The sequence below is a fragment of the Emcibacteraceae bacterium genome (assembly GCA_041396985.1).
Classification (GTDB): Bacteria; Pseudomonadota; Alphaproteobacteria; order Sphingomonadales; family Emcibacteraceae; genus Pseudemcibacter.
Map to the genome: position 1 here is coordinate 485,857 of JAWKXO010000002.1, position 57,671 is coordinate 543,527.

The window sequence follows — 57,671 nt, forward strand, 5'->3', positions numbered from 1 at the left end:
GAATAAAATATGATAAATAAATGGTGGGTGGCGCCTCTGTGCTTTTTTGCGTTTCTGGTTTCTGCCTGCGCGGAACAACCGGAAGTTGAAAGTAAGGACACACAATTTCTCGTGGTCGGCAAAACCGCCAATTACCGCCAGGACCCCTCCGGTATGCAAGCCATGCTCAACTATCATTTCTTCGCTGAAATCTTCGTCAAATCCGGCGGCCACATTACGAACGGAACTTTAAGCAACCCGGCGATCGGCACCATGAAATTTGCTGATCATCCTGTTGTCCTCGAAACCCACGGTGGCCGCTATTGCAGCGAAGCCGATCTGAACGCGCTCTATCCCAACGGCGAGTATAATTATGAATATACGGAATCCGATGGGCGGGTGCTTCATATCCCCGTTGTGCTTTCCAATAAGGATGACGGCAAAACCCGCATTCCAATATCCCCCGTCATCACGTTATCACAAAACGGCACTGTTGTTTCGGCTGACAGTATAGACCCTGATCAGGATCTGAAAATATCCTGGACTCCATTTTTGGAAGGGGGGCCGGATGAAAACGGATTTGTCGATGATCTGATCTTTGCTGTTGTTGGCAATTGTAAAGGTGAGAAAATATATCACAGCGGCGTTCCGTTCGGCGGCGGTGCGCATCTGACCTATGCTGATAAGGATGTCACCATTGATAAAAGCCTGCTGTCCCCCGGTGAAGTTTTTCAGGTTTCCGTCGAACATGCGGTGATGGACACCAATTATGTCGGCAATGTCCCGACCATCGCCACCTATGCCTCAACCGCATTTCTTGATTTTCATACGACGGGTCAAAATAAAGGCGATTTAAATTGTACCCCGCTTCCGATTCAGATGGATAAAGGGCAAACAGACAGGAGTTTAAAAGGAACCATGGATCTTCCAGAAATTGATGAGCAGATCACCATGCTTTATTACAGTGCGGATGACTGGGATAAAGCCGTGCAGTTTTATGGCGGTGATCTTAAACTAAAAGCAACTCTTGATGATGACTGGGTGAAAATTTACGCTCTGACCGACAGTGCTTTTATTGGCGTCGTGAAGGAAAGTGAAGGTGGGTTTCATAAACCCAATAAAAACAGCGCTGTCATGGTCAGTATTGTATCGAAATCCGTCGATGACTGGTACGGGGCAATTTTAAATGCCAAGAATATTAAAATTGAACATGAACCCTATAACAGTGATACAGCACCAATCAGGGCCTTCCTGATCCGTGACCCAGGCGGGTATACGGTTGAATTTTTCCAGTGGACAAATAAGTAAGTAAGAATGATTAATCAACAAAAAAGGCACTGATAATTCAGCGCCTTTTCATTTGCAAATGTGATTTTTTAAATCAGAATTCTATATTATTTAGGCATTCTTTGTGCGCGGACATCGACTTCGATATTCCAGGCAGGAACCGCAAGACCGGCAACTTCAACCACTGCACGAACTGGTTTGTTTGGCTGGTCGTCTGTGCCGAAAAATTCTGCGAAGGCTTTGTTGAACCCGGCAAAATCCATTTTGCCCATGGTCGGATCAGCAACAAGATATACACGAACCATAACAATGTCGCCCATACTCCAACCAGCTTTTTCAACGGCGGCTTTAATGCTATTGAAAGTGCTGCGCGCCTGTGTCTCTGTGTCACCATAAGTTTGTTGATCGCGCGGCGCATCAGGATTTACAGCGCTTGGGCCTTTACCACTTACATAGAGTGTATCGGCGCCAGCAGGTACTTCAATTGTAGAATAAAAGAAGCGGCCTTCATCATTGCGCTTGATTGCATCTTGTGCATTTGCTGATAAAGCTGCAAAAATTGTAGCACCACTAATAGCTGCGGCAGCAATGATTTTAATTATTTTTGACATTATTTTCTCCCTTGGAATTCAATTCAGCACTCTGCGAATGCCATCAAATAGTAATTTATAGGATTCTTTTTATTTCGCAATGATTTCCGGTATCATTTCGGAAATGTGGTCCGGCAATTTAGTTGCCAGGACCAAATCCATCATCCTCTTCTGATACCATTTCAATAGCATTATCAACTTCGTCCTGTGTGACTTCTTCTGCTTTATTGCCCCAACTGTTACGAATGTAGTTAATAATCGTTGTAATTTGTTCAGGTTCAAGATCACCGATAAAAGTTGGCATTCCAGCTCTACCTTCCAGAAGAAGATAAATAACTTCCTCTTTATCTCCCTGAACAAATGTATTGCCTTTGAGGGCAGGATACACATCCTCAAAACCTACACCACCGGGCTGATGGCAAGCTTCGCAATAATCTGTAAAGATTTGCGCACCTTCTTCAGAAAAGTCCTGTGCGGAAGCTGCTGATAAGAAAGTTAAGGATCCCATTAAGGCTGTAAATATTTTAAAATAATTTTTCATATCAAACCCACTATTTTTCTCGTTAAACTGCCACTTTTATTTAATTATTTTAAATATTTGTGACTATATTATGTCCTCTAGTTAGCAGTATTTATGCTTGCTGTGCAACCCGCTTGTCAATGACTTCCATTGTAGACCACGCTCCTTCAATTGCACCAGCCATCCAGCCACTAAGGGCAGGGGATGCAATATTTCCGGAAATGAAGATACGATTGTCACCTTTCTGCATAATTGGAAAGGATCGGTCCAGCCCACGACTAGACCAGCTTTCCCACCCAGACAGAGCATATTTCATTTTATGCCAGGCTACTGACATGGCTTCACCTGTGAAATGCTTTCTGTATTTGCCGGGATGAATTTTTTCTCCCGCCGAGAGGGCAAATTCGATCCGTTCGGCAACGCTTAGATTACTAACAGGAACTGCACTGGCACCTATCGGATAATATCCGAGAATAACCCCTGTATCACCATGGGCATGGCCAAACAGATTACCTGAGGGATAACTCATTGTACGGTGGCCTTCAATGTCTGTCGTTGTAACACCACCATAAATCATTTCGTCCTGTTCCCAGAACCGGCGGTTCATTTCCACACCCATTTTACAGGCAGGATTACCCCGTGTCGTTTTAAGTGCAGCGGCAAATTCAGGACTGAAGTTGATATTGATTTTCTGTGTTACACCAAGCTGTGCGGTTGAAATGACATAATCTGCTTTTTCTGTGCGAACCTTGCCACTTTTTGTATCTTTGTAGGTAACCTCAACGCCATTATCATCCTGGATGACATCAGTAACTTCCGAATTATAGCGAATTTGATTTTTTCCAAGTGCTCTTTTAAGGCCCTGGGCAATTTGATCCATGCCACCAACAGCCTGAAACATTACAGCAGGATGGTCAGCTGTATCAGTTCGGCTTGACTGGCTTATAGTCAGAACTTCTTCCAATGAATATGGTTCTGAAAGCTCACCGAAATGTGTAGCAGCGCCTGGGTAAACACTATGGCCACGAACTCTGTTCGCACGGTAGTTAAGTTCTTTGCTGTCAATAAGACCGGTTCTTCTAAGGTGTTCCAGTAATTTTTCCTTGTCTTCCTGCGAAATAATCTGATCCAGCGCGCCCTGATCAGTCACTTTGGCCAGAAGTTCCGTTGTATAGCCCCTGAAATCCGTATCGGCATTAGCCTGACGTACCGGTTTTCCTTTGAATGGTCCATCCTGATTTTCATAATAATAATAGGCTTTTCCACTTTTATTAATCATGACTTCAAGGGGAACACCGAGTGTGCGGCAGTAGTAAATTGTTGATTTATGCTCAGCTGGAATTCGCCATGGTCCATAATTCACATAGTTGCCATCCCGGAAATTACACACTTGTTTTTCACTGTCAATTTCCTGAATTACTGATCCTTTGCGAGCTGATACGCAGCGGCCACCGGCATAATCTGTGGCTTCAATAATCTGGGTTTTATATCCCTTTTTACCCATTTCATAGGCGAGAACCATACCTGCCAGACCAGCCCCTAGGATAATTACTTTTTTCCCTTTTCCATCACTTGACATTTCGGGTGGTCGGTCAGCTTCAGATGCAAACCCCATATCCCAACCATGCATGGCTGTCATCACAGCTGCTGTACCACCGATCATACCTACTGATTGCAAAAAGGATCTTTTCGTCATTCCTGATGACTTTTGACCAATGCTTTGCTGTGTCTTTTCAGTTTCCTTCATTTTGTTCCCTTAAATTTTTTTTACTAACAGTTCTATGCTTTCTCTATAGATTCCATACTATTTATAGATTTTGAATCGGCATAAAATAAAATTTCAATATTAATGTTACATTATCATATAACATTTAAACATATATTACTAAAATTCAATTTGCAAATATTCTGTTATAATATTCAAAAAGTATCTATTTCTTTGATCAGTAATTACTTGGATTATTAATATATTACATATAACCCAATTAACAATAAGCCAGCTAAAATAAAGAATTTCTTTTAAAATTAAAGAAATAATTTTAAAATATTTATTATAATGGTTCTATCAGTGGGAAAGCGGTGGTCTTTTAATATCTACTTCAAAAACAAGTTCATGTCCTAAATTGCTACCACATTGAAATTTAAAGGATAATCCACGTTTGTCCGGGCGGTACGACAGCAGAAGCCGATTCGGAAGTCCAATCGAAATTTCGTCATCCTGAAAAGTTAAAAATTGCGTTGTGTCCAACTCAACGTTTAATCTCATAATTTTTCCACCTGGAAAAACTGATTCCTGAAAAAGGTGATTTTCAACCAGAAGCCTTTCAAACTCTTCCTTGCTCAGTCGAAGGCTAGTTTTTTGCGGTTCTAACTTTAATTTCAAGTCAGCCTCCTGTGGAAGACAGGTTGGTCATAATGCCGGTATCGCCCATTGCCAGAAAATGTGAGGACGCTTTATATTCAAGCTGTTTATGAATAAGGGCTTTCAACGGTTCTTTTTGCTCATCACTTTGAAGTTGATGTCGTAGCGGAATGCCGATATTGCCAAAAAGGCACAATCTGAGATCGCCTGAAGAAGTAATTCTCAATCTATTACACCCTGTGCAGAAATCTTTTGAATAGGGGGCTATAATTCCAATTGATCCCTGATATTTAGGATGGGTGAAATTAACGGCAGGGCCATCACCAATGGCTCGTAAATTTTCCACCCATCCGCGCTCAAGCAATTGATTTTTGATATGGTCAGCAGACTGATGGAATTTATTGAAATACGTCAGATTGTCACCTGTCTGCATCAGTTCAATGTAACGAACACTGATACGTGTATCTTTAATATAGTCAAGATATTGATCAAGTTCATCATCATTAACACCCTTAAGCAAGACGACATTAATTTTTACTTTTTCAAACCCAACTTCGAGAGCTTTATCAATCCCAGCACGAATTTCTTTCATTCTGTTATGACCAGTAATGTCGTGAAAACGTTTGGCGTTCAAGCTGTCGATGCTTATGTTGACAGCATTTAATCCCGCGTCATGCCATTCTTGGGCACGTTCCTTTAATTTATAGCCGTTTGTTGTGAAAGCCAGAGTTTTTATTTCCGGCCTTTGTGAGATCATACGGGCAATTTTGGTAAAATCCTGACGAATAGTCGGCTCCCCACCAGTGAGCCTAATTTTCCAGACGCCAAGCTCAATGAATGCATCCACAAGTCTGTTAATTTCATCAGGACGCAAAAAATTTTCATTACCAGTTTTTTTGTAACCGTCGGGCAAACAATATTGGCAACTGAAATTGCATATTTCGGTTATCGAAAGGCGCAAATAGGGAAAGGTTCTGTTAAATTTATCAACAAGCATTTTTTATTCTCTTTTCCAAATACGGGAGGCTAAAACGTTTCCATTTTAACCCGGCGGAATAATTTCCACGGCCAGATTATCTTGTCAATTCTGATTTAGATAATAAGGCTTCAGAGTTGTTTCACTATGCCTATCATATATAATGATCGGAAGAAATACCAGTCACAAAAATATTATTATAAAGTAATTTAATCAGAATAATTCTTCAGTGAAATGACCGATTAAAACGGCCTTCTTGAGTTCAGGGCCGTGGTTAACGTACCATCATCAAGATAATCAAGTTCGCCGCCAATTGGAACCCCGTGAGCCAGCCTTGAAATAATAATGTCCAAATGTTTTAGCTGTTCTGTAATATAATGGGCAGTTGTCTGACCATCCACTGTTGCGTTTGTGGCAATAATGATTTCTTTTAATTCCGGGGAGGCTGCCCGTTCAATAAGGGATCTTATGTTCAGATCATCTGGTCCAATACCATCGAGTGCCGACAATGTGCCGCCAATTACATGATATAACCCCTGGAATGAGCCGCCGCGTTCAAGTGCCCAGAGATCTGAAACGTCCTCAATCACACAAATAATGCTTCTGTCTCTTTTGGGATTCTCGCAGATATGACATGGATTTTCAACATCAAGATTGCCGCAAACTGAACAGGGATGGACATTTTCCGCGACACTGGATAAAGCACCGGCCAATGGCCTCATTAAACTATCCTTCTTTTTAATAAGCTGCAATGCAGCCCGTCTGGCGGAACGAGGACCCAGACCGGGAATTTTCCCCAGCAGGCTAATCAAATGATCAAGTTCATTATTATTTGATGGTGTTTTATACATAAATTAGTCTTTAGAATGGTAAATTAAGCCCTTCAGGAAGGTCAAGTCCGCCAGTTAATTTTGCCATTTCGTTTTTGCTAAACTCATCTACTTTTCTTTTGGCATCATTAAAAGCAGCAACTATCAGATCTTCAACCATTTCAGCATCATCGCTATTGAATATACTTGGATCAATTTTTAAAGCACGCATTTCAAATTTGCCGTTCAAGGTCACATTGACAAGTCCGCCGCCAGAAGTTCCTGTATGTTCGGATTTTTGCAAATCTTCCTGCATCTGAGCCATTTTGCTCTGCATCTCCTGCGCCTGTTTCATCATTTTGCCCAAATTCTTCATGGCATTATCCTTAATTTATTGGAATCTTTTCTTATGATATAAAGTCTTAATCACGATCATCAAGACCGAATTCATCGGCACTGATCAAATTATCCAGTTCGATGTCATCAGTCGGTAATGAAAATACATCATTAATTTTTCTGATATCTGAAATAGTGGACCCTTCAAATTGACTTAATACAGCTTTGATGAGATCATTATTTTTGACCATGTCTTTTAAAGCTTTCTGCTCGGCCACATCTTTTTCATATAGTGTGTCTTCGCCCAGTTCAGAAGACAAAGAAATCACCCAGTTTTTACCGGTCCATTTTTTTAACTCGGCAGACATTCTGCCTGCTATATTTTTAGGGACACGAGAATTTGGTCTGATATCAATACGCCCAATGCTATAACTGACCAGATGTACGTTATCGTTAAGCTGATAGGCTATTTCCGGGTCACCATTCTCTTCAAATAATTTCACCAGCTCTGCAAAACTTGACGGTGCCTGGATATAGTCATTATCTGAAAGAGGATTTGGATCTCCTATACTGATTGCAACCTGTCCACTTCCCTGAATCACACTGAATGCTTTGGGAGCATTGGGGTTTGAAGTCTGATTTTGCTGCATTGATCCTTTGGCTGTTGTTCCGTTGCTGCCGGAAGGGGCTCCGGATGAAGGAGTATTATAAGCTTCAGGATTATTTTTTAATTGTTTCACCAGATCTTCAGGCGTAGGCAGATTGGAACTATAAGTCAGCCGGACAATGATCATTTCTGCAGCGGAAATCGGGTTCGGTGAAATGCGTACTTCCTCAGCGCCTTTCAGCAGCATCTGCCATGTACGGGTCAGCACTGGAATTGAGAGTCCTCCAGCCATTTCAAGTCCCTGCTTTCGTTCTGCTTCTGATGTGACCAGATCATCACCTGCATCTGGAACGACCTTAAGACGGGTAAGCCAATGAGTAATTTCAAGCATATCCTGAATAATTACGGCCGGATCAGCACCATGGTGAAACTGATGGCGCAACTTTGCCAGTGCATCAGCAGTTTTTCCCTGTAATATGTCATGATATAAATCAAAAATCTGTGCACGGTCAGCCAGCCCAAGCATGTCACGGACCTGTTGTTCGTTCACTTTTCCGGCACCATGTGCAAATGCCTGGTCAAGCAAGGACAGTCCATCCCTTACCGAACCTTCAGCAGCTCGGGCAATCATACCTAGGGCGCTTTCTTCAATTTCGCAATTTTCTTTCTCAGCAATTTTAGAATAGTGGCCCATCAGCTCCTCAATCGATACACGCCTTAAATCAAATCTTTGGCATCTGCTGAGTACAGTAACGGGTACTTTACGAATTTCAGTGGTGGCAAAAATAAACTTTACATGCGCCGGAGGTTCTTCCAGTGTTTTAAGCAAAGCATTAAAAGCGTTGCGCGAAAGCATATGTACTTCATCGATAATATAAATTTTATAGCGTGCAGAAACAGAAGCATATTTTACGCCGTCAATAATTTCTCTAATATCGTCAACGCCGGTCCGGCTTGCAGCATCCATTTCCATGACATCAACATGGCGGCTTTCACTTATGGCGATACAGTTTTCACATTCTCCGCATGGCTCAATAGTTGCATTGCCTTTGCCGTCTTTGCCGGTACAGTTCAATGCTTTTGCGATAATGCGGGCTGTTGTGGTTTTGCCGATACCCCGAACACCTGTCAGGATAAATGCGTGAGCAAGGCGACCTGTTTCAATAGCGTTGGATAGAGTACGGACCATGGAATCCTGGCCAATAAGTTCTGCAAAATCAACAGGGCGATATTTTCTTGCCAATACTCTGTAGTGGGTGTCCTTGTCGTTGTTTTCGGCCATAAAACTCTGTCTCGAAGTTCAAATGAATCAGTATTGAAACGACTATAAATTTTGTGCCGCAGGAATGCTATAGTCGATGTGAATTTATTTTGGTTATTTTTGAAAAGTGAGAGATTGAACGACCCGGCGATCCCGTTACGGCTGCTCCCTTCCGGGCCTGACCGGATTGGCGGGTAAACCGTCCGCCAATCTCTCGCGCTTTATATGGTCTTTTTTACTGTTGATTTCAAGATAAAATTTGTATCCCGCTTTATGGGACTGGTAATTTCATTTTATATATGTCACTAAATTGGCAAAAGGTGAAAAATGTTTTTTGAAAATTCCTGTATTTTTGCTGAATTCCCACTGGATCCTTGTGATCATATCAGATGCAATGATGAATTATTAAATGAACTTGCCGCCTCGCCATATGCACGTTTTGTTGTCATCAGGCAGGGAGAGGCACTGATGGATATGAAAAGTGGACTTCTACCGGAATATTTTTCTGCTGGGCAAATTAACAGTGAAATGGTGTTTTTGGGTCAGGATCCGGACCATAGTTATTTTGCAATTGAAGTAGATGACTGTAATTGTGGTCAGTTTCTGGATCTTAGAACCATTGGGCGTACAGCATCAGCCAATGGTTTCTCGCCTGTCCCATCACTTCTTGCGCGGGCAAAGATGCTTCTAGATTGGCATCAACGACATAAATTTTGTGCCAATTGCGGGAAAAATACCAAAAGTGCAAAAGGCGGGTATGTGCGGATTTGCACTGCCTGTAATACCGAACATTTTCCACGGGTTGATCCGGTTGTAATTATGATGATTGTTCATGATGATAAATGCCTTCTTGGCCGTAGTAAGCATTTTGCACTGGGGATGTATTCGGCGCTTGCAGGGTTCATGGAACCGGGGGAAACCATTGAAGAAGCGGTGCGCAGGGAAGTGATGGAAGAAGCCCGCATCAAAGTGGGTGAAGTAAAATATATAAAAAGTCAGCCATGGCCATTTCCATCATCTTTAATGATTGGAACCATTGGTAAAGCTCTGAACAATACTATTGACATAGAGAATGATGAGCTCGAACAGGCACGCTGGTTTGATAAAACTGAAATCGAAAATGTATTAAGAACAGGCGGTGATGACAATTTCCGCGTGCCGGACAAATTGGCTATTGCCCGGCATCTGCTTGAATATTGGTTATATCATTATTAATCAGGTTTGCTTGTCTATCCGGTAACGAGACTGTGGATAACTGCCAAGCATACGGTATTCATTGGTAAAAAAAGCTAATTCTTCAAAGGCATCTTTCACGCGCGGATCGTCCGGATGCCCTTCGATATCGGCATAAAACTGTGTTGCACTGATGGCGCCGTCGAGCTGATAGCTTTCCAGTTTGGTCATATTAATTCCATTAGTCGCAAATCCGCCCATAACCTTATAAAGGGCCGCCGCCGTATTTCTTACCTGAAAGATAAAAGATGTCATGGTTGGTACATCACGTGGCAGGTTACTTAATTTTTCTCTTGAAAATACAACAAAGCGGGTCGTGTTATGACTGGCATCTTCGACATCCTGTCTTAAAGATTCAAGGCCGTATATTTCACCTGCAAGGGATGAAGCTATGGCACAGACAGAAGGATCCCTTATTTCTGATAAATGTTTTGCAGCAGCGGCAGTATCGGTGAAAACTTCTCTTCTGATGCCCCAGCGATCCAGATTTCTTCGGCACTGTCCCAGTGCCTGTTCGTGACTTATCGCACATTTTAAATCTTCAAGTTTGGTCCCTGGTATGACCAGCAGATGGTGATTGATCCTCAGAAAATGTTCCCCAATGATATAAAGGTTTGAATGAGGGATCAGGTAATGGATGTCTGCAACACGTCCAGCCACACTGTTCTCAATGGGTATGACAGCGTATTTTACGTCTCCTTCATCAACAGCGGTCAGTGCATCTTCAAACGTTCTGCAGGGCATAACATCCATTTCGGGAAAAAGCTGTTTTGCGGCAAGGTTTGAATAGGCGCCAAGTTCACCCTGAAAAGATACCAGATTTTCACTATTTTTATTCGACATGGTCTTCACTCTCCAAATAATTGCGCAGTATTCATTTTTAGTCAGAATCTGTCAATCAAAGACCTCATATATTTTTTATAAAGAACATATTAAGGATATTTAATTATTTTATGATTAAATGATACTTGTCTCGGCAGTAAAATATCTGTACATAAGGGGCATAGTGAAGGGTTGATTCTAATTAATATATAGCTATTTGACAGCTCTTTAAAATTTAACTGTTAATGATTACGGGGATTTACCGTGAACTCACATGATTTCAATAAAGCCGCTATGGGCATTTTAATGTTTATGCTTCTCGCTATTGGTGTCAGCAATCTGACAGAAGTGGTCTTTGAGCAAGAGCCTTTGGAAGCAAATGCATACCCAATTGATACTGCGTCTGTCGCTTCGGCAAGTTCAGCAGATGTCGCTACAGAAAATGGTCCATCAATTGCTGAGCTTCTTCAAACTGCAAGTGTAGAAAAAGGTGAGTCAGTATTTAAAAAATGTGCTGCCTGTCATACGCCTGAAAATGGTGGCGCCAATAAGATCGGTCCAAATCTTTGGAACGTCGTTGGAAGAAACGTCGCAAGTAAAGATGGTTATGACTATTCGCCAGCAATGCAAGAACATGGTGGAACCTGGAGTTATGAGGCTTTGGACCAGTATCTGAATAGTCCAAAAGATTATGTCCCAAAAAACAAAATGGCATTTGCCGGTGTTAAAAAAGATACTGATCGCGCTTCCGTCATTTTGTATTTGCGGTCACTTTCTGATGCGCCACATGAGCTTCCAACAGTAGAAGTAGCAGAAGCGCCAGCAGAAGAAGTTGAGGCCCCAGCAGAAGCCACAACCGCTGATCCGATGTAAAATCAAAGAAATAAAAATTAGAAAAGCCGTCAGTTATCTGGCGGCTTTTTTTATTTAAAAAATAAGTGAAGAACGTTTGATTGAACTTAAGGGTGGTTTATCTGTCTGAAAGCTGACAATGTCAATAACGTCCCGTAAGGGATCAATGCTCACCCGCATATGATGAGCATTTGCATGAAGAAGATGCATATCATCAAGCATTATGCCGACATGCCCCGGGAAAAAGGCGATATCCCCATGTCTTGGAATCTGATCTTCATCCAGTGCCTCACCAAAGTCAGCCTCCTGTAAATCTGTATCTCTTGGTATGGATACGCCAACAGAGGCAAAGGCGAGCTGTACCAGGCCACTACAATCAATGCCCGCGTTACTGCGCCCTCCCCAAAGATAAGGTGTGTATAAAAATTTGAGTGCTTCTGATACCGGGTTCGTTCCAAAATCTCCTGAAATATGCGTAGCATAGATCCAGTTGCCATCGGCAAGCGGGACAAATCCGTTTTCCTGATTTTGGCTGATCACCGAAACGTCTGACATCATATGGACCAGGTCAACAGGGGCAGACTTTAAATGAGGCTCCGGATAGATGTGTGAACTTAAAGCACTTACATGATGCGTAGGTTCATGCAAATCCGGTGTGAGACTGTTCAGGGAGCAATAACCGACATAGCCGTCCTTAAATGATTGTCCCCATGCCCAGCCATCTTTAACGTCGAATATGTTAAAAAACTCACCATATAGCAATTGACTTACCATTGGCGACATTGCATTCGGTATAGCATATAATGCTGTCACACCAACAGCAGCCTGATATTTTTCACCGCTGCTATATTGATCAGCTTTAATTTTATCTTTTAGCTTTATATCGGCAATATCATTGCGATATGCGTTTAATCTTTTATCCATCTTATAGCAGTTAAGTCCCCATTTTAATTTTGCTCAGTTTACCCAGATTTTGTTTCTATATATGATTTTTCAATCATTTCTGCAAAATCAGTAAGAAAAACAGCTCCCTTTACTGTTCTTTGAATAAGTACGCTACGACGATCCTCCTCGTCACGAACTCTTTTTACCAATCCCAGGATACTTAAACTATCAATACACCGTGTAATTACTGGTTTTGAGACATTAAGGTCTGCGGCAAGTCCGCGAACCGTATGTTTCCTTGGTTCCAGAAAGACGATAAGCAGAACGCTAAGTTGCCGCGTTGTGAGATCTGGACCCTTCTTAAATACAATATTTGTAAGTGCCTGTTTCCAAAGTCGTAACCCTGCATGGCCACTTAATTCAAATTCCATTATAAGACCATATTTCCTTTATTGAAGCCGATATTGCCAAGGAAATAGGGGTTTGGCAACTTAATAATTATTCTGAATTATGATCCCGTCCTGTAGCGGCGCGCCAGAAAATTATATACCGTTCTTAGCCCCATAGCTTCTCCACCAATAGGTTTTCCCGGTCGTGCGCTGGCATTCCAGGCATATACATCGAGATGAACCCAGGGTATGGCCTCCCCGACGAATTCTTTCAGGAAAAGGGCCGCTGTAATTGCCCCTGCAAATCCCGTGTTTGCAACATTATTGATTTCAGCAATAGAGCTATGAAGGAGCTTTTTATATGGGCGATAAAGCGGAAGCGGCCAGAGGGGATCGAATTCTTCTTCTGAACAATTTAAAAGTGCTGCGCTGATTTCTTTGTCATCGCTAAAGAAAGGGGGGACATCAGCACCAAGCGCGACACGGGCCGCGCCGGTTAGCGTTGCAAAATCAATAATCAGATCAGGGTTTTCTTCGCTCGCGAGAGCAAGGGCATCGCAAAGCACAAGGCGGCCTTCTGCGTCAGTATTGCCGACCTCGATTGTTGTTCCTTTGTAACTTTTAATGATGTCACCGGGCCTGAATGCGTTTCCGGATATATTATTTTCAACGGCCGGTATAAGTACCCGAAGGCGAACCGGGAGTTTGTTTTCCATAATTATCCGGGCAAGTCCAAGAACATGGGCGGCTCCCCCCATATCTTTTTTCATTGTCAACATCGCTGAAGACGGTTTAATGTCAAGGCCACCTGTATCAAAACAAACTCCTTTACCTACGAGGGTTAATTTTGGCGCTTTTTCATCGCCCCACGAAAAATCAATTAACCGAGGTTCTTTTTCAGCGGCACGTCCCACAGTGTGAATAGTGTTAAACCCGGATTTAAGTAAAGCATCACCAACAGTCACGCTGAACGACGCACCGTAAAATTCAGAAAGATTCTTTGCAACTTTTTCCAACTCGCTTGGTCCCATATCGCATGTTGGGATATTGACAAGATCGCGGGTAAGGACTGTGCCTTTTATGATGCTGGAAACCAGATTAAAATTGCAGTTATACGGTACAGACAGAACAGCATTTTTACTGTTTTTTTCTTTCAGATAATAGTCAAAATTGTAATGTGCCATTGCCCAGCCAAATACGGCATAGTCACTGTTACGACTGCTCAGTTCATTTTCAATGTAATAAATTCCGTCTGGCAGGGTTTCTGCGATTTTTGAAAACAGCCATGGATCATATGGTTCAGAACCGGTACCAGCAGCTATTGAGCGGAAATTCCCTCCGTTATCGGAGAAAAAGATAAGTTCACCACTTTTTGCTTTGAAATTATGTTTTCTGCACCAATTTAATTGCTCAGAGGACAAATTAGCCTGCCATTTATCCAGACTGTCACTTGAAACCAGATTAATGGCAACCGCATTTTCGGGTTTTTCGGTTTGAAGACATTTAATATCATCTGTATTGATTTGTGTGAGCACTTGTATTCCTTTTAAATTAGATTATCTTCACATGATAATATCAGAAATCAGAAAATGTTAGGATAATTTGATGGGCAACTTCACTTTAATTATTGGAAATAAAAATAACTCAACCTGGTCATTGCGTGGATATCTTGCCCTTAAGCATGCGGGGGTCGAATTTGATGAAATCATGATCGCTCTGCGGCCAAAACTTGATCGCGAAAAGCTGGATAAATTAACGCCGGCGGGGAAAGTACCAACACTTATTGATGGGAAAGAATATATCTGGGACAGTCTGGCTATAGCAGAATATATGAATGATTTATATCCGGAAAAATCTTTTTGGCCGAAGGATATTAAAACCCGCGCACATGCAAGATCTGTTTCCGCAGAAATGCATTCGGGTTTTGTTGCACTCAGAAAAAATATGCCGATGGCCTGTCATAGTATATTTGAGTGTCCCGAAATATCAGGTGACTTAAAAAGGGACATTGACAGAGTTAAAAAAATTTGGAGCGACTGTCTTGCAAAATATAGTAAAGATGGACCTTATCTTTTTGGTAAATATTCAATTGCCGATATGATGTTTGCTCCTGTTGTGTTTCGCTTCAGAAGCTATCAGGTTGAACTGCCAAAAGCACTTCAGAATTATTGCCAGTTGATGGTTAATCATCCAGATATTAAATCCTGGCTGGATGATGCGGATCCGAACGATTCTGCTGAAGCAGATAAATGATTATAGCTCACATTTTTGTACGCTGGCATCGACAAAACTTGTCCTGCCAGCCGTTATGCTAAATCTATATTCGGACCCTCCGGTGATAACACTGTGATACAGGGGCAGAGTGCCGCTGACTCCTTGTTTATCGCCCCCAGGCATCATGAAACTGATTGTGATTTCTTTAGATGTGTCAAACCAGGCTTCCGGATTGCCATTTTCATTTATTGTCGGGCTACCGTGCCCGGCGAGTGTAATAAGTCCACGGTAAAAACTGGCAGTTGACGTGTCCTGAGCAGAAACAGGCGTGAGAATAATAAACCGTTTTGTTTCTGTTTCAGCAGAACATTTAGCATCTTTTGATATCCCAGCCAGAATTGTTTCCATCCGCTGAATATCGACCCCTTCATTTGCCCTTCTGTTAACAACGGCTAGCAGACTTTTTATATCTTCATTAGGCAGTAATCTTGAAAGTTGATCAACCGTTGCTTTATCCTTTCCAAGCTCAACCTTCAGCTGCTCATTTTCTTCAAGTTGGGTTTCGTGGCGTGTTTTCCACAGAAGCACTTCTTCCTGTGAAACGGAAATACCGATTTCATAGGCGTAATATCCGATGCCGCCAAACACACCGATGATAAGAATGAGTTTGGCAAATCCCAATATGCGCTTAGTGCGACGTTTTTGGAGCTCTTTTCTGCGTACAAGTCCCAGTGACATTAATTTCTCTGTTTTTTTTCGTTAAATTTTCCGCTTTATATTATGGGAAAATATCTAAAGTTAAAGTTAAATTATTTTTTGTTATATTTATGACCGTTTTTTTATTATGGTTTAATCAATAAAAATAAAAATCATTTTTACATAGGGAAAAACATGAGGGAAACAGAGGAAGTTCACGGCAATGATGCAAAACTCAAACGTGAAATAGGCCTGATTGCAGCCGGGTTTTTAGTTTTAAACGGCTCGATTGGTGCAGGGATTTTTGGGCTTCCTGGGAAATTGATCGAGCAGGCAGGTGTGATCGGCCCCTGGCTTATTATTATCTTTGGGACTTTTATTATAACAGTTGCATGGACTTTTGCTGCAATTGCCAGTTATTTCAGCTCAACTGGTGGACCGGTCGCTTATGCAAACAGGGCCTTTGGCCCGTTGGTAGGATTTCAGACAGGATGGCTTTTATATGTAGGGCGGGTAACGGCGATTGCCGCCAATGTCAATGTTTTGTTTAATTACGCGGCCTATCTCTGGGAGAGTGCTTCTTCAGAAACTATCAGGATGATCCTATTTTTCATAATTATTGGTACTCTAACGGTGATCAATGTTTTGGGGATAAAAAAAGCGGTAAAAGCCATAAATATTTTAACTTTACTTAAAACCATTCCGGTAATGCTTCTTGTGCTGCTGGCACTTCCTTATATCACGCCGGAAGGAACATTTCCCAAAGACTTGCCCAGTTTTGATGACATGAATGGTCTCGTTTTGCTCATTCTTTATGCGTTTGTTGGCTTTGAAGGGGCTCTTGTAACGGCGGGGGAAACAAAGAATCCTAAGAAAACAATTCCCCGTGCATTAATAATTGGGGTCTTGGTTATTACAGCGCTTTATTTTTTAGTTTCACTTGCTTACGCAAATGTAGTCGATGAAATCAGCACTGATATTCCTTTACTGCAAATGGCAGAAATTCTTATGGGTAGTACTGGTGGAGTTATCATTATTATTACTGCAATTTTTTCAATTCTTGGCAATGCCACGAGCATTGTCATAGCTGCACCACGCATGACATTTGCTATGGCTGAAGAAGGATCGCTGCCAAAATGGTTTAGTGAAGTAAGTGAAAAATATAATACACCTGCAAACTCAATCATTTTTCTGGGAGTTCTGGCTTTCCTGCTTGCCATATCGGGGACCTTTGTCAAACTGGCTATTGCCAGCACATTGGCCAGAATGATTGCCTATGCCATTTGTATGCTTTCCTTACCGAATATCCGTAAAAAAGCGGATCAGGAAACAAGGGATAATGCAACAAAATTACCGGGTGGCTATATTATTCCGGGCGTGGCTTTTTTCGTCTGCCTTTTTGCTATCAGCCAATCTACATGGGTGTCATGGAAATATACATTGGGGTTAATATTTTTGGGAAGTTTCCTCTATTACTTAAATAAATTGATAGGGAAAAAGCAAAACACTGATGATTAAATGAATGGTCGGAATAATGCATGAGTGAAGAGGCAAAATTAAAACGCGATATTGGAATGCTTGCAGCAGGATTTCTGGTCTTAAACGGCATAATAGGTGCCGGAATTTTTGGCCTGCCTGGAAGGCTTGCGGAAGTGGCGGGCACATTTAGTCCATGGCTATTCCTGATTTTCGGCATCTTAATTTTAACAGTTGTTTGGCCCTTTGCAGCACTCTCCAGCTATTTCAGCTCAACCGGTGGGCCTGTTGCATATGTATCAACGGCATTTGGTCCTCTACTTGGGTTTCAAACGGGATGGCTTTTTTATGTAGGGCGCGTTGCAGCCTTTGCAGCAAATGTAAATCTTTTATTTGATTATATGGCATATCTTTGGGATGGCGCATCTCCGGGAATGATCAGAAACATTATGATTTTTATCGTTGTTGCCAGTCTTTCGATTATAAATATTCTTGGTATAAAGCGCGCTATTCATGTCATCAATATTTTTACTCTTTTTAAGCTGGTTCCTATTTTTCTACTTATTCTGCTCGGACTTCAATATATCGCACCGGAAAATCTGGTGCCGCCGGAAATGCCGGAAATTGAAAATGCCAATGCGGTTATTTTATTAATTTTCTTTTCTTTTACAGGGTTTGAATCCGTACTGGCGTCTGCCGGGGAAACAAAGAATGCCAAAAGAACAATTCCCCGTGCTTTATTAACTGTTTTTATCATCGTGACTGTAATCTATTTTATGCTTCAGCTGGTTTACGTTACAGTTGCACCGGAGATTGAGGGAAGTGCCCCGCTCATAGGACTGGGAGAAAGTCTTATGGGACCGATAGGCGGCATAATTGTTATCCTGACTGCGATTTTCTCTATATTAGGTAACGTTGCTGGCATTGCAATATTTGCATCACGCTCTACTTTCGGTATGGCGCATTATGGGTCACTGCCGATGTGGTTTGGGAAAGTAAATGATAAATATTGTACTCCTGCCAATTCCATAATTTTTCAGTCAGTTTTTGTTTTTATACTGGCTGTCTCAGGGACCTTTGTTTACCTTGCCATCGCGGGAACGCTTGCCAGGTTAATCGCCTATTCCATTTGCATTATTGCCCTACCGAATGTCAGAAAAAATGCTGATCCTGAGACTGAGGAAAATTCACTGAAAATACCAGGCGGATATATTATTCCTTTCATTGGTCTGCTGGTTTGTTTTTTTGCGATCTCTCAGTCTGAGTTTTTAAGCTGGAAATATCTGATCAGTTTTATTGTGGTGGGTTCACTTCTTTATTTTATCAATGAAAGACTTAAAAAGAAGGCGGTTTTATAAACCGCCTTCTTGAGAAAATTATTATTCAGGCAAAGTCGGGTAAGTTATTCCGAGCTGTTCCATATATGTGTCATATTTAGTGGGATCATAGTAAAGCTCTTTAAGCTGTGGTTTGAATTTGGCCATTATATCAACATTCTTTTCAATAGCGGGCTTCTCTGTTGCGCTGATAAAAGGCACATAGGTGGTTTCAGCTAGTTGAACTTCATTAAAATATTTTTGGGCTTCGCTAAGCAGGTCCGGTTTTAAAAGTAGATCGACCATTGTTCTCGCAATCACCTTTGCCCCGGCCAGTGAGCCCTTATGGGCTACGGGCGTGGCCATAGCAATTGTATTTTTCCAATTATGTCCACCAAGATTACTGATATTGGCAGGATAATTCAGTGTAATGGTTGGAACCAGCCAGGAAATATCACCAATATCATCTGAGCCGCCACTAACCGGATATTCGGAGGGCCCCTGAATGCCAGCTATTTCCGTTTCAAGCCCTTTTTGTTCAGTATCGGCCAGCGCTTGTACGGCTTTGGCAAATGCCTGATCCTTATCATCCCAGACGGGCATACCAACGGCATTCATATTTTCATTAACGGCTTCCGCGATGGGTTTGTTGTAATGACGTGGCCATGCCCCACCAACAACCCGGTGGCTGACTGTTGTATCGGTCATTAAAGCAGCACCGTCCGCTGTTTTGTTTAGTTTCTCAAAATTTTCCAGAATATTTTCCGCCGTCATTTCCCTTATATAATACCAGACTGAGGCCGTCTGTGGTACGACATTGGGCTGATCACCGCCGTCGGAAATAATATAATGTGATCTTTGAAGTGGGTGAAGATGTTCGCGTCGGGCATTCCAGCCTGCATTCATCAGTTCAACAGCATCAAGAGCACTTTTTCCTTTCCATGGGGCAACGGCGCTGTGGGAACTTTCCCCCTTAAATGTATATTCAACCGATATTAACCCGGTGCCACGGGCGGCCCCCCATGATACGGCAAGTGAACTGCCCACATGGGCAAATAATACGGCATCAACGCCTTCAAACATGCCTTCACGCGTAAAAAAAGCTTTGCCAGCCAGAAGTTCTTCGGCAATGCCGGGCCAGATTACAATTGTCCCGGGAATATTATCCCTTTCCATTACCTCTTTTAAGGCAAGGGCGGCGGCAATATGCACCGCCATTCCCGAATTATGACCCTCACCGTGGCCGGGCGCCCCCTCAATCAGCGGATCTTTATAGGCCACCCCCGGTTTCTGGGACGCTTTTGGGATGCCGTCAACATCAGTACCAAGTGCAATGACAGGATGACCGGAACCCCATGTGGCCCACCATCCGGACGGTAAGCCTGCAACCCCCTTTTTTACACTGAACCCGTTTTCTTCCAGAAGATTTCCTACATACCGTTGCGTTTCAAACTCCTGAAATCCCAGTTCTGAAAAACTAAACAGACTATCCACAATTTCCTGGATAAGTTTTTTATTATTTTCAACATGCTTTGAAACATCTTCCTTCAAAGACGCTATTTTTTTGCTGTCCTGTTGAGCTGATACTGTGGTGCTAAATGACAAAAGCATAAGCATGATGGTCATAATTGCGCGCATTTTCTTCTCCCTCATAATTTGTCAGATTATTATGGTTGAAGAAAATGGGCCTGTAAAGTTGACAATAAAAAAGCCGGATCAATTTTGACTGATCCGGCTAATAGTTTAGTTTAAAAGTTTATATTAGATATTAGATATTAGATATTAGAACGTCCCTTGAAGGGTTAACTGATACACGCGTTGTGATGAAGCTTTTCTAAGCTCGTTATAATCAACAACGCCATTTGAAATATTTCCAACATATTTTGTTAAGTGATAGCCATTCTTAGCTTTCAGAATGTTTTTAAGGTCGAATCTTAGTTTCATATCTCCAAATACTTTTTGTTCAATATATAATGAAGCTTTTGGATTAACTGTTTTTTCCCAATGTTCTATGACGTCTGTCCTGAAGCCGATACCATTCATAGGTGCTTTATTTGTTATGTTAAATCCATATGATGTCCCTTGCTCAACCATATCATGTTGGAAAGTGATCAACCATTCATGCTTTTGTTTATATTCGATCGGACGATGCAAAAGTGTGAACGGATCAAGTACATCGGTTTCACGTAATATATATTTACCACTGATAATAGCATTTGGAAGCTCAATTGCTTTCAGCCGCCAGCTACCGTTAAATTCTACACCATATTCTTTGGCATTACCAATATTGCCTGGAAGCGACAGTACAGCCATCTGGTAATCATTTGTTGGATTTGCAATTGGATCGGGCTTGCCAATTTTTGCAATATGGTCACGGATTTTATTATAAAAACCCTTGATAGATATTGATCCCTGATCGTCTACAAATCTGTTTTCATATGCAACTGAAAACTCCCAGGTATCTTCCGGACGAAGTAGAGGGTTACCGGCATCGACTTCATTATCTTCTACGTCAAATTTATTTCCGAAATCTCCAAAATCCAGCTGGCTGATTTTTCTTTCAACCGTTACACGGATCTGATTTTGTTCATCTACGTCATAGCGAAGGTTCATACGTGGTTTTAGGTAGAAGAAATTCCGGCTAAAATCCGGGTTCGCGGCATTGATATTATCTTTTTGCGTAATTTCAGACCATTCTGCATTCAATGAACTTTGTAAAGAGACATTAGGTGAGAATGTGTAGTTATGACTACCAAATGCCTGAAAGCGAACTTCCTGAACGCCAATATCGCTTCGTGTATTTGGATTAACGACACCAGTCGCGTTTCTGCTAGTGTTGGTTGTTCTAACATCATTAATGGCGACTTCACCACCGACCTCAATAGTATGCTTTTCAGCAAATGTGTTGGTTAAGGATGAACGTATGATTTTTTCACCATGGTCGCGCTCAGAAAAATTTGAACTTGTCGTGGCAAGTGTTGCACCATTTAATGCCCCTTGGAATAGCGTATCCCAATCATGCACCCCATGATTTATCACAAACAATGTTTTAAGAAGTCCAAGGTCTTCAAAACGGTGTTGGTAATCCCCCCCGAATTCCCAATGGAAAGGCCTGTGCTCACGATCCCTCACAACCAGGCGGGTATTATTGGCCAGAACAAGATTCTGATGATCTGTTTCGATTGTATCATCACCATCAAACTCCAGCTGACCATTAAGGCGGAAAATATCACCATTTTCTGCATTATATTCAAGGTTGCTGTTTAAGAATAATTTTTTCCGGTCTTTATTGCTACTTAAAGCATTACTTTGTGCCAGAGCACCAACGTTATTATAAATTGTATCGGCAAAATTCTGGCGTGTTTCCTCGAAAGCAAAATCAGCACCAAATAAATATTTTAAATTACCGGTTTCACCAGTGTGGGTTACTTTTGCAAGCGGATCAACACCGCCCCCTTCTACATAGGCACCACCCGCCGTCCATACTGTATTGGATTTTGAAGCATTTGCTTTCATAACAACATTGATAATCAAGCCCTCACTTTGTACGTCAAGACCGGCTTTTGTACCACGGATTAATTCAATATGACTTACCTGACTTGCCTGAATACGTTTCAGTTGAAGACCAAGAGAATTTGCTTTGCCTGAAATTCTTTTTCCGTCTATCAAAATTTGGTCCCCATCGGAGCCAAATCCGCGAACGCGGCGGCCAGTGAGCTCTTCATCCGCTTGTGCCAGAAGTGCTGCAGTGCCCGGTACGCTACGGAGCATATCATGCAGAGTAATTGGTTTAAACTGTGTAAAATAGCTCTCTTCATAGACGACGGTAGAGGAATTATCATCCGATGTAGCTTGTTGTGCCAATGCTGTCGTTGACATTAGAGTTGCTAACGACAAGGCAATAATAGATTTATTGGAAAATACCACTGAGTTCTCCTCACTTCACTTAAGTTATTATATTTACTGTTTGATGTATATATAACGATTTGTTTATGTATGCAGTGCGTACATTTATTAAGAATCATTGTCAATATAATTTTTGGAACGTAATATCATAACGCTATATACTCGTCTAGCTAGAAAGTGATCTTATTAGACTAAAGATTATATTGTTTCTAATTTTAACCTAGTTACTTACTAATATAAGGTATATTAATAGAATAAATTACTAACATGGAAGCATTTTTGGTTAATTGTACTAATCAAATTAAAAATTATGTTAAAAATAAAAAAACAAACTGAATTTTTTTATGGTAGGCTTCATAAGAATATTAAGGGGAAGACTTCTGATTATTGAAACGATAAATGTTAAAAATTTCGGTCAAATTTAATGACGGCTAGAATCAAAAATACCATTAAAACAACAACATGTTATATGTGTGCCTGTCGTTGTGGCATTAATGTGCATCTAAAAGACGGACGAGTGAAATATATTGAAGGGAATCCTGACCACCCTGTGAACAAAGGAGTTCTTTGCGCCAAAGGGTCCGCGGGTATCATGCAGCATTATTCGCCGGCCCGCCTGACGTCACCTCTTAAAAGAGTGGGGCCAAGGGGAAGCGGTGAATTTGAAGAAATTTCATGGGATGAGGCCATGGAAATTGCGACCGGGAAGCTTAGAGCTGTTCGTGAAAAAGACCCCAAGCGCTTGGCATTTTTTACCGGACGCGATCAAAGTCAGGCGCTTACCGGATGGTTCTCAGCCAAATTTGGTACCCATAATTACGCGGCCCATGGTGGTTTCTGTTCGGTAAATATGGCCGCTGCAGGTCTTTATACGATTGGGGGGTCATTCTGGGAATTTGGGGAGCCGGATTGGCATAAGACAAAATATTTCATGATGTTTGGTGTTGCGGAAGATCATGACAGTAACCCGATTAAAAAGGGTATTGGCACCATTAAATCCCGTATTGGGACAAAATATGTATCGGTTAATCCGGTGCAGTCAGGCTATGCGGCAATTGCCGATGAATGGCTCGGTATAAGGCCGGGTACAGACGGTTTGTTTATCGGGGCATTGATTTCCGAGCTTTTAAAAGCGGAGAAAATAGACTGGGATTTTCTCATTCGATATACCAATAGTCCGTGGCTGGTCATTGACAATCCCGGGGCTGAGAATAATGGATTATTTGCGAGAGACGGTGAAGGAAATTCCCTCTGCTTTGATCAGTCCGTTGTAAAAATAACCACCATGAAAGTTGGAAAATCAAAGCCGGCTTTGGTAGGGGACTTTCAACTTGATGACGGGACAAAAGTGGTGCCTGCGTTTCAATATATCATTCAGGAGTTTCTGGGCGAAAAATATGAGCCTGAAAAAGTATCTAAACAGACCGGCATTCCTGCCCATGATATTGAACGTATTGCCGCCGAATTGGCTGAAGCTGCTTTTGCAGATGAAGAATGTCTGAATATTCCTTGGACTGACAGTTACGGCAATAAGCATAAAAAAACAGTTGTCCGTCCGGTTTCTTTTCATGCAATGCGTGGCATAGCTGCCCATAAAAACGGTTTTGAAACATGCCGGATGCTTCATCTGCTGCAAATGTTACTGGGGGCAATTGATCGCCCTGGTTCATTCAGATATAAGCCACCTTTTCCCCGTCCGACACCGCCCCATAAAAAAATGGCAAAGCAGTCTGCCGGACCAAATGAAAGTCTTTCTCTTGAGCCACTTGGCTTTCCGGCTGGACCGGAAGACCTGGCTGTTGATGAAAAAGGGGAGCCAACCCGACTTGATAAAGCCTTTTCCTGGGAATATCCGCTCGCTATCCACGGAATGATGCATATGGTTCTGCATAATGCGTGGGCAGGGGACCCCTATAAAATAGATGTACTGATGATGTATATGGCCAATATGGCCTGGAATTCATCAATGAATGTTGGTAATGCCATTAAATATATGACTGATAAAGACCCTGAAACCGGTGACTATAAAATTCCTTACATTATTTATTCAGATGCTTTTTATTCAGAAACGGTGCCCTATGCCGACCTGATCCTGCCGGATACCACTTACCTTGAACGCTGGGACGCCATTTCAATGCTAGACAGGCCCATCGGTACGGCAGAGGCTGCAGCAGATTCGATCAGGCAGCCGGTCGTTGAGCCTGATCGCGATGTAAGACCGTTCCAGGATGTTGTGCTTGATTTGGGAGCCAGGCTCGGGCTTCCGGGTATGGTTGATGATAAAGGTGAACCATTATATCCAGGTGGCTATAGCGATTATCTTACGCACCACGAACGGGCACCGGGGGTAGGCCCTCTTTCTGGCTGGCGCGGAGAGGATGGCCTAAGTCAGGGCAAAGGTGCACCCAATGAAAATCAGCTTAAAAAATATATTGAAAATGGCTGTTACTGGGAATTCGAACTGGATGAAAAAGAACAATATAACCGTTTTGCCAATAAAGCCTATCATGAGACCGCAACCAAAATGGGCTGGATGGGGGCGCCGGAGCCGATTGTTCTGAATGTTTATAATGAAATGCTACAGAAATTTCATCTGGCGGCAGAAGGGCATGGAGAGCACGTGCCGCCAAAACATGCCAGAGAGCGGATCAGAAAATATTTTAATCCGGTGCCAACATGGTACCCGGTTCAGGAACAGGTTGACAGTAACAGCAAAAACTATCCATTGACGGCACTGACCCAGCGCCCGGCCCATATGTATCATTCATGGGGAGGGCAGAACGCATGGTTAAGGCAGCTTACTGCTCAGAATTATCTTTATGTAAACAGCCGCTGGGCAAAAAGCAGGAATATTGATGATCTGGATTGGGTCTGGGTTAGAAGTCCGCATGGTGAAGTAAAGGTTCAGGCAAAATATATGGATGGTCTAAATGAAGCGACTGTCTGGACCTGGAATGCCATCGGTAAAAGGCGTGGGGCTTGGGCACTTGATGAAAATTCACCAGAATTTAAAAAAGCCTTTCTGCTCAATCATGTCATATCAGAAAATCTGAAAACAGATGAAGGCGAGACAAGGTCAAATTCAGATCCTGTCACCGGGCAGGGTGCATGGTTTGACACGCGGGTTAAAGTCGAGCGGGCTGATGATCAGAAGAAAGACCGGACTTCGCCGCTTCTTGATCCGGTAAAGTTTTACGATAAATTCGACCGCCCGGATGTGCTGAATTATGGATTTAAAAAAGATATGTCCTTTGAGCAGGAGGAAAGATCGCTTGGTACGAAAAGGGAGAGCTCGAAATGACAAGTCTTCCGGATAAAACAGATAAAAAACTGGGGTTGCTGATAGATCTTAACGTCTGCGTTGGCTGCCATGCCTGCGCGGTAAATTGTAAAGAATGGAACACAGGTGGTATAACCGGCCCGATGGAGGATTTAAAACCTTACGGTGATGATCCAAGTGGTGTCTGGTATAACCGTATCCATAGTTATGAGTTCAAAAAAGAAAAAGAAGCGGATCGTACGGTTTATTTCCCTAAATCCTGTCTGCATTGCGAAGATGCGCCTTGCGTAACAGTATGTCCAACCGGTGCTTCGTTAAAAAGATCGGAAGACGGCATCGTACTTGTTAATCCTGATGTCTGTATCGGTTGCAAGCTTTGTTCATGGGCCTGTCCTTACGGGGCACGCGAATATGATACGTCTGCCGGTGTCATGCAGAAATGCACGCTTTGTATTGATAAAATTTATGATGAAAATATTCCGTTAGATCGGCGGCTACCGTCCTGTGTTTCAACCTGCCCCGCCGGTGCGCGGCATTTTGGTGATTTTGCCGACCCGGAGTCCAATGTTTCAAAGCTGGCAGCAGAATATGATGGCCGTGAATTATTCCCGGAGATGGAAACCAAACCGGTTAATAAGTATCTTCCACCACGCAAAAGGGAAAAGCACGAAGACAGAAGGCTGACACCAAAAGTAGCAACAGTTAAAGATGCTTTGCTCAAATGGGCAAAATTGGATTTTACAGGATAAAGACATGCATCCAGCATTATCAGTGATTATATTTACGACATTTTCAGGAATGGGTTACGGTCTGTTTATCTGGCTTTGCGGCAATATTCTTAATGGAACTGCGCCGGATAAAATATCGATTGTAGAGAGCTCTCTTTTATCCATAATATTGGTTGGTGCCGGACTTCTTTCTTCAACATTTCACTTGGGACACCCTGAACGGGCCTGGCGTGCTTTCAGCCAGTGGCGATCATCCTGGCTAAGCCGGGAAGGGGTTATGTCAATCCTGACTTTTATCCCAATGATTTTTATCTGCGGGCAGACATATTTTGATCTGGGATTTGAGAATCTGATTGGACCGATGGCTATAGCCGGAATTATAGGGTCATTAGTAACAATTTTTACCACCAGTATGATTTATGCATCACTTAAAGCAATTCCGGCATGGCGTAATATATGGGTGGTCATCGGCTTTCAGGTTTATGCTTTATCATCCGGCGGGGTCGCCTATATTATGTTTTCCAACTGGCAGTATTATTTATATGTCATTCTTTTGCTTATTATTTCATTGGTCGTAAAGGTTATGACCTGGATTTCCATTGATAAACACCGCGGCAAATATAAGCGCGAAGATGCTCTGGGCCTGCCTGATTTTGGTAAAGCAAAACCTTTTGAGCCTGCCCACTCACAGAAAAATTATCTTCAGCGTGAAATGGGGTATGATTTAGATCCTAAACGCAGAACACTCATGCGTTGGATTGCATTGGGCTTTGGTTTTATTATCCCGGCAATTATGCTTTACAGGGGAGATCCTGTCTTACCAATTATTACTCTGATCTGTCTTATTGGCATGATGGCAGAACGTTGGCTGTTTTTTGCAGAAGCCGAGCATGTTGTCAGGCTCTATTATGACAGAGAGAGAGTTTAATCCTAAATTTGTGGTATTATTATATTTCTTTTGATATAGAGTAACATCAAACGAAATATCGGGTATATAATTAATGAAAAATAAGCTTGTTAAGGCCGCACTGCTCTGTTCGATTGCGGCAATGCCAAATATGGTCAATGCACAATCTGCGGCAAATGATGATTCAGTTGTCATTTATGAAAAAGATTATTTTACCAAATATGATCCGGTAACGCTTCTTGATATGTTGCAGAGAGTGCCTGGAGTTCAGGCAATTCTGGACAGTAATAACCGTAATAACAATGGCGGTGGCACGGCCCGGGGTGGACAGCAAGAACGAGGCTTTGGTTCAGGTGGCGATCAGATACTGATTAATAACAAGCGCCTTGCCGGGAAGGAAAATAATATTAACAGTGCGCTTCAGCGCATCTCAGCAACACAAGTTCAGCGCGTTGAAATTATCCGCGGGGCGTCGGGGGACCTGGATGTTCAGAGTCAGGGACTTGTCGTGAATGTTATCATGGAAGAGGGGGCATCCACATCCAGCACCTTCTGGAATATAGGCGGAAAATATTCTGTAGATTATGCTTTTTCCCCGGATATTCAAGTTTCCCATAACGGCTCCAGTGGAAATCTGGATTATATGTTCGGGGTTGAGGCAAAACAGGGACAACATATAGAACACCGTGATGATACTTATTTTACGCCTGATCGTGTAAAGACAGAGATACAGGAACGCAAAACCAACAATATTATGAAATATATCAGACTGAATTCCAATCTTTCTTATAGTTGGGATAGTGGTGACGAGCTTCGTTTGAACGGCCAGTTTGAACCAGGCAAATATACCAAACGTGAACCGCGCTTTAGTGAACTGGTCAATGCGCCTAGAACATTTCAGGACTGGAGCGAGGATCAGACCTCACAAAAATGGGAAGTCGGTGGGGATTATACCCATAAATTTGATGGGCTTGGTACCTGGAAAACACTTTTTATCATAAACAGGGACCGAATTGATAAGAATGAACTTTATCAGAATGTATTTGATACAGGAAATATCCCTGTTTTCAGTGATAACGAGTACCGGGTCAAAAAAGAAAAAATTGTTCGAAGCTCACTCACCATGAGCATTTTTGATAATCAGCTTCTTGAGGTTGGTGGTGAAGCAGCCATCAATAATTTTGATAAGATTTTCACCAATGAAGATTATGATTTGGGAGCTTATACGGTAACTGTGAATGACGACGTCGCAGTGAAAGAAAATCGTTTTGAAGCCTTTGCCAATCATACGCTTAATATTTCTACCAATATGGTTCTGCAAAGCTCACTTATTGGAGAGTTTTCTAAAATCAGCTCGCTGACTGTTCCTCTTATCGGGGCCAATATTGAAAAAAGTAAAAAATTCAGTTTCTTAAAACCACGGCTTGATTTCAGATACGATGTTACCGGACGTGACCAGTTGCGGGCATCAGTGGAAAAGAAAGTCAGTCAGCTGGATTTCCAGAATTTTGTTGCCACTTATGATACCAATAATGATGTTTTGCGGCTCGGAAATACAGGGATTGTACCAGAAAAGTCATGGAATTATAGTATCGCATATGAACACCGTCTGATAAATGATGCCGGGGCATTACAGGTTGAGTTTTTCTACCGCGACATAAAAGATTTTATTGAACTGGTTGATTTTACGGAATTTTATGATGAAAACGGAGTGGCAATTCCCCGTGCAGATATTGTACCGGTATCCAAATCAGGGAATATCCCGAAAGCGCGTTCGTACGGTATTAAAACGACTGGAAGCCTGCGCCTAGGATTTATCGGTATTCCTGAGGCGGTATTCAGTATTGATCATACATGGGAAGATTCCGATGTCATTGATCAGTTCAGCGGCGTTCACCGGCCGTTTAAGTGGAAAAGCGCTCATCTTTTTACTTTTAATTATCGCCATGACATTACGGACTGGGGTTTCTCATATGGTGTTAAAGGGACCTTGAAAAGCAGAAACGGACGTCATGAGATCAATGAGGTTAACAGCACCTATAACGGCGATTTATATGAGGCGTTTGCAGAGCTGAAAATCTGGAATGATTATAAGCTTATTTTCAAATTCGAGCATATCACGCCGCTAAAATACACCACAGATGTTAAAGTTTATAAGGATCATATTCGCTATAATGACCTTGATCATCTTGAAACCAACAACTGGCGATATGTGAAGGAATATTCTGTCTTTCTGCAGGGTACGTTTTAAGATTTAAGCTTTGGTGGAGATATTTTATACTCTATCGGCGTTTTGGAATAATTAATCGGGTTTGCGATGATGGGCGTATTTGTTCCGTCTTCGTCTTCTATTCTTCGAACGAGATTGCGACTGATGACCTGAGGGTCTGATAATATCTGTTCAAGATTATTTACAGGACCACATGGAACATTGTGTTTTTCCAGGATATCTATCCATTCTTCTGTTGTTTTCTGGTTGATGACAGCATTAATTTCTGAAATCAGTGTCTCTCTATTTTTTACCCTTGCTGCATTGGTTTTATACCGGTCATCTTCCGCCCATGACTGACCGGTGAGTACGGAAAAATTTTTAAACTGAACATCATTGCCAATGGCCAGAACCATTTCACCGTCTTTTGTTTTAAACGTCTGATAGGGGACAATACTGACATGGGCGTTTCCATGCCGTTTGGGGATGTCGCCACTTACCAGATAATTGGATGTGTGGTTGGCAAGCATGGCAATCTGACAGTCAAGCAGGGCAAGATCAATATATTGTCCTTCCCCTGTCTGGTCACGATGGGCAAGAGCACCCAGAATGCCTATTGTTGCATACATTCCTGTCATGATATCGGCAATGGCGACACCAACCTTTTGTGGCCCGCCACCATTTTCATCGCTGTCCCCGGTGATACTCATCATTCCGCCCATAGCCTGGATCATGAAATCATAACCCGCCCGGTTGGCATAGGGGCCGGTTTGTCCAAATCCGGTTATGGAACAATAAATAAGTCCGGGATTAAGCGCTTTTAGGCTGTCATAATCAAGTCCATATTTTTTTAGCCCGCCAACTTTATAATTCTCAACGACAATATCAGCATTGGTGACAAGATTTTGAATTTCGGCCTGCCCCTGTGGGGTGGTAATATCAATAAACAGTGATTTTTTATTTCGGTTCGCACAAAGGAAATAAGCGGCATCACCTTGGCTGCCATCATTGTTTTTTTGAAATGGAGGTCCCCAGTGACGGGTATCGTCACCAACACTGGGACGCTCTATTTTAATAACTTCCGCGCCCATATCCCCCAGGATCTGTGTGGACCACGGACCCGCAAGAACACGGCTAAGGTCAAGTACTTTGATATGGCTTAGCGGTCCTGCCATGATCAGAAGGCATTGATGCCGGTTTGAAGCCGGCCGAGGATCAGGGCATGAATATCATGTGTACCTTCATATGTATTGACCGCTTCAAGGTTCATAACATGGCGGATAATATGAAATTCGTCGGCAATCCCGTTGCCGCCATGCATGTCACGGGCCATGCGTGCTATCTCAAGGGATTTGCCGCAATTGTTGCGTTTCAGAAGTGAAATGGCATCAGGGGATAACATTTTCTGATCCATTAGTCGCCCTGCCTGCAGACAGGCGTGAAGACCAAGGGTTATTTCCGTCTGCATATCAGCCAGTTTTTTCTGAATCAGTTGATTGGCAGCAAGCGGCTTACCGAACTGTTTGCGATCAAGTGTATATTGACGCGCCGCATGCCAGCAAAATTCTGCCGCCCCAAGCGAGCCCCAGGCAATACCATAGCGGGCGTTGGAAAGGCATCCCAAAGGACCCTTCATTCCTTCAACATTCGGCAGCATATTTTCTTTTGGTACAAAAACATCTTCCATAACAATTTCACCGGTGGTCGAAGCGCGAAGTGAAAATTTTCCCTCTATTTTTGGGGCACTGAGCCCTTTCATTCCTTTTTCAAGTATGAAGCCACGGACTATGCCATTGTCATCTTTGGCCCAGACCACAAAGATATCGGCAATGGGGCTGTTGGTAATCCACATTTTGCTGCCGTTAAGAATATAACCGCCATCAGTGGCTTTGGCTCTTGTCTGCATACTTGAGGGGTCTGATCCTGAATTTGGCTCGGTCAGGCCAAAGCAGCCGATCCATTTAGCACTGGCTAGTTTGGGCAGGTATTTTTCTTTTTGTACTTCTGAGCCATAGGCATAAATGGGATACATGACGAGCGAGCTTTGCACCGACATGGCGCTTCGATAGCCACTGTCCACCCGCTCGACTTCACGGGCAATCAGGCCGTATGACACGTAGCCGACACCGGCACAGTCATATCCGTCTATTGTCGGGCCCAAAAATCCCATTTCCCCCATTTTGTTCATCAGGTTTCTGTCAAAATGCTCTTGCCTGTTTGCTTCCAGTATGCCGGGCATCAGTTCACTTTGACAAAAAGCAGCCGCTTGGTCACGGATCATGCGTTCTTCTTCATTTAAGGACTGCTCAAGCAGCAATACATCATCCCACGGGGCTGTTTTCCAGATTGTGGCGCTCATTATCGGTTCTCTCCCGGTATCCAAAGAACATCGTCTTTTCCGTTATTATTTGTTTTGCGGCTCATGACAAAAAGATGATCAGAAAGCCTGTTTAAATATTTTATGGCAAGGGGCGATATTTCTTCATTTTCTGCCGCTTTAACCAGCCATCTTTCGGCACGCCTGACAATGGTTCGTGCCTGATGAAGGTGGGCTGCCGCCGCACTGCCCCCGGGCAGTACAAAAGAATTAAGTGGCGCAATATGTTCATTCATCTGATCAATTTCAGCTTCCAGCCGATCTATCTGGGTCTGACAAATACGTAGGGCATGCTGCTCATATTTGCTGCCCTTGGGCAAAGACACATCCGCACCAAGATCAAATAGATCATTTTGAATGCGAGAAAGCATCTGGTCATTTACGTCTTCAGTATATAGCCGTGCCAGGCCGATAGCTGCATTACTTTCATCAATGCTGCCATAGGCTTCAATACGGGGGATATATTTTTTGGCACGGCTGCCGTCCGTAAGGGATGTTTCGCCGCTGTCCCCACCTCGGGTGTATATTTTATCAAGTTTAACCATCTATCTGCTTAACCATAAATAGAGGGCAATCAACATTACGGTAATAAATTGTGATAAAACCCTAAAGCGCATCATCATGTTGCTTTTTTTGCCATTGTCATCAGTTTTAGTCATTGTGAAAACACCGGCAAACATAATACCAATGGTTATAGCAACGCTGATGGCTATGATTATTTTCAGAATATCCATAATTCTGTCCCTGCTGATTAAAATATACTTCACTATAAGCGATCATTTGTGAATATCTAGCGTTTCTTTTGACTATTTCTTATTCGTTTTTTGCTTTGGGTATTATGGCAAAGACCCTTGCCGGGAAGCCGTCACCAGCTTTTGGCAATGCCCATGTTGCGACAATAAAGGCACCCCACTGAGGCACCATATCAAGGGCTTTCATATTTTCAATCTGATATTTGTTTTGTGACAGAAAATAGGTCTCTAGCGGATAGTTGCCATCTGCCGCCAGTTTTCCAGTATCCGTATCCATAGTTTCGTGACCGATGGCTGTGACGTTGCGTTGTTCCGCCAGATATTTTAGTACCTCCATGCTCCAGCCTGGAGAATGGCTTGTTCCATTTTCGTCCCAATTTCTGATCAGGTCTGTATTTGGCCATCTTTTTGACCAGTCTGTCCGAAGCGCAACAAATGTTTTTTCCGGAATAGGTCCATAAATATTTTCCCATTCTCGTACATCCTCCATTGAAACCTGATAATCCGGATTTGCCGCCACTTTTTCATGAACATCAATGACAACGAGCGGCAATATCATTTCATTAAGTTCTATCTCCTCCAAAGTTCTTAAGCCCTTAATAAAATGTATGGGTGGGTCAACATGGGTACCCCACTGACCGGGAAAACTGTATCGATGAATTGACCCAGTACCGTTCATAATACCTTCACCGGGAGTATGACTAAGCAAGGTTTCTATTTTTGCTGCCTCCGGACCGGGTCCATTGGGAATATTCGTGTCCAAAATTTGGGTTAGGTCAATATAGGTTGCATTCGCGAGTATATTCGCAAAAATTTCTGATCTTTGTTCACTGGTATTTTTTATCGCCAGCATATATCCGGCAATCGCTGCGATCATTACGTAAGCCGTGTTACGGAAATTTTTCATGATACCTCTCCAAACTATTATTTAATTTACACGTAAACTAAATATAAATAAAGTCATATCGGGGTTAGATGTGGTCTTTTAAGTCAAAGTCTGTAATATTAATTTTAAGCAATTTATAGGGGAGCATGATGAGAAAAATTTTATTTAATTTATGGTTTTCATTGGGGTTGATTGCTTCGGCACATGCCAATGATAATATTTCTATTTCTGTTGATTTTCCTGCCTCTCTCGGAGAAAAGCAGGATGGTAGGCTGCTGGTAATGCTGTCAAATAATGATCAAAGTGAACCACGTTTCCAGATTAATTCGGGGCCAAATGGTCAGCTTATTTTTGGGTTGGACGTCAAGAACTGGCAACCGGGCACAGCTATAACAGTGGACAATCAAATCTATGGTTACCCTTTTCAAAGTTTGCGTGACGTTCCTGCAGGAGACTATTATGTTCAGGCGGTGATTAATCGGTATAAGGATTTTCATCTGGCTAACGGAAAAACCGTTTCCCTGCCGCCGGATAGGGGTGAGGGTCAGCAATGGAACAGAAAACCGGGTAATTTTTATAGTAAGCCCCAAAAGGTAACAATTTCGGAAAATGGTGTTCAGACTATTAAAATAACAATGGATCAGAAGATTGCGCCGATTGTGCCTCCCAGGGATACAAAATATATCAAACATATAAAAATGAAGAGTAAAATGCTCAGTGAATTCTGGGGTGAGGATGTGGAACTTGGCGCTCATGTTCTGCTTCCAGAAGGATTTGAAAAACATCCGGAAGCAAAATATCCGTTGATGATTTTTCATGGGCATTTTCCGTCCGATTTTGGCGGCTTCAGTGAAACCCCGCCGGACCCGAATATGAAGCCAACCTATAGCGCACGGTTTGATTGGGATGGCTATAATATTTATCAGGCACAGGCGGCCTATGATTTTTATAAAAAATGGATCAGTGAAACTTTCCCCCGCTTTATTATTATCGAAATACAGCACCCAACCCCCTATTATGATGACAGCTATGCTGTTAATTCGGCTAGTCAGGGACCATATGGGGATGCGATCACTTACGAACTAATTCCCTATATTGAAAAGAAATTCAGGGGAATAGGGGAAGGTTGGGCCCGTTTTACCTATGGCGGGTCAACCGGCGGTTGGGAAGCACTGGCCGTACAGGTTTTCTATCCTGATGAATATAATGGGTCATTTGCGGCCTGTCCGGATCCGATTGATTTCAGGGCCTATACACCGCTGAATATCTATAAGGATAAAAACGCCTATTATTATGATGCGGATTATAAAAAAGTCCCACGACCCGGTCACCGTGACTATCTTGGTAATGTCAGTTACGGGATTGTTGATGATAATCTGCTTGAAGCGGTGCTGGGAAGCAAAAGCCGCAGCGGTGGGCAGTATGATATCTGGGAGGCGACCTATTCACCGATGGGTGAAGACGGATACCCGGTGCGGCTCTGGGATAAAAAAACCGGAGAGATTAATCATGAAGTGGCCGAATACTGGCGGGAAAATTATGATCTTCGTTATATTATGGAGCGGGACTGGAAAACGCTAGGGCCCAAATTAAAAGGCAAGCTTCATATTTATGTCGGTGATATGGATAATTATTATTTGAATAATGCAGTATACCTGACGGAAGGCTTTCTTGAAAAAACGAAGTCGCCTTATTATGCAGGTGAGGTGGATTACGGCGATCGGGCTGAACATTGCTGGAACGGTGATCAGATTAACCCCAACGGGGTCAGCCGCCTGAATTATAATTTCATGTATCTGGATAAAATTTTAAAAAGAATTGCCGAGAGTGCACCGGAAGGGGCGGACCTGACAAGTTGGCGATATTAAGGAGAGCAGAATAAATGACGGAAGAATTATTCCGCGAAGACGCATACTTAAAATCATGTGACGCGCAGGTTTTAAAAATAAATGACCTTGGCGGTATTATCCTTGACCGGACGGTTTTTTATCCGACCGGCGGCGGACAGCCGGGTGATAGTGGCCAGCTTACTTTTGGGAAAAGAGAGGTGAGAATTGTCACCACTGTTTATGACCGGGATAGTGGTGAAATTGTCCATGTTCCAGCGGAAGGACAGGAATTGCCGGGTGAAGGCAGCAGTGTTTCTGCAGAAATTGACTGGGATCGCCGTTATCTTCATATGCGGATGCATACGGGGCTCCACCTTCTGTGTGCATCTGTTCCCTGTGGTGTTACCGGCGGGCAGATTGGCGCTGATAAAAGCAGGCTTGATTTTGATATTGGCGATATGACGCTGGACAAGGACGAAATTACCCAAAAGCTAAACGACTTTCAAAGCGGCAATCACGAAGTAACATCATTCTGGATTACCGATGAGGAAATGGATGAAAATCCTGATCTGGTCCGCACCATGTCAGTAAAACCGCCAAGAAAAGGGGGGCGGGTCCGCCTGATGAAAGTTGGCGATGCTGTTGATCTACAGCCATGCGGGGGAACACATGTTAAAAATACGTCTGAAATCGGTCGGTTATCCGTTTCAAAAATTGAAAATAAGGGTAAGCATAATCGCCGTGTCAATATCGTATTTGAGGAATAGGAAGAAAAAAATGAGAAATTTTTTATTTGGTTTTTTAACGGTGCTGTTATTGACTTCGCCGGCACTGTCACAAAATTTTCCGGCGGAGGAAAAGGCAATCATTGCAGTGCTTGATGATTTTCATGATGCGGCGGCCAAGGCGGATAAAGATCGCTATCTTGGCCATTTTACCGATGATGGGGTATTCCTTGGCACGGATGAATGGGAACGCTGGCCGTTAAAGCCGGAATTTACCGATTACGTAGCCATGCGCTTTGCAAAAGGCGGCTGGTCATATCATTCGGAAAATAAAAAAATATCCTTTTCCAAGGATGGAAGTATCGCATGGTTCGATGAAACCAGTATTTCAAACAGAAATGGTGGTCGTTTTCGCGGCTCCGGAGTGCTGGAAAAAGTGAACGGCGAATGGAAAGTGGCCCAGTATGTTTTAAGTTTTCTGGTATATAATGAAGTCGGCGGTGAGGTCGGAAAAATCATTGCCGATGAAAAAGCCAAACGAGACGCTCAAAATTAAAGATAGTTTTTAATCAGATCATCAATTTCTTCGGGAACTACACCGCTTTCCCTGAAGGACCTGATTGTGAATGATTTTTCTCTTTTTGAAAATTTTGTACCTTCTTTTGATTTAAGCAATGCATGATGATTATAAAATGGTGTATTCAGCTTTAGAAGATGCTGCAAAAGCCTGTGAATATGGCTGGCATAAAAGAGGTCTTCACCGCGGATCACGTGGCTGATCTTCTGAATATGATCATCAATAACAACGGAAAGGTGATAACTGGTTGGAAAATCCTTTCTTGCCAACACAACATCGCCAAGAATTTCCGGGCAAGCTTTCTGCTTGCCCATTGATAAATCAGTCCAATAGAGCGGAGCTTCTAGCATTGAAAGCGCTTTTTCCATATCAATGCGCATAGCATGGGGGATGCCTTCGGCCAATTTTTGGGCGCGTTTATCTGAGCTTAAATTTTTACAGATGCCCGGGTAAATCAGCCCTTCCGGGCCGAATGCGGACTTCAGGTGCGGTGCGCGGCTGCTTTCTTCAATCTCTTGCCTTATATCCTTACGGGTGCAGAAACAGGGATATAATAATCCCATATCATCAAGTTTTTTAAGAGCCTGCTGATAATCATCAAAATGGTCTGACTGTCGTCTTACCGGGTTTTCCCACTTAAGACCTAACCAGTTCAGATCTTCATAAATTAGGACCTCATAGTCCTTTTTACAGCGTCCTAAATCAATATCCTCAATCCGCAGGATAAACGGGCCTCCATGTTTTTTTGCAAAATCATAATTAAGCTTAGCGCTAAAGGCATGGCCCAGATGCAGCTCACCGCTCGGGCTTGGGGCAAATCGGGTGATGATTTTATCAGTTTGCGTCATTGAAACCTTTACTATAAAACGGAATTCAATTTTATTTTTAGAAAGTAGTGTGACAATGAGCGAATTACCAGTGCTAAATGGCCCAAGGGTCGAACCAGAAAACGGCAACCCTGATAAACTGGTCATTTTATGTCACGGCTATGGCTCGAACGGGGATGACCTGATCGGCCTTGTCCCGCATTTAAGACACGCAATGCCAAATGCCGTTTATATTTCACCAAACGCCCCTGAACTTTGTTACGGTGCCCCAAACGGTTATCAGTGGTTTGCTTTAAGCACATTAAGCCGTGAAGAACGATTGGTCGGCACATTGAAAGCGACGCCAATCCTTGATCATTTTATTGATCAGGAGCTTAAACGATACGGGCTGGAAAACAAGGATCTGGTCTTGATCGGCTTTTCACAAGGCACAATGATGGCGCTTCATGTAGGGCTTAGACGAAAATCGGATATTGCCGGGATCATTGGTTTTTCCGGTGCAATGACGCTGCCGGAAAACTGGAAAAATGAAATTACGTCAAAACCGCCTGTGGTGCTTATTCACGGGGATATGGATAATGTGGTACCTGTTGAAATGATGCATCAGGCCTTTATTGCTCTGAAAGATGTAGGGATAAATGTCGAGAGCCATGTTTCGCCGGGGATTATGCATTCTATCGGTCCGGACGGCCTTCAGAAAGCCCTTGAATTTCTGGCTAAACTTTAAATCTTCTTAAATACGCTCGGCGACTTTTATAACTGCTTTTACGCCGAGTTTAATCGCCCCGTAAAGAAGGCCATGTCCCGGCGTTTCCTGAGCACCATTATCAATGGCAATTTGCTTATGCTCAACCTCTTCCTGTCGGAATTTTTCTAAGGTTTCCGCTAGGGAGCTATCTTCCTCGCCAAGACTTTCGATCTGTTCAGCATAATGCTTGTCGATCACTTCCTCGACTGCCTCGGTGCACGCCATTGCCGCTTTTGTTCCCAGTAGCGCGGTACCCGCCCCCAAAGCAAACCCGGCCATATGCCATAAGGGTGTGATCATGGTCGGACGGGCATTATAGTCCCGGATTAGTCTGTTAAACCTCTCCAGATGCACATCTTCCTGGTCTTTCATGTGTTTTATCGTGTCTGACATGGGGTGATTGTCCCCGAATACGGTCAGCTGTCCTTCGTAAATGCGCACGGCACCATATTCCCCGGCATGATCAACACGGATGATCCGGTCAAGCAGTGCTTCCCTGCTTAGTGGTTTTGGAACATGTTTTCCTTTCAGTTTGCTCATTTCTGAAAATCCTTTCTGACACTGATCACCAACATAATAGTCAGGATAAGCGAGATAAGAAAATTATAGCCAGCCATGGATATGCCAAACAAATCCCAGGGAATATCATCACAGCGGATTAGCGGTGCCGCCTGAAGCTGATTGAAGAAATCAGCAGCCGACATGGCGTCCCCGCCGGTTGTAATAGTGCAGCTTTCCGGGCCTTCCCACCATTTTTGCTCAACCCCGGCGTGATAACCAGAATACCCGACACTGACCAAATAGGAAAAAAGGGTCATAAGCTTAAAGCGTAGCCATTTTATGTTATTCTGCTTTTTAAGATAAAGAGCAAAACCGGCAAAGATAATAACCGCCATATGGGCATAGCGCTGTGGCCAACAGAGATCACAGGGATAAAGTCCGCCGATATATTCAAACCCATAAGCGCCGCTCAGCATAAAAACGGATGCGAAAAGCGAAAGTTCTACTATGTTATTTAGTGCATAGTTCCAAAGGGATGCGATTTTTTCCATCATGCTTCATATATACTTTAGCAGAACGAACATGCCAACCAAAAGAATGGAAAAAAGCAGGGTAAGTTTTGCCAGGTGATTTTCAATAAAGCAGCGGATCGGTGTTCCATATTTCCAGAGCAGAGCAGCTACAAGGAAGAAACGGGCACTTCTTGATACGGCGCTTGCGATAATGAAAGTTGTCATATCCAGATGGGTAACACCGCTGGCGATCGTGAAAACCTTGTAAGGAATAGGTGAAAATCCGGCCACTGCAACAATAATGGCGCCATAATCATTATAAAGGGTGCGGAAGCGTTCAAATTGGCTTTGCAAATGATAAAAATCAACTATTGGCTGGCCGATAAGGTCAAAGAAATAAGCGCCTATAATATAGCCGAAAATGCCACCGAAAAGGGAACTTACCGAGCAGACAAAGGCTATCCGCCACGCTCTGGTCGGGGCAGCAATCACCATGGGAATAACCAGCACATCCGGCGGGATCGGAAAAAAAGAACTTTCCGCAAAGGACATCAGCGCCAGAATCCAAAGGGCTCTTGGATGGTCGGCGAGCAACATGACCCTGTCATATAAATTTCTCAGCATTTTATTTCCCAATATGTATCGTTGGATTAGTTCTATATTAAAATGCCTTAAAAAAAAGTAATTTTCTTTATTTGGCGGGCCAAACGGTGCTTGACGGTTAAAATCTTCACGCTATGATGCGCCGATATTACAGGTTAATCTGTAAACATTCCTGACCCCGGGCCCCTGTGGTGGAATTGGTAGACGCGCTGGATTCAAAATCCAGTATCCTTTGGATGTGTCGGTTCGAGTCCGACCGGGGGCACCATCATTAAAACCTTTTATAATAAAGCGGTTATTTCCTGGCTGAGCTCTCATACTCATCATGGCGTTTGATCCAGGACATAAAAACTTTGTCAGGATTCTCGTTGCGGCCAATGGGTGTTATATCCATATAACGGTAAAATGTCAGAAGCGGCTCCAGACTGTCAAAAAAAGCAGAATAAGTGTGATAAATCTTCCCGTCATCGCCTTTTATAAATACGCTTACGCCGGAAAGTTCATCAACTGGGTTTTTGAGCGGGGAATAATTATATGTTGCCGTTCCATTATCATAGGCTTCTTTTGTGAATGAGACGTCAAAATCATATCCAAAGTCTGTCCCCAGACACGAATACCAGTCAAATGACCATCCCATTCTTTTTTTATAGTTAAGCAGGTTTTCAAGAGGACCATTTGAAATCACCACCATATTTATGTCACGCTGATTAAGATGGATATTTATCCCGTTATGGCAGTCTGCGATGGCTGAGCAGCGTGGGCAACCCTCATCCCAGTCAGCGCCGTACATAAAATGCTGTACAATAAGTTGCTTTTTTCCTTTAAAAAGTTCACCGAAAGTAATGTCACCTTCGGGGCCATGGAAGGTATAATTTTTTTCTACTTCCACCCAGGGCATATCGCGTCTTGCCTGACTAACATGATCTGATAGCTTTTTAAGTTCTTTTTCCTTAATCATTAACTCTTTGCGATACTTTATCCACTCTTGTTTACAGACAATCTTATGTTCCATGGGTTCTCTCAATTTAATTAACTTGCATATTAAAAGTAAATTAAAATAACATTTTGCTTGCTTTTTACAAGTAAAAAAAATAACAAATAAGTATGACAAAGAAAATCAGATCAAATTGCCCTGTATCTTATGCGCTGGAATTAGTAGGTGATAAATGGAGCCTGCTTATATTGCGCGATATTCTGTTAAGGGATAAAAAGTTTTATCAAGAATTTGTCGCTTCTGCTGAAGGAATAGCGACAAACATACTTTCAAACAGGTTGGCAATGCTTGAAAGTAATGGATTTATCAATAAGCAGCGTGATACGGAAGATCGTAAAAGATACATCTACAGTCCAACAAAAAAGGGTCTGGATCTTTTGCCTGTCATTATTTCCATAATGCAATGGAGTGATAAATATAATTCTGAAACGGATATCCGGCCCCCTTTTATGGACATGGTGCGAAATGACCCGATAGAATTTGAAAAATTTATTCGGGGCAAATTCTTAAACTAACATTGGGTGATAGGAGGAGAAATTAATGAAAGAATATCTGGCAGTATACACAGGAAATAAGCAGTCGCGTGAAGAATCCGGTTGGGATCAGCTGGACCCTGCAAAAAAGGCAGAACTTGAAAAAGCCGGTATGGAAGCCTGGTATGACTGGATGAAAGCCAACCAAAAGTCAATTGTTGTATCCGGTGGTCCCTTGGGTAAGACAAAACGAGTATCAAGGGATGGGATTTCAGATCACGTAAATGAACTTGTCGGTTATATTATAATCAAAGCAAATTCATATGAAGAGGCAGCAGAAAAGTTCCTCAATCATCCGCATTTTTCAATATTTCCCGGTGATGCCGTTGAAATAATGGAATGTCTTCCGGTGCCGGGAATGTAAAAGTACCGGGAATCAACAATTAGCTCAATTTTTTGGCAAATAATATAAGCCTATCCGCTGGACGGGAAGCTTAGGTTCGCCCCGGCCATGATACTGGTAGGCCAGCGCATGGTCACTGTTTTTAACTTGGTCCAGAAACGCACCCCTTCCGGCCCGTACATATGATGATCACCAAATATTGACCTTTTCCATCCACCGAAGCTATGAAAAGCCAATGGCACGGGAAGAGGAACGTTAACCCCAACCATGCCGATTTTTATTTTCCGTGTAAAATCGCGGGCGATGTCACCGTCACGGGTAAAGATGCAGGTGCCGTTGCCATATTCATGTTCCTGAACAAGCTTTACAGCATCATCATAACTTTGGGTACGAACCACAACCAATACGGGGCCGAATATTTCTTCGCTGTAAACGGACATGTCCTTTGTGACATGATCCAGTATTGTGGGGCCACAGAAATAGCCGTTCTCAAAACCGGAAGCGGCTTTAAAATCTCGGCCGTCAAGGACGACTTTTGCGCCCTGTATCTCACCTTCAGTAATAAGTCTTTTTACACGGGCATTATGTTCCTTTGTGATGAGCGGTCCCATTTCATTGCCAGGTTCAAGACCGCAGCCCACTTTAATCCGGCTTGCCTGCGCGCTAATTTTTTGAACAAGCCTGTCAGCAATATCATCCCCGACGGCAACCGCGACGGAAAGGGCCATACAGCGTTCTCCGGCTGAACCAAAAGCGGCCCCGATCATGGCATCAACCGCCTGGTCAAGATCGGCATCCGGCATAATGATGGCGTGATTTTTGGCGCCGCCCAATGCCTGAACGCGTTTATTATGGGCCGTGCCTGTATGATAGATATATTCGGCAACTGCTGTCGAGCCAACGAAACTGACAGCTTCTATTCCCTTATGCTGTAAAAGGTGGTCAACGGCGACTTTATCGCCATGGACAACGTTAAAGACACCATCCGGAAGTCCCGCTTCCGAGAAAAGACGTGCCAGAATATTGGCACAAGACGGGTCGCGCTCAGATGGTTTTAAAATAAACGTATTACCGCAGGCGATGGCAAGCGGGATGGTCCAGAGCGGTACCATGGCCGGGAAATTAAACGGGGTGATGGAGCAGACGACCCCAAGGGCCTGCCGGGTGTTATAACAGTCAATTCCGGTCCCCACCTGTTGCGAGTATTCACCTTTAAGCATTTCGGGAATGCCGCAGGCATTTTCAACAATTTCAAAACCACGGGTAAGCTCTCCCATGGCATCATCCCAGACTTTTCCATGTTCGGCGACAATATGCCGGCACAATTCTTCTCGGTTTGCTTCAAGCAGTTCACGAAATTTAAAAAGGATAGAAACCCTTTTCATCAGGCCGGTTTCCGACCAGCTTTCAAAGGCTTTGCTCGCAGCATTTACCGCTGCATCAATGTCAGCAGTGCTGGCAAGTCCGACTTCACCCTGAATTTCACCGGTTGCCGGGTTATAAATCGGTGCGTTCCGATTGCCGCTAGCGGCAACCATCTGCCCATCTATATAATGATCAACTTTATACATAATCTATATTTTCCTAACTAATCTCTTTTGCGGTTTTACGTAGCGCATCAAAAATCGGGTCAAGCTCTTCTTTTGAGCTGGTTAAAATAGGGGCAATAGCAATTGAATCACCGTTTGATCTGATCCCGATACCATTCTCAAAGGCTTTAAGAAAGAAATCATAGGCCCGTGCGCCGATATTGTCATCCCGCTGGGCAATAGTCAGTCCGCCCGCATAGCCAATATTTCTGATATCTGTAATATGGGGCAGGCCTTTTAAGCTGTGCAGTGCATCCTCAAAATATTTGGCATTTTCTGTGACACGCTGATAGATATTTTCTTCTTCATAAATTTCCTGCGCGGCAAGCGCGGCGGCGACAGCAAGCGGATGTGCTGAATATGTATAGCCGTGGAAAAATTCAATGCCTGCTTTGGTGCCATCAAGGAAGGTATCATATATTTTCTTACTGGCAATCACGCCCCCCATGGGGACGGCGGCATTATTGATCCCTTTTGCCATTGTGCAGATATCAGGGGTTACCCCAAAATAGGTCGCTGCATTAGCCGCGCCGAGACGGCCGAATGCGGTAATCACTTCATCAAAGATAAGAAGAATGCCGTGTTTTTCGGTAATTTCCCGTAATTTTTTCAAATAGCCTTTTGGTGGCACGTACATTCCAGCCGATCCGACCATTGGCTCAACTATAACCGCAGCAATAGTGGAGGCATCATGAAGAGTGATAATCTGTTCCAGTTCGGTAAGATATTTCATTGGATCGGAATTTGGCTCACCGCGGCTGAAAGCATCTTCCTTGGGATTATAGGGGAACGGCAGGTGATCAACCCCACTGAGCAAAGTACCAAAAAATTTACGGTTGTTGACCATGCCGCCCACCGATATACCACCAAATCCAACACCGTGGTAGCCATTCACTCGACCAATCAGCCTCGTTCTCGTACCTTCACCGTTAATGCGGTGGTAAGCAAGCGCCATTTTGAGCGCTGTATCAACAGCTTCTGACCCGGAATTGGTAAAAAACACATGCCCAAGGTCACCGGGAAATTGGGACGCCACAACATTGGCAAGCTCAAACGCCGCTTCATGACCGAAATTAAAGGCTGTGGAATAATCCATTTTAGCGGCCTGAATTTGGATGGCTTCGGTAATTTTGGGATGGCAGTGGCCAAGGTTTGAACACCAGAGCCCGGAAAAGGCATCCAGAATTTTACGCCCGTCCGCTGTTTCATAATATAACCCCTTTGCACTTTTATAAAGACGGGGACTTTCCTTGAACGTCCGGTTAGGCGTAAATGGCATCCAATAGGCTGCCAAATGGTCATTTTTATTATCTGTATTATTCATAGAGAGTTTCTCTTATTCTTAAATTGAATTTTTTGAGAGTAGCCGCAATATTATATTTGCTTCAAGTGTTTTGTGATAACGCTGAAAAGATTGGGCAATCATTATCATCCATTGCATTCGAATGATGTTGGTGTTTTGAGATGTAATTGTTAAATTATAAATCTGAAACAAAAAATAAATTTTTTCTATATTGAAGCGTAATAAATGAAGTTCACAAAATTAAACAGAACCATACATAATTGGATATCCATTTTCATTGCCCTGCCATTGTTGCTGGTGATCATTTCAGGGTTGTTTCTTCAATTAAAAAAAGATGTGGACTGGATCCAACCACCAAGCAAACGTGGTGAAAGTCAGGCGACCCCAATTGTCAGTCATGCTGAATTGCTCAGGGCCGCAACAAGCGTTGAGCCGACAAAAGGCATGGAATGGTCAGATTTTGAGCGAATTGATTATAAAACGGACCGGGGCATGGTTAAGTTTATTTCGGCTGATGGTTGGGAAGTTCAGGTTGACACAACAAATGGGTTGGTCTTGTCAGTCATGGAACGGCGTTCTGATCTGTTAGAAAAAATACATGACGGTACATTTTTTGGGGACTGGATGAAATATTATATAATTTTGCCATCAGCAATTTGTCTTTTTATACTCTGGATTACCGGAATTTATATGTTTATTTATCCCTTTGTTAAGCGGTCATCTAACAAACGCAACAATCGGGAAAAAGCAGTGTCAAAAGGAGTATAATTTATGGTTATAGATTTCCATGCACATTACATAGCACCTAAATTGATGGAAATGCTGGAAAAGAGATCTTCTGATCCCCGGATCAGCCGCAATGCTGATGGTTCCATGCTATATCATATGCCGGTAAGCACTCTTCCTTATTCAAGTGCCTATTATGATATGGACGAACGGATAGATTATCTTGATCATATTGGCATGGAAAAGCAGGTCATATCGCTTCCGGGATTATTGGGCGTTGATTATTTGCCACTAGAACAGTCATTACCCATGATTAAAGCATCAAATGATGATTATGCCGTTCATTCTTCAAAATTTAAGGATCGGATTATACCTCTGGCGGCACTACCGCTTGCTGATATTGGTGCGATGGAAGATGAGCTTAAACGGTGCGTGGAAAGTTATGATTTTTTTGGGGCAATATTACCCAATAATGCTTTTCTTTCCCTCGATTATGCCAATGAACTAAAATCACTGTTTCATTATGCCAATCAAAAGAAGCTTCATTTTTTTATTCATCCTGGCTGGCGACATGACCAGTATCCCATATTGGACAGGAGACCAAAAGACCCGGACGAGCTGCTGATTGCACGCGGCGCGCTCGGTGTTCAGCATGATATTTCATTTACATTGATTACGTTGCTTTACACTGATTTTCTTGACCAGTTTCCTGATATGACAGTGCATATTGCCAATCTCGGTGGCACTTTTCCAATGGTTGTGGAGCGGATGCAACATACGGTTGAAGCCCGTTTTCCAAATGCGAAACTTCCCCCGACGAGGAAGAAAAATTTATTTTTTGACAGCTCATCGCTGGGCCCGAGAGCCTTGGAGCTTGCAGTGGAGATTTATGGGGCAGATAAAATTGTTGTCGGAACGGATACCCCGATATTTTCCGCAGAAACCGGCCTGCGTGTGGTAAATGAAACCAGACTTTCAAAAGATGAAAAAGAGCTTATATTAAGAGAAAATGCCCTCAAACTTCTCTCACGATAACGTGAATTGTGAGCATTCGTCTGCTATGCTAAGATATGCGTTTAATCTTCCGAAGGGTTGATCTGGAGAAATACGTGGCGGTTAACGGTAACCTGTTAAAATTTTTTCTGACTTTATTGATGTTGTCCACTTTGACTGCCTGCTCAGGTTTGCCGGAGAACTATGCCTATCGCGGTGATATTTCTCGAACTCAACTCATTGACGGGGTTTCTTTTTTAGGAAAAACGATTGATAATAAAGATCTGCCTTCTGCGGACATTATGATGATTACACCAGAAATGGAGGCCTTTCTCGAGTTAAATACGGGAAGAGTAAAATTGCCTTATCAAAAAGCAATGGCACTTGGCAACTCAATCGTTGATGCAGATAAGCTGGGGCTTATTTATGAGCCGGGTGTTACTTATACAGCCAGTCAAACTTTTGAGAACGGACAGGGAAATTGCCTGGCGTTCAGCTTTCTTTATTCGTCATTAGCAAGAAAACTGGGACTTGATGTTAATTTTCAGGAAGTAAATGTCCTGCCTGAATGGGATTTATCAGATGATGAAATATATGTGGAAAACCGTCATGTTAATGTGCGGGTCAATTTGCCTGGTAGCAATGATCTGGTCGTTGATATCAGCAGAATTGGTGTGGAGAGGGAACTTTCCAATACACTTCTTGATGAAAATACGGTTTCGGCACTTTATTATGGCAATATTGCTGCTGAATACCTGCTCAAAAAACAATATAGACAATCGTTCCTCTATATTGTGAAGGCAATAAAAACGGATAGTAATGTTCCATCACTCTGGGTTAATCTTGGGGTGCTTTACAGGCGGGCCGGAAATAATGATTTTGCCGAAAAAGCCTATTTTACAGCCCTGGAGATAGATGGAAAAAATCAGGCCGCACTAAATAATCTTGCCCATTTATATAAAGAAGCAGGAGACCGGGAGCGGGCAGAATATTTCCTTAGCCTTGTAAAATCATATCAGGACAAAAACCCCTATTTTCATTTTGTCAAAGCTGAAAAAGCAGTGGAAAAAGGGAGCTACGATGAAGCCATGTGGCACATTGATGATGCCATAGACAGAAAATCTGATGACCCGAGATTTTATCGTCTTAAAAGTAAGATTTATAAATTACGTGGTGAAGAGAATAAGGCGTTAAAAACCCTTGAAATAGCTGACGAAATTTCCCGCAATCAAATATAATTCCTATTTCAATCTGTTATTGATGAGGTCCTGGACGACGGCTGGGTCAGCGAGGGTTGAGATATCGCCGAGGTTTGATGTGTCATTCTCGGCGATTTTTCTTAATATCCGTCGCATGATTTTGCCGGACCGTGTTTTGGGCAGTCCCGGCGCGAACTGGATATGATCGGGCGTGGCGATGGGGCCGATTTCCTTTCTGACCCAGTTTACCAGTTCCTTTCTGAGCTCTTCCCCCGGAGCATGTCCGCCCATCAGGGTGACATAGGCATAAATACCCTGTCCCTTGATCGGGTGAGGGAAGCCGACCACGGCCGCTTCCGCCACGTCCTCATGGGCGACCAGGGCACTTTCGACCTCGGCCGTGCCCATACGGTGACCGGAAACATTAATCACATCATCAACCCGCCCGGTGATCCAGTAATAGCCGTCCTCATCGCGGCGGCAGCCGTCGCCGGTAAAATATTTGCCTTTATAGGTGGAGAAATAGGTCTGGTAAAAGCGCTGATGATCACCGTAAACGGTGCGCATCTGCCCCGGCCAGCTGTCGGTGATGCAGAGATTGCCCGAAGCCGGTCCTTCAAGCACCTTGCCGTCCCCGTCGACCAGCTGGGGTATGATGCCAAAAAACGGCCGGGTGGCCGAACCCGGTTTTAACGCCGTCGCTCCGGGCAGCGGCGTGATCAGAATACCGCCGGTTTCCGTCTGCCACCAGGTATCGACAATCGGGCAGCGGGCATCGCCAACCACATGATAATACCATTCCCAGGCTTCCGGGTTGATCGGCTCGCCGACACTGCCGAGGATACGCAGACTGCTGAGATCACATTTTTTGACAAACCCGTCTCCCGCGCCCATCAGGGCCCGGATCGCCGTCGGTGCCGTATAGAAAATATTGACCTTATGCTTCTCGCAGACCTGCCAGAAGCGTGAGGCGTCCGGATAGGTCGGCACCCCTTCAAAGACAAGCGTGGTGGCGCCGTTGGCCAGAGGACCATAAACAATATAGCTGTGGCCCGTCACCCAGCCCACATCGGCAGTGCACCAGTAAATATCCCCGTCATGATAATCAAACACATATTGATGGGTCAGGCTGGCATAAACCAGATAGCCGCCGGTCGTATGAAGAACCCCCTTGGGCTGTCCGGTGGAGCCGGAGGTATAAAGAATAAACAGCGGGTCTTCCGCCTTCATCTCCTCGGCCGGGCAATCCGCATCCACCTTCGCCGCCTCGTCCTGATACCAGACATCCCGGCCCTCAGTGAAGCCGACATCGCCGCCGGTGACCCGCACAACAATCACGGTCGAGACAATGGTTCCGGGATGCTCAAGCGCCTCATCCACATTGTTTTTCAGTGGGATGACTTTGTTCCCTCTCAGTCCCTCATCGGCGGTGATCACGATATGACTGTCACAGTCAACCAGACGCCCGGCCAGCGCCTCCGGTGAAAAGCCGCCAAACACCACCGAATGAATGGCGCCGATCCGCGCACAGGCCAGCATGGCATAAACCGCTTCCGGCACCATCGGCATATAAAGGGTGATGCGATCACCCTTTTTGGCGCCCCGGGACTTCAGCACATTGGCAAAACGGCACACTTCCCCGTGAAGCTCACGGTACGTGATATGACGCGATACATTGGGGTCATCCCCCTCAAAGATAATCGCTGTCTGATCGCCGCGGCTTTCCAGATGCCGGTCAACACAGTTGACGCAGGCATTTAAGGTTCCGTCCTCATACCAGCGGATATGAAGATCATCCTCAGAAAAACTGACATCCTTTACCTTGCTGTAAGGCCGTGTCCAGTCCAGACGACGTCCCATCTCCCCCCAGAACCCTTCCGGGTCCGATAAAGAACGGGCATATAAATCATTATACCGGTCTGCGTTGATCAGGGCAGACTTCGCTACCGATGCATCAACCAAATGCGTTTCAATACTATACATATAGTTTACAGCCTTAAGCTTTAAATTTTATTTTTTAGTAATGTTAATTAGTCAGGGAATAAATGTCTATTTTTTTGATAATTCGCGAATAATAAATCTGGCCGGATGGAGCAAATGGCATATGTTTTCCTGAAATGGCAACGGCTCAGCACTGAGTAATGAAGTTAAATATTTTGCGAGGATAGGGGCGGAAACAAATCCCTTTGAGCCAAGGCCCGCCAGAATAAATAAATTTTTGTGAAGGGGGGCATCGGGAAAGACTTCATATTTATTCCCGTGGTGAATATTGTTATAGGATGTCAGATATCTGTTATGATCGGGGACGGGGCCACAAAGGGGTAAATGGTCATTCGTCATTGCCCGAATGCCACGGCGGCCTCCAATAACTTCAACATTCTTAAAAGAATAAGGAGACTTCCTTAGATTTTCGTCATGGACTTTTTTTGATATTTTCAATGATGTATTTTTTTCAAAGCTGGCACCACAAATATTAAATCTATCACCATTCGATAATATTGGGGGGGTGAGATATCCTGCTGAATTTAAAATAATATTTTCATCATAATCTGATTTTAAATAGGAAATTTGGCCGGCCAGTTTTTTAAGAGGAATATTTTTAAACTGGGCTATGTTGGAGCAGCTATATGAATTAGCGATGATGACGGCATTTGCCTCAAGAATAGGATTGTCATCGGGATCACATAAAACCCAACTATCATTTTTGTCCTTTAATATGCGTTTTACTGTTGCATTAAAAATTATATTATCAGTGCTGCAAAAAATATTCTTAATATTTTTCGGCTTAATATAACCTGATTTTGTGAAAATAAGTTCATTTCCTTCAAGATGGACACTTTCAGAAGGATATTTTTGTGACATTTTCCTGTAACGTTCTAATGTCTGGGCATTTTCAGCATATTTGATCAGAGGACATGACGTAAATATGTCAGCTCCAAGACTGGGGTAATATCTTAAAGCATATTCATAAGCCATATCATAAAATGATTTTTGAATGGACTCTCCTGCACTGATATAGGGATCAAGTATAGCGACCGGATTGCCAGATGCTTCACTTAAAAGTTGATCGTTTTTTTCGAGTAAGGTTACCCGATATCCTTCATTTTTCAGATGAAGGAATAAAATAATGCCGGAAATGCCGCCGCCGACAATTGCTATATGTGCATTTGATTTAATCGGCTCGGGCAGTTTGAACCATGGTTTATTCATTTTTAAACGATCTTAGAAATCTATATTTTTTAAATAATATAAGACTTATCATATTCTGAAAGTTATATTGGATAATATTTAGAAGATTTTTTAGGCATATCTGAAGTAATGAAAGAAACAAAATGAAAAAAAATATTCTTATTTTTTTATGTTTGCTTATGTCACCTGCATCGGTATCGAAGGGGTCTGCCCAGAGTGTTAATGATCTTGTTGTGCCTTGCGCAATTCCATTTTACCGTGAACTCGATTTTACTGTTGGAGAATGGCAGGTTTTTAATAAGGAAACAGGAAAGCTTGCAGGATATGACAGAATTGGCCGTATTCTGAAAGGTTGTGCCATTCAGCAGATATGGGTGTCGTTAGACGACCATTTCTCTTCTAAATATGTTCCGTTTCGGATGAACGGGCGAAGTGTAACGGCGTTTAACGGGTCATACTGGGTTCAGTTATGGGTCGATAATCAGGCGGGTGTACAATTTTTAAAAGGCGGTCCTGAGAAAGATAAGTTTGTTTTAAAAAGTGATGGAGCCATTGGAGGTTATGACTATAAAATAAGCTGGCAGCGGCAGGATGACGGTACATTACTGAATATACATCAACGACGTGAGACCAAGGAAAGTGAAACCGGTCCTTGGGAGACTTTATATGAATGGGTATATGTGAAAAACCTTAACCGGGATCTTTATCCCAATGAAGAAGATGAGGATTAAGTCAAAGTCAGGCTAAAGCCTTTTTAAGAAAGAGACGAATTCTTCCTGATTAATCGGGCGGCAGAAATAATATCCCTGTAAAATATCACATCCTTTTTCTTTAAGAATTTCAACATGCTTTTCAGTTTCGACACCTTCACCCACTACCTTAAGACCCAGACTGTGACCAAGGCGAATGACCGCGTCTGTAATGGCCGCGTCATCAGGATCTTCATGGATGTTACGGATGAATGACTGGTCTATTTTAAGCTGATCAACTGGAAATCTTTTTAGGTAGGCGAGGGATGAATATCCGGTACCAAAATCATCAATTGAAAGGTTGACGCCCAATGCTTTCAGCTGTTCAAGCTTCATTACAACATTGTCCGTATTCTTAATGACCATTCCTTCTGTAATCTCAAGCTCAAGCCAGCAGGGCTCTAGATTGGAATGATTAATAGCATCTTCAATGGTTTTCACAAAATTATCAGAGTGGAATTGTCTTGCAGAAATATTAACGCTGATACGTATTTTGGGAAGTCCCTGATCCTGCCAGCTTTTGGCCACTTTACAGGCAGTATTTAATACCCATTGACCTATAGGGATCATCAGCCCGCAAATTTCAGCAACAGGGATAAAACTATATGGCGGAATCATCCCTTTTTCCGGATGTTCCCAGCGAATGAGAGCTTCAGCACCGACCAGTTTATTGGTTTTTGCGTCAAACTGGGGCTGGTATTGCAGCAGAAGCTCATCATTTTCCAGTGCTTTATTGAGATCGATTTCAAGCTGCTTTTGAGCTTTAGTTTCGGCATCCATTTGCTGATCATAGAGACGATAAAGACGCCTTCCGTCATCTTTTGCCTGATAGAGGGCAACATCCGCCATTCTAATTAGTTCTATGGGTGTGTCAGAATCATCAGGGTAAAAACTTACCCCAATGCTGGTACCAATCTGAATGATATTGCCATCAATCTCAGCCGGTTGTTGAATGCTGTGAATAATTCTGTCAGCAATTGTTATGATATTTTTATCGTTTTCTATATTGGATAAAACGATTGCGAACTCATCCCCGCCAAGACGGGCAACTGTATCAACTTCCCTGGCGCAATAAAGTAGTCTTTCAGCCACTACCTTTAATAATTTGTCACCGATTGCGTGACCGTATAGGTCATTTACCGGTTTAAATTTATCAAGATCCAAAATCATCACGGCTACTTTTTTATCAAGCCGCTTTGCAATTTTGAGGGCATCTTCAAGTCTTGCGGATAGAAGATTACGATTGGCAAGACCGGTTAGGCTGTCATGCCACGCCATATGCCGGATTATTTTTTCGGCTTCATGCTGTTCGCTGACATTTCTGATTAATACTGTATAGTGTTTTTCCTGCTCCAGAAAAACTTCCCGAATATCAATTCGCAGAGGGACTGTTGAACCATCTTTACGGATACCTGTTTCGTCAGATTTATAAACATTAAGTCCATCAACCTTCTTACTCAGGAAGGATACAAAATCCTTGGATATTTTAAGATATTGAGATTTTAGAAGTGATTTTAATTCCATTCCAATAAATTCAGTAGGCTCATAACCAAATATAATGGACATGGCATTATTTGCAGCAACGATTTGTCCTTTGCTGTTTAAGGTCACCAGACCTTCTTCCATTGCATTCAGAATAATCTGAATTCTCTGTGCTGAATTTGCCGCTTCTTCCTTTGCGATGGCCAGATCTTCTGCCATATGAATGGCTTCTCTGGTCTGTGATTCCAGATATTCCTTGGCAGCCTGAAATTCAATAAGCTGGTTTTTTTCTTGATTTGTATCTTCAAGTAAAGTCAGCACAAGACCTTTTTTTGTAAAAAACTCGACCTTGCATTCAATTGTCTTGTGTTCGTCAATGTTAAACTTATAAATCCAATTGAAATTATTACTGGCGTTGCCATCATGGAACATTTCAATAATCAGGTTGATTGATTTTAAATTTTCTTGCGCTAAATTATTGTTGTATAAAGGAAAATTAAATATATCTCTTAAATTGTTTTTGTCGCTAATTCGGCTCTGATATGTCAGTATCTGAGAAAAAAACACATTATTGTAATCAATCAAATTTAACTTGTTATCGAATAAAGCAACACCAAAAGGCAGACTGTTTAGAATGCTTTCAATATCGAATAAATCATGCGACTTATTACGGTCAAATGGCGTTACCTTTTTGGTCAGTTGGCTCATACCTATCCGATGTATTTTTTAATATATTGAAGAGCCTATGAGCTTAAGTTTAATTTTATGTTAATTTATAATATATTAGATAGAATTCACAGCGTGAGAGTTTTTCCTTAAAGTTGTTATTTTGGCTTTCTCGAGGACTATAATTTTACTCAATTCAATGATGCATCATTGATCTTCTATAATTTATGCTTTGCTTGTGGCGAAACTAATTGCTAAATCAACGTCAGTAAACTTAATCGTAATAATTTTAGAGGAGTATATCATTTCCATAAAGGCGGCCGAGAGACTTGATGTAAGTGGGCATAAATGCCCCATACCGGTGCTACGGCTTCGTCGGGCCATGGAAAAAATGAGTGTCGGGGAATGTCTCGAATTAAAGGCAACGGATCCGATGACAATGATTGACATTCCAAATTTCTGCCGCGAAACGGAACAGAAACTGGTACACACAACAGAAACAGATAAGCATATAATTTTTGTGATTGAAAAATGCTGACTTATCAGAAAAATCAAAGTGACTTTGTGTTATGAATATTGAAGAAATAAAAGAAACTTTTGAGTTTATGGATGAATGGGAAGACCGGTACCGCTATATTATTGACCTTGGCCGCCAGCTCCCTGATTTTGACGAAAAAGACCAGACGGAAGAAAACCGTGTACACGGCTGTACCAGCAAAGTCTGGCTGGTGTATGAAAAACAGGGTGATAAATTAATTTTTAAGGGTGATAGTGATGCCCATATCGTCCGTGGACTTGTATCTATTATCCTCATGATTTTTTCAAACAAAACACCGGAAGAAATTATCAACACCGACGCAAAAGCCATTTTATCAGATTTGGGATTATCACAGCATTTGTCCCCAATGAGAACGAATGGGTTATTTGCAATGGTTGAGCGTATTAAAGCAATAGGGAAAAGCTTTCTTTGAACGAATTAGCGGAAATGGTTCCTTTGATATTAGGTATGCTGGCGGCAGGGGTCGTGAGTGGTGTTATGGCGGGGCTGCTGGGGATCGGCGGCGGGATTGTTGTTGTCCCAATCCTTGAATTTGCTCTTTCTGTTTTCGGGGTTGATGAAACAGTTCGTATGCATATAGCGATTGCCACCTCACTTGCCATTATTATTGTTACGTCTTTTTCATCGGCGAGAGCACATCACAGGCGTGGAAATGTTGACTTGAAACTTATCAAAAGCTGGGCAGTATCTATGTTGATTGCTGCTGCAGTCGGTAGTTTTGCAGCATCAAAATTAAACGGAAAATCACTGGTCATTCTGTTTGCCTTGCTCGCTTTTTTTGTAGCCCTTAAAATGCTTTTCAAGGGGGACACCAAAAAAGCAGGGGAGCAGTTCCCGGATAGTATTGCTGTCCAGCTTATGCCAATATCAATAGGCGGTCTATCCAGCATGATGGGAATTGGCGGGGGTGTTATGGGGGTCAGTTTTATGACGCTTTTTGGAATGCCAATTCACAGGGCGGTGGGGACTGCTTCCTTTTTTGGCGTGTTAATCAGCATTCCCGGGACGATTAGTTATATGATTACGGGCTATGGTGTAGAAGGACTTCCGCCGGGCAATATTGGATATGTCAATTTGTTCGGGCTCGCACTGGTGGCTCCGGTTTCTTATTTTGCAGCACCGATTGGTGCTAAAATTGCGCATCGGCTGGATCAGCGGCAGTTAAATTTGGCTTTTGGAGCCTTTTTATTGTTTGTTTCAAGCCAGATGATTTACCGCTATCTTTTCTAAATAAAAAAAACCCCGGCTAAAAGCCGGGGCAAGAGGGAAGATATCGGGCAGGACGAATTTCCTGCCCTTAAGGTAATCATGTTAAGCAATACTGTTTCTTTTGCGGATTTGGATGCATCCAATGATCATTGCCGCCGCCACAACAATGCCGGCCCAGAATGATGGCTCTGCGAAGCTGCCGAACAGTCCAAAGATACTACTGACCATGGTTGCACCGTGATCAACATCATAGCGGTCTACATACGTTTCCAGATGAATGAAGCGGGATTGCAGGGCGCTCTCCAGAAAATGGCTGCCGAAGAAAAGATTTTCAATAATGATGATTAAAACCGGAATGATAAATGCCAACAGAAAAGGGGAACGACGTGAAAAGCTTGATACAAGCATGAACCAAGTAAAGATCGGTAAAGTCCAGAGAATGATGACAAAAGTGGGGATGATGTCTCCGGTGAGTACAGCCATGTAATTGATGTTAGAGAAGACAAGATTCCAAGCACTATAGTCTGTATGCAGGGCAACCATTGCGCCAAGCATCAACATGGTGGCAAATTGAATGATGAGAGCAAACCCAATGGCAATAATTGGTAAAACAACGATAACAGTTGCGAGCTTAACCAGCACTTCCTGAGTGTCGGAAACCGGCATTGATTTCCAGAAAAGGATAGTTTTGTCCTTTCTTTCGTCAAACAGAACGGAAAGAGCTGTAAATACCATACTGAAAGCTACGGTGATCATCAGGATCATCGGCGAAACCATAACCATACCGGTCACTATTTCAGATGATTTCGGTCCAAAATCCGGGTCGCGTGCAATATGATCACTCATGGACATACCGTCTATCATCATGCCGTGGCCATTTACCATCGCGACAAGTCCAAAAAAGATAAACAGTCCTGTAACGACCATAGGTGTTACAAGTATGGCACGTTTGTTATCCCAGAACTCTTTAAGGAATAGAGCCTTAATCGGGTTATAGCCATTTATTGTTGTTAAAGTAGAAAACATTTCATTCTCCAATTATTGTATTTAAATAAAAAGGCATAGGCCGATGGCACAAACCATGACATTGTTTTTTATTGGCGCTGCTTTTTCAATTGTTAAGTTATGCCCAATGCTTGAAGCACTTAAGCCTCTTATGCCAACGGTTGCGATGGTTATCAGAAAGGCAATAAGCCCAATATTAACGAGAGTATAAATATTATTGCGGTTTTTAGATTGCGTTGTTTCCATGATTATTCCCCTGTCATCAACGTCACGAAAAGATCAGAAAGTGATAGCCTGCTGACAGCTCCCAATTCTTTCAGTGTTGCATTGTCACACTCTTTGAAAACGAAACTGGTCCGGCCTAATGATTTTATTTCGCGGAATGGTGAAAGGGCGCGTGCCTCATCAACACTTTCTTTTTTGGGCTCTAGAACTTTCCAGGTGTTCTGTGTTTCTTCCATACTTGCGTTATACATAATTCTGCCCTCACGGATGAAGATGACATCGGTCAGAATATTTTCTATTTCATCAACCTGATGGGTGGTAATGATGATTGTTTTCTCTTCATCAAAATAATCCTCAAGAAGCTGATCGTAAAATGTTTTACGGTACATGATGTCAAGACCGAGGGTTGGTTCATCAAGTACGAGAAGTTTGGCATCAATCGCCATAATAAGTGCCAGATGCAATTGCACGATCATTCCTTTTGATAATTTTCCTACCTTTTTATCCATCGGAATGGTTGTTTTTTTCAGAAAACCCAGGGCTTTTTCCCGGCTAAATTTTGGATGAACACCTTCAACAAACTCTATAGCCTGACTAACCTTGATCCAGCCGGGTAGCGTTGCAACATCTGAAATGAAGCAAACTTCTTTCATAAGCTGATCACGCTGACTATGAGGGTCAAACCCGAGTACATTTAGTTCACCTTCATAGGAGCTCAGGCCCAGTATGGCATTAATCAAAGTTGTTTTTCCGGCACCGTTGGAGCCGATAAGGCCGACAATCTGTCCTTTGTTTATTGATAGGTCAACATCCTTTAGGGCCTGGAATTTGCCGTATGATTTGCTTAGGCCTTTTGCGCTGATATAAGTTGTCATTTCCATGTCCTTTATTCTTTATTATCTGGCGCTGAACCATTTTTAGAAGTGGATG

57 protein-coding genes, 1 tRNA gene, 1 other RNA gene and 1 riboswitch (1 of these 60 running past the window's edge) are annotated in these 57,671 nt (G+C 42.9%); of the genes, 24 read left to right on the plus strand and 35 right to left on the minus strand.

Features of this window, described 5'->3' with window-relative positions; all coding sequences use genetic code 11:
• The first annotated feature begins 9 nt into the window (after positions 1–9).
• The gene (locus R3D86_06860; protein ID MEZ5757924.1) at positions 10–1,287 is read left to right on the plus strand and encodes a hypothetical protein; all 1,278 of its coding nucleotides are present in this window, start codon (positions 10–12) and stop codon (positions 1,285–1,287) included.
• 86 nt (positions 1,288–1,373) lie between these two features.
• Here R3D86_06860 and R3D86_06865 read toward each other — a convergent pair whose 3' ends face one another.
• The 9 genes from R3D86_06865 to ffs form a co-directional block, all read right to left on the minus strand.
• Positions 1,374–1,877: a RidA family protein gene (locus R3D86_06865; protein MEZ5757925.1), complete on the minus strand. Its 504-nt coding sequence runs from the start codon at positions 1,875–1,877 to the stop codon at positions 1,374–1,376.
• A 118-nt stretch (positions 1,878–1,995) separates the two neighbouring features.
• Entirely contained in the window at positions 1,996–2,397 is a 402-nt protein-coding gene (locus R3D86_06870; GenBank protein MEZ5757926.1) for a cytochrome c, read from the minus strand.
• 91 nt (positions 2,398–2,488) lie between these two features.
• A complete protein-coding gene (locus R3D86_06875) occupies positions 2,489–4,123 on the minus strand; it encodes a flavin monoamine oxidase family protein (GenBank protein MEZ5757927.1) in 1,635 nt (544 codons plus the stop codon).
• A gap of 318 nt (positions 4,124–4,441) precedes the next feature.
• A complete protein-coding gene (locus R3D86_06880) occupies positions 4,442–4,759 on the minus strand; it encodes a hypothetical protein (GenBank protein ID MEZ5757928.1) in 318 nt (105 codons plus the stop codon).
• Between the two features lies 1 nt (position 4,760).
• The gene (gene moaA, locus R3D86_06885; protein ID MEZ5757929.1) at positions 4,761–5,735 is read right to left on the minus strand and encodes a GTP 3',8-cyclase MoaA; all 975 of its coding nucleotides are present in this window, start codon (positions 5,733–5,735) and stop codon (positions 4,761–4,763) included.
• A riboswitch (molybdenum cofactor riboswitch) is annotated at positions 5,728–5,863 on the minus strand. Its footprint overlaps the gene before it by 8 nt.
• A 93-nt stretch (positions 5,864–5,956) precedes the next feature.
• Complete coding sequence (gene recR, locus R3D86_06890; GenBank protein ID MEZ5757930.1) at positions 5,957–6,565, minus strand: recombination mediator RecR; 609 nt, start codon at positions 6,563–6,565, stop codon at positions 5,957–5,959.
• Positions 6,566–6,575: 10 nt separating this feature from the next.
• On the minus strand, positions 6,576–6,899 hold the full coding sequence (locus R3D86_06895; GenBank protein ID MEZ5757931.1) for a YbaB/EbfC family nucleoid-associated protein: 324 nt from the start codon (positions 6,897–6,899) through the stop codon (positions 6,576–6,578).
• A gap of 46 nt (positions 6,900–6,945) precedes the next feature.
• On the minus strand, positions 6,946–8,748 hold the full coding sequence (locus R3D86_06900; GenBank protein MEZ5757932.1) for a DNA polymerase III subunit gamma/tau: 1,803 nt from the start codon (positions 8,746–8,748) through the stop codon (positions 6,946–6,948).
• A gap of 102 nt (positions 8,749–8,850) precedes the next feature.
• An RNA gene (gene ffs / locus R3D86_06905) (signal recognition particle sRNA small type) lies at positions 8,851–8,946 on the minus strand.
• 108 nt (positions 8,947–9,054) lie between these two features.
• Here ffs and nudC point away from each other — a divergent pair.
• Positions 9,055–9,942 carry an NAD(+) diphosphatase gene (gene nudC, locus R3D86_06910; protein MEZ5757933.1) on the plus strand — a complete coding sequence of 296 codons (888 nt, stop codon included), beginning with the start codon at positions 9,055–9,057 and terminating at the stop codon, positions 9,940–9,942.
• Here the strand turns inward: nudC and R3D86_06915 are convergent, their stop codons facing one another.
• Positions 9,943–10,803, minus strand: a complete 861-nt coding sequence (locus R3D86_06915) for a prephenate dehydratase (GenBank protein ID MEZ5757934.1) — start codon at positions 10,801–10,803, stop codon at positions 9,943–9,945. It abuts the gene before it with no gap.
• Positions 10,804–11,046: 243 nt separating this feature from the next.
• Here R3D86_06915 and R3D86_06920 point away from each other — a divergent pair, with 243 nt between their 5' ends.
• The gene (locus R3D86_06920) at positions 11,047–11,655 is read left to right on the plus strand and encodes a cytochrome c family protein (protein MEZ5757935.1); all 609 of its coding nucleotides are present in this window, start codon (positions 11,047–11,049) and stop codon (positions 11,653–11,655) included.
• Positions 11,656–11,709: 54 nt separating this feature from the next.
• Here the strand turns inward: R3D86_06920 and R3D86_06925 are convergent, their stop codons facing one another.
• The 3 genes from R3D86_06925 to R3D86_06935 all read right to left on the minus strand — a co-directional run bounded on the left by R3D86_06925 (position 11,710) and on the right by R3D86_06935 (position 14,443).
• A complete protein-coding gene (locus tag R3D86_06925) occupies positions 11,710–12,558 on the minus strand; it encodes a C40 family peptidase (GenBank protein ID MEZ5757936.1) in 849 nt (282 codons plus the stop codon).
• A gap of 38 nt (positions 12,559–12,596) precedes the next feature.
• Positions 12,597–12,950, minus strand: a complete 354-nt coding sequence (locus tag R3D86_06930) for a MarR family transcriptional regulator (protein MEZ5757937.1) — start codon at positions 12,948–12,950, stop codon at positions 12,597–12,599.
• A 77-nt stretch (positions 12,951–13,027) separates the two neighbouring features.
• Positions 13,028–14,443 carry a leucyl aminopeptidase family protein gene (locus R3D86_06935; protein MEZ5757938.1) on the minus strand — a complete coding sequence of 472 codons (1,416 nt, stop codon included), beginning with the start codon at positions 14,441–14,443 and terminating at the stop codon, positions 13,028–13,030.
• Positions 14,444–14,513: 70 nt separating this feature from the next.
• On the opposite strand from R3D86_06935, the gene R3D86_06940 reads away from it, so the two are divergent.
• Positions 14,514–15,161 carry a glutathione S-transferase family protein gene (locus R3D86_06940; GenBank protein MEZ5757939.1) on the plus strand — a complete coding sequence of 216 codons (648 nt, stop codon included), beginning with the start codon at positions 14,514–14,516 and terminating at the stop codon, positions 15,159–15,161.
• Here the strand turns inward: R3D86_06940 and R3D86_06945 are convergent, their stop codons facing one another.
• Positions 15,162–15,860, minus strand: a complete 699-nt coding sequence (locus R3D86_06945) for a hypothetical protein (protein MEZ5757940.1) — start codon at positions 15,858–15,860, stop codon at positions 15,162–15,164.
• A 153-nt stretch (positions 15,861–16,013) separates the two neighbouring features.
• Between R3D86_06945 and R3D86_06950 the strand changes: the two genes are divergently transcribed.
• Both R3D86_06950 and R3D86_06955 read left to right on the plus strand, forming a co-directional pair.
• Positions 16,014–17,336: an APC family permease gene (locus R3D86_06950; protein MEZ5757941.1), complete on the plus strand. Its 1,323-nt coding sequence runs from the start codon at positions 16,014–16,016 to the stop codon at positions 17,334–17,336.
• Positions 17,337–17,356: 20 nt separating this feature from the next.
• Positions 17,357–18,652: an APC family permease gene (locus R3D86_06955; GenBank protein MEZ5757942.1), complete on the plus strand. Its 1,296-nt coding sequence runs from the start codon at positions 17,357–17,359 to the stop codon at positions 18,650–18,652.
• Between the two features lie 21 nt (positions 18,653–18,673).
• Here the strand turns inward: R3D86_06955 and R3D86_06960 are convergent, their stop codons facing one another.
• Together R3D86_06960 and R3D86_06965 are read right to left on the minus strand one after the other, a co-directional pair.
• The gene (locus tag R3D86_06960; GenBank protein MEZ5757943.1) at positions 18,674–20,248 is read right to left on the minus strand and encodes an amidohydrolase; all 1,575 of its coding nucleotides are present in this window, start codon (positions 20,246–20,248) and stop codon (positions 18,674–18,676) included.
• Positions 20,249–20,392: 144 nt separating this feature from the next.
• Entirely contained in the window at positions 20,393–22,537 is a 2,145-nt protein-coding gene (locus R3D86_06965) for a TonB-dependent receptor (GenBank protein MEZ5757944.1), read from the minus strand.
• A gap of 403 nt (positions 22,538–22,940) precedes the next feature.
• On the opposite strand from R3D86_06965, the gene R3D86_06970 reads away from it, so the two are divergent.
• The 4 genes from R3D86_06970 (at position 22,941) to R3D86_06985 (ending at position 29,682) form a co-directional block, all read left to right on the plus strand.
• Positions 22,941–25,817 carry a molybdopterin-dependent oxidoreductase gene (locus R3D86_06970; GenBank protein MEZ5757945.1) on the plus strand — a complete coding sequence of 959 codons (2,877 nt, stop codon included), beginning with the start codon at positions 22,941–22,943 and terminating at the stop codon, positions 25,815–25,817.
• Positions 25,814–26,545 carry a 4Fe-4S dicluster domain-containing protein gene (locus tag R3D86_06975; GenBank protein MEZ5757946.1) on the plus strand — a complete coding sequence of 244 codons (732 nt, stop codon included), beginning with the start codon at positions 25,814–25,816 and terminating at the stop codon, positions 26,543–26,545. Before R3D86_06970 ends, R3D86_06975 begins: the two co-directional genes overlap by 4 nt.
• Before the next feature lie 4 nt (positions 26,546–26,549).
• Positions 26,550–27,452 carry a DmsC/YnfH family molybdoenzyme membrane anchor subunit gene (locus R3D86_06980; protein MEZ5757947.1) on the plus strand — a complete coding sequence of 301 codons (903 nt, stop codon included), beginning with the start codon at positions 26,550–26,552 and terminating at the stop codon, positions 27,450–27,452.
• 73 nt (positions 27,453–27,525) lie between these two features.
• Positions 27,526–29,682, plus strand: a complete 2,157-nt coding sequence (locus tag R3D86_06985) for a TonB-dependent receptor plug domain-containing protein (protein MEZ5757948.1) — start codon at positions 27,526–27,528, stop codon at positions 29,680–29,682.
• Here R3D86_06985 and R3D86_06990 read toward each other — a convergent pair.
• From R3D86_06990 to R3D86_07010, 5 genes are all read right to left on the minus strand, one after another.
• A complete protein-coding gene (locus R3D86_06990; protein ID MEZ5757949.1) occupies positions 29,679–30,815 on the minus strand; it encodes a CaiB/BaiF CoA-transferase family protein in 1,137 nt (378 codons plus the stop codon). The genes R3D86_06985 and R3D86_06990 overlap by 4 nt on opposite strands.
• A 2-nt stretch (positions 30,816–30,817) precedes the next feature.
• Entirely contained in the window at positions 30,818–31,999 is a 1,182-nt protein-coding gene (locus R3D86_06995) for an acyl-CoA dehydrogenase (GenBank protein ID MEZ5757950.1), read from the minus strand.
• Positions 31,999–32,562, minus strand: a complete 564-nt coding sequence (locus R3D86_07000) for a cob(I)yrinic acid a,c-diamide adenosyltransferase (GenBank protein MEZ5757951.1) — start codon at positions 32,560–32,562, stop codon at positions 31,999–32,001. Before R3D86_07000 ends, R3D86_06995 begins: the two co-directional genes overlap by 1 nt.
• On the minus strand, positions 32,563–32,751 hold the full coding sequence (locus R3D86_07005; protein ID MEZ5757952.1) for a twin transmembrane helix small protein: 189 nt from the start codon (positions 32,749–32,751) through the stop codon (positions 32,563–32,565).
• 79 nt (positions 32,752–32,830) lie between these two features.
• Positions 32,831–33,676, minus strand: a complete 846-nt coding sequence (locus R3D86_07010) for a cyclase family protein (GenBank protein ID MEZ5757953.1) — start codon at positions 33,674–33,676, stop codon at positions 32,831–32,833.
• Positions 33,677–33,801: 125 nt separating this feature from the next.
• Here R3D86_07010 and R3D86_07015 point away from each other — a divergent pair, with 125 nt between their 5' ends.
• The 3 genes from R3D86_07015 to R3D86_07025 are packed head-to-tail and all read left to right on the plus strand — an operon-like array spanning position 33,802 to position 36,765.
• The gene (locus tag R3D86_07015) at positions 33,802–35,523 is read left to right on the plus strand and encodes an alpha/beta hydrolase-fold protein (protein ID MEZ5757954.1); all 1,722 of its coding nucleotides are present in this window, start codon (positions 33,802–33,804) and stop codon (positions 35,521–35,523) included.
• 14 nt (positions 35,524–35,537) lie between these two features.
• Positions 35,538–36,251, plus strand: a complete 714-nt coding sequence (locus tag R3D86_07020) for an alanyl-tRNA editing protein (protein ID MEZ5757955.1) — start codon at positions 35,538–35,540, stop codon at positions 36,249–36,251.
• 10 nt (positions 36,252–36,261) lie between these two features.
• A complete protein-coding gene (locus tag R3D86_07025) occupies positions 36,262–36,765 on the plus strand; it encodes a nuclear transport factor 2 family protein (protein ID MEZ5757956.1) in 504 nt (167 codons plus the stop codon).
• Here the strand turns inward: R3D86_07025 and gluQRS are convergent.
• The gene (gene gluQRS / locus R3D86_07030) at positions 36,762–37,634 is read right to left on the minus strand and encodes a tRNA glutamyl-Q(34) synthetase GluQRS (GenBank protein ID MEZ5757957.1); all 873 of its coding nucleotides are present in this window, start codon (positions 37,632–37,634) and stop codon (positions 36,762–36,764) included. The genes R3D86_07025 and gluQRS overlap by 4 nt on opposite strands.
• A gap of 55 nt (positions 37,635–37,689) precedes the next feature.
• Between gluQRS and R3D86_07035 the strand changes: the two genes are divergently transcribed.
• Positions 37,690–38,340: a dienelactone hydrolase family protein gene (locus tag R3D86_07035; protein ID MEZ5757958.1), complete on the plus strand. Its 651-nt coding sequence runs from the start codon at positions 37,690–37,692 to the stop codon at positions 38,338–38,340.
• 6 nt (positions 38,341–38,346) lie between these two features.
• Here the strand turns inward: R3D86_07035 and R3D86_07040 are convergent, their stop codons facing one another.
• Genes R3D86_07040 through R3D86_07050 form a run of 3 tightly spaced genes read right to left on the minus strand, consistent with a single transcriptional unit; the run spans position 38,347 to position 39,998 of the window.
• Entirely contained in the window at positions 38,347–38,901 is a 555-nt protein-coding gene (locus R3D86_07040; protein ID MEZ5757959.1) for a demethoxyubiquinone hydroxylase family protein, read from the minus strand.
• Positions 38,898–39,416 (minus strand): disulfide bond formation protein B, encoded by a 519-nt coding sequence (locus R3D86_07045; protein ID MEZ5757960.1) that lies wholly within the window; start codon positions 39,414–39,416, stop codon positions 38,898–38,900. Before R3D86_07045 ends, R3D86_07040 begins: the two co-directional genes overlap by 4 nt.
• Before the next feature lie 3 nt (positions 39,417–39,419).
• A complete protein-coding gene (locus R3D86_07050; GenBank protein MEZ5757961.1) occupies positions 39,420–39,998 on the minus strand; it encodes a YqaA family protein in 579 nt (192 codons plus the stop codon).
• Positions 39,999–40,159: 161 nt separating this feature from the next.
• Here R3D86_07050 and R3D86_07055 point away from each other — a divergent pair.
• Positions 40,160–40,245: transfer RNA gene (locus R3D86_07055), tRNA-Leu, on the plus strand.
• A 27-nt stretch (positions 40,246–40,272) separates the two neighbouring features.
• Here R3D86_07055 and R3D86_07060 read toward each other — a convergent pair.
• Positions 40,273–40,989 (minus strand): DUF899 family protein, encoded by a 717-nt coding sequence (locus tag R3D86_07060; protein ID MEZ5757962.1) that lies wholly within the window; start codon positions 40,987–40,989, stop codon positions 40,273–40,275.
• Positions 40,990–41,081: 92 nt separating this feature from the next.
• On the opposite strand from R3D86_07060, the gene R3D86_07065 reads away from it, so the two are divergent.
• Both R3D86_07065 and R3D86_07070 read left to right on the plus strand, forming a co-directional pair.
• Positions 41,082–41,486, plus strand: coding sequence for a helix-turn-helix domain-containing protein (locus R3D86_07065; GenBank protein ID MEZ5757963.1), 405 nt, complete (start codon positions 41,082–41,084; stop codon positions 41,484–41,486).
• A 25-nt stretch (positions 41,487–41,511) separates the two neighbouring features.
• A complete protein-coding gene (locus tag R3D86_07070) occupies positions 41,512–41,868 on the plus strand; it encodes a hypothetical protein (GenBank protein MEZ5757964.1) in 357 nt (118 codons plus the stop codon).
• Positions 41,869–41,918: 50 nt separating this feature from the next.
• On the opposite strand, the gene R3D86_07075 is transcribed toward R3D86_07070, so the two are convergent.
• Positions 41,919–43,418, minus strand: coding sequence for a CoA-acylating methylmalonate-semialdehyde dehydrogenase (locus R3D86_07075; GenBank protein ID MEZ5757965.1), 1,500 nt, complete (start codon positions 43,416–43,418; stop codon positions 41,919–41,921).
• 13 nt (positions 43,419–43,431) lie between these two features.
• Positions 43,432–44,760, minus strand: a complete 1,329-nt coding sequence (locus tag R3D86_07080; protein MEZ5757966.1) for an aminotransferase class III-fold pyridoxal phosphate-dependent enzyme — start codon at positions 44,758–44,760, stop codon at positions 43,432–43,434.
• 204 nt (positions 44,761–44,964) lie between these two features.
• Here R3D86_07080 and R3D86_07085 point away from each other — a divergent pair, with 204 nt between their 5' ends.
• From R3D86_07085 to R3D86_07095, 3 genes are read left to right on the plus strand one after another with little or no spacing between them, the layout of a single operon-like run.
• On the plus strand, positions 44,965–45,507 hold the full coding sequence (locus R3D86_07085) for a PepSY-associated TM helix domain-containing protein (protein MEZ5757967.1): 543 nt from the start codon (positions 44,965–44,967) through the stop codon (positions 45,505–45,507).
• A 3-nt stretch (positions 45,508–45,510) separates the two neighbouring features.
• Positions 45,511–46,500: an amidohydrolase family protein gene (locus R3D86_07090; protein ID MEZ5757968.1), complete on the plus strand. Its 990-nt coding sequence runs from the start codon at positions 45,511–45,513 to the stop codon at positions 46,498–46,500.
• Between the two features lie 35 nt (positions 46,501–46,535).
• Positions 46,536–47,696: a hypothetical protein gene (locus R3D86_07095; protein ID MEZ5757969.1), complete on the plus strand. Its 1,161-nt coding sequence runs from the start codon at positions 46,536–46,538 to the stop codon at positions 47,694–47,696.
• Positions 47,697–47,699: 3 nt separating this feature from the next.
• On the opposite strand, the gene acs is transcribed toward R3D86_07095, so the two are convergent.
• Both acs and mnmC read right to left on the minus strand, forming a co-directional pair.
• Positions 47,700–49,640 carry an acetate--CoA ligase gene (acs, locus tag R3D86_07100; protein MEZ5757970.1) on the minus strand — a complete coding sequence of 647 codons (1,941 nt, stop codon included), beginning with the start codon at positions 49,638–49,640 and terminating at the stop codon, positions 47,700–47,702.
• A 66-nt stretch (positions 49,641–49,706) separates the two neighbouring features.
• Positions 49,707–50,867, minus strand: coding sequence for an FAD-dependent 5-carboxymethylaminomethyl-2-thiouridine(34) oxidoreductase MnmC (gene mnmC / locus R3D86_07105; protein ID MEZ5757971.1), 1,161 nt, complete (start codon positions 50,865–50,867; stop codon positions 49,707–49,709).
• A 122-nt stretch (positions 50,868–50,989) separates the two neighbouring features.
• On the opposite strand from mnmC, the gene R3D86_07110 reads away from it, so the two are divergent.
• Positions 50,990–51,577 (plus strand): hypothetical protein, encoded by a 588-nt coding sequence (locus tag R3D86_07110; GenBank protein ID MEZ5757972.1) that lies wholly within the window; start codon positions 50,990–50,992, stop codon positions 51,575–51,577.
• Positions 51,578–51,589: 12 nt separating this feature from the next.
• Here R3D86_07110 and R3D86_07115 read toward each other — a convergent pair whose 3' ends face one another.
• Positions 51,590–53,785, minus strand: a complete 2,196-nt coding sequence (locus tag R3D86_07115; GenBank protein ID MEZ5757973.1) for an EAL domain-containing protein — start codon at positions 53,783–53,785, stop codon at positions 51,590–51,592.
• Positions 53,786–53,981: 196 nt separating this feature from the next.
• On the opposite strand from R3D86_07115, the gene R3D86_07120 reads away from it, so the two are divergent.
• From R3D86_07120 to R3D86_07130, 3 genes are read left to right on the plus strand one after another with little or no spacing between them, the layout of a single operon-like run.
• Positions 53,982–54,281 (plus strand): sulfurtransferase TusA family protein, encoded by a 300-nt coding sequence (locus R3D86_07120; protein MEZ5757974.1) that lies wholly within the window; start codon positions 53,982–53,984, stop codon positions 54,279–54,281.
• Positions 54,282–54,312: 31 nt separating this feature from the next.
• Positions 54,313–54,714 (plus strand): SufE family protein, encoded by a 402-nt coding sequence (locus R3D86_07125; protein MEZ5757975.1) that lies wholly within the window; start codon positions 54,313–54,315, stop codon positions 54,712–54,714.
• Positions 54,711–55,532, plus strand: coding sequence for a sulfite exporter TauE/SafE family protein (locus R3D86_07130; GenBank protein MEZ5757976.1), 822 nt, complete (start codon positions 54,711–54,713; stop codon positions 55,530–55,532). The genes R3D86_07125 and R3D86_07130 overlap by 4 nt, the downstream gene beginning before the upstream one ends.
• 81 nt (positions 55,533–55,613) lie before the next feature.
• Here the strand turns inward: R3D86_07130 and R3D86_07135 are convergent, their stop codons facing one another.
• The 4 genes in view from R3D86_07135 to R3D86_07150 are tightly spaced (at most 21 nt apart) and all read right to left on the minus strand, a layout consistent with a single transcriptional unit that may run on beyond the window.
• Positions 55,614–56,537 carry a hypothetical protein gene (locus R3D86_07135; protein MEZ5757977.1) on the minus strand — a complete coding sequence of 308 codons (924 nt, stop codon included), beginning with the start codon at positions 56,535–56,537 and terminating at the stop codon, positions 55,614–55,616.
• Between the two features lie 21 nt (positions 56,538–56,558).
• The gene (locus tag R3D86_07140; GenBank protein MEZ5757978.1) at positions 56,559–56,762 is read right to left on the minus strand and encodes a hypothetical protein; all 204 of its coding nucleotides are present in this window, start codon (positions 56,760–56,762) and stop codon (positions 56,559–56,561) included.
• 2 nt (positions 56,763–56,764) lie between these two features.
• Positions 56,765–57,616 (minus strand): ABC transporter ATP-binding protein, encoded by an 852-nt coding sequence (locus R3D86_07145; protein ID MEZ5757979.1) that lies wholly within the window; start codon positions 57,614–57,616, stop codon positions 56,765–56,767.
• 11 nt (positions 57,617–57,627) lie between these two features.
• Positions 57,628–57,671 carry the end of a GntR family transcriptional regulator gene (locus R3D86_07150; protein ID MEZ5757980.1) on the minus strand. The gene runs 340 nt beyond the window's last position, so the window shows 44 of its 384 coding nt (coding positions 341–384); the start codon falls outside the window, past its right edge; the stop codon is at positions 57,628–57,630.

Coding starts and splice junctions, on each gene's coding strand:
- R3D86_06995 (MEZ5757950.1), bottom strand. CDS start 31,999: ATGAGCGCCACAATCTGGAAAACAGCCCCGTGGGATGATGTATTGCTG.
- R3D86_06950 (MEZ5757941.1), top strand. CDS start 16,014: ATGAGGGAAACAGAGGAAGTTCACGGCAATGATGCAAAACTCAAACGT.
- R3D86_07135 (MEZ5757977.1), bottom strand. CDS start 56,537: ATGTTTTCTACTTTAACAACAATAAATGGCTATAACCCGATTAAGGCT.
- R3D86_07015 (MEZ5757954.1), top strand. CDS start 33,802: ATGATGAGAAAAATTTTATTTAATTTATGGTTTTCATTGGGGTTGATT.
- R3D86_07025 (MEZ5757956.1), top strand. CDS start 36,262: ATGAGAAATTTTTTATTTGGTTTTTTAACGGTGCTGTTATTGACTTCG.
- R3D86_06875 (MEZ5757927.1), bottom strand. CDS start 4,123: ATGAAGGAAACTGAAAAGACACAGCAAAGCATTGGTCAAAAGTCATCA.
- R3D86_06985 (MEZ5757948.1), top strand. CDS start 27,526: ATGAAAAATAAGCTTGTTAAGGCCGCACTGCTCTGTTCGATTGCGGCA.
- R3D86_06945 (MEZ5757940.1), bottom strand. CDS start 15,860: ATGTCACTGGGACTTGTACGCAGAAAAGAGCTCCAAAAACGTCGCACT.
- R3D86_06980 (MEZ5757947.1), top strand. CDS start 26,550: ATGCATCCAGCATTATCAGTGATTATATTTACGACATTTTCAGGAATG.
- R3D86_07115 (MEZ5757973.1), bottom strand. CDS start 53,785: ATGAGCCAACTGACCAAAAAGGTAACGCCATTTGACCGTAATAAGTCG.
- R3D86_06860 (MEZ5757924.1), top strand. CDS start 10: ATGATAAATAAATGGTGGGTGGCGCCTCTGTGCTTTTTTGCGTTTCTG.
- R3D86_06895 (MEZ5757931.1), bottom strand. CDS start 6,899: ATGAAGAATTTGGGCAAAATGATGAAACAGGCGCAGGAGATGCAGAGC.
- R3D86_06925 (MEZ5757936.1), bottom strand. CDS start 12,558: ATGGATAAAAGATTAAACGCATATCGCAATGATATTGCCGATATAAAG.
- gluQRS (MEZ5757957.1), bottom strand. CDS start 37,634: ATGACGCAAACTGATAAAATCATCACCCGATTTGCCCCAAGCCCGAGC.
- R3D86_06900 (MEZ5757932.1), bottom strand. CDS start 8,748: ATGGCCGAAAACAACGACAAGGACACCCACTACAGAGTATTGGCAAGA.
- R3D86_07050 (MEZ5757961.1), bottom strand. CDS start 39,998: ATGCTGAGAAATTTATATGACAGGGTCATGTTGCTCGCCGACCATCCA.
- nudC (MEZ5757933.1), top strand. CDS start 9,055: ATGTTTTTTGAAAATTCCTGTATTTTTGCTGAATTCCCACTGGATCCT.
- R3D86_06975 (MEZ5757946.1), top strand. CDS start 25,814: ATGACAAGTCTTCCGGATAAAACAGATAAAAAACTGGGGTTGCTGATA.
- R3D86_07065 (MEZ5757963.1), top strand. CDS start 41,082: ATGACAAAGAAAATCAGATCAAATTGCCCTGTATCTTATGCGCTGGAA.
- R3D86_07080 (MEZ5757966.1), bottom strand. CDS start 44,760: ATGAATAATACAGATAATAAAAATGACCATTTGGCAGCCTATTGGATG.
- R3D86_07045 (MEZ5757960.1), bottom strand. CDS start 39,416: ATGATGGAAAAAATCGCATCCCTTTGGAACTATGCACTAAATAACATA.
- R3D86_06870 (MEZ5757926.1), bottom strand. CDS start 2,397: ATGAAAAATTATTTTAAAATATTTACAGCCTTAATGGGATCCTTAACT.
- R3D86_07060 (MEZ5757962.1), bottom strand. CDS start 40,989: ATGGAACATAAGATTGTCTGTAAACAAGAGTGGATAAAGTATCGCAAA.
- R3D86_07005 (MEZ5757952.1), bottom strand. CDS start 32,751: ATGGATATTCTGAAAATAATCATAGCCATCAGCGTTGCTATAACCATT.
- R3D86_07010 (MEZ5757953.1), bottom strand. CDS start 33,676: ATGAAAAATTTCCGTAACACGGCTTACGTAATGATCGCAGCGATTGCC.
- R3D86_07070 (MEZ5757964.1), top strand. CDS start 41,512: ATGAAAGAATATCTGGCAGTATACACAGGAAATAAGCAGTCGCGTGAA.
- R3D86_07000 (MEZ5757951.1), bottom strand. CDS start 32,562: ATGGTTAAACTTGATAAAATATACACCCGAGGTGGGGACAGCGGCGAA.
- R3D86_07035 (MEZ5757958.1), top strand. CDS start 37,690: ATGAGCGAATTACCAGTGCTAAATGGCCCAAGGGTCGAACCAGAAAAC.
- R3D86_07090 (MEZ5757968.1), top strand. CDS start 45,511: ATGGTTATAGATTTCCATGCACATTACATAGCACCTAAATTGATGGAA.
- mnmC (MEZ5757971.1), bottom strand. CDS start 50,867: ATGAATAAACCATGGTTCAAACTGCCCGAGCCGATTAAATCAAATGCA.
- recR (MEZ5757930.1), bottom strand. CDS start 6,565: ATGTATAAAACACCATCAAATAATAATGAACTTGATCATTTGATTAGC.
- R3D86_06960 (MEZ5757943.1), bottom strand. CDS start 20,248: ATGCGCGCAATTATGACCATCATGCTTATGCTTTTGTCATTTAGCACC.
- moaA (MEZ5757929.1), bottom strand. CDS start 5,735: ATGCTTGTTGATAAATTTAACAGAACCTTTCCCTATTTGCGCCTTTCG.
- R3D86_07095 (MEZ5757969.1), top strand. CDS start 46,536: ATGCGTTTAATCTTCCGAAGGGTTGATCTGGAGAAATACGTGGCGGTT.
- R3D86_07140 (MEZ5757978.1), bottom strand. CDS start 56,762: ATGGAAACAACGCAATCTAAAAACCGCAATAATATTTATACTCTCGTT.
- R3D86_06865 (MEZ5757925.1), bottom strand. CDS start 1,877: ATGTCAAAAATAATTAAAATCATTGCTGCCGCAGCTATTAGTGGTGCT.
- R3D86_07020 (MEZ5757955.1), top strand. CDS start 35,538: ATGACGGAAGAATTATTCCGCGAAGACGCATACTTAAAATCATGTGAC.
- R3D86_07110 (MEZ5757972.1), top strand. CDS start 50,990: ATGAAAAAAAATATTCTTATTTTTTTATGTTTGCTTATGTCACCTGCA.
- R3D86_06955 (MEZ5757942.1), top strand. CDS start 17,357: ATGAGTGAAGAGGCAAAATTAAAACGCGATATTGGAATGCTTGCAGCA.
- R3D86_07040 (MEZ5757959.1), bottom strand. CDS start 38,901: ATGAGCAAACTGAAAGGAAAACATGTTCCAAAACCACTAAGCAGGGAA.
- R3D86_06940 (MEZ5757939.1), top strand. CDS start 14,514: ATGGGCAACTTCACTTTAATTATTGGAAATAAAAATAACTCAACCTGG.
- R3D86_06970 (MEZ5757945.1), top strand. CDS start 22,941: ATGACGGCTAGAATCAAAAATACCATTAAAACAACAACATGTTATATG.
- R3D86_06990 (MEZ5757949.1), bottom strand. CDS start 30,815: ATGGCAGGACCGCTAAGCCATATCAAAGTACTTGACCTTAGCCGTGTT.
- R3D86_07145 (MEZ5757979.1), bottom strand. CDS start 57,616: ATGACAACTTATATCAGCGCAAAAGGCCTAAGCAAATCATACGGCAAA.
- R3D86_06930 (MEZ5757937.1), bottom strand. CDS start 12,950: ATGGAATTTGAATTAAGTGGCCATGCAGGGTTACGACTTTGGAAACAG.
- R3D86_07125 (MEZ5757975.1), top strand. CDS start 54,313: ATGAATATTGAAGAAATAAAAGAAACTTTTGAGTTTATGGATGAATGG.
- R3D86_07085 (MEZ5757967.1), top strand. CDS start 44,965: ATGAAGTTCACAAAATTAAACAGAACCATACATAATTGGATATCCATT.
- R3D86_07075 (MEZ5757965.1), bottom strand. CDS start 43,418: ATGTATAAAGTTGATCATTATATAGATGGGCAGATGGTTGCCGCTAGC.
- R3D86_06915 (MEZ5757934.1), bottom strand. CDS start 10,803: ATGTCGAATAAAAATAGTGAAAATCTGGTATCTTTTCAGGGTGAACTT.
- acs (MEZ5757970.1), bottom strand. CDS start 49,640: ATGTATAGTATTGAAACGCATTTGGTTGATGCATCGGTAGCGAAGTCT.